Origin of the sequence: Massilia sp. GER05, assembly GCF_052056005.1 — a bacterium.
GTDB lineage: Bacteria > Pseudomonadota > Gammaproteobacteria > Burkholderiales > Burkholderiaceae_D > Telluria > Telluria orientalis.
In genome coordinates, this window is sequence record NZ_CP178858.1 from 3377064 (window position 1) to 3434135 (window position 57072).

Here is a 57072-nt window from a genome sequence, read left to right on the forward strand (position 1 = left end):
GACTGGTCCGGGTCGGCACGCGTGGGGCGGTCCATACCGAACTGCTCTACAACGCCCCGCTGGCCGAGGGACTGGCGCTGCGCATCTCGGCGGTCGACCAGCGCGACAACGGCTGGGTCCGCAACACCTTCAATGGTCAGCGCATGGGCGACGATGGCGAGCGCGGCCTGCGCGCCACCGTGCGCTGGCGGCGCGACGACACCGACGCCATCCTCGGCTGGGAACATGGGGTGATGCGTGTGTCCGGCCCGCCGGTGTTTTCCCTCACGGGCGGGAAGATCGACTTTGGCGGGCCCGCAGCGTGGGTCGATCCGCGCAGGCAGCCGCTGGCCAACGACGCCGCACCCAATGCGCAGGCGCGCACCTTCGACGGCCTCACGCTGCGTGTGACGACGCCGCTGCGCCATGCGACATTGAGCAGCATCACCGCCTACCGCCACTTCAACACGCAGAACTGGCAGGACAACGACGGGTCGATGAATCCGGCGGCGTATATCGGCATCGGCAACGTCGAATCGAACTCGACCTGGCAGCAGGAATTCAAGTTGAGCGGACAGAACGGCGCGCTCGACTGGGTGGGCGGCGCCAGTGCCTATCGCGAGCGCGCCACCCAGGCGCAGCACGTGGACTTGACGACGCTGTCGCTGGACACGCTGATTCGCCATGCCGCCGGCAGCGCGCCCTATGCCACACTGACAGGCCTGGCCCAGGGCATCGGCCGTGCCACCGGCAACGCGGCGCTGCAAGGGCTGAGCCTTGCCGGCCTGCCGTGGCGCGAGAGCATCCACGACAAGGGCGAATACCGCGCCTATGCCGTGTATGGCGACCTGCTCTGGCATGTGAGCCCGGCCACCAACCTGACGGTCGGCGGCCGCTTCACGCACGACGACAAGCGCTTCAGCTGGTATAACCCGCCGCGTATCGCCAGCGAGCTCGACGCTCGCCTCGCCGTCATGCAGCAAGCACAGCTGTTTCCGACCGCGGTCGCCCTGAAACTGCTGACCCCGCAGCAGGCGGCATCGCTGCAGGCCGTGGTGGCACGCAACGTCGAGTTCAACAACACCGTATCGAGCACCAGCCCGTTCCCGGCGTCGAGGAGCTGGAACAACTTCAGCCCGCGCATCGTGCTGGACCGCCACCTGACGCGGGACCACATGGTGTACGGCTCGTGGAGCAAGGGCTATCTGGCCGGCGGTTTCGATGCCCTCGGCGTGAATGGCTACTACGACGAGGAACTGGTGACGAATACCGAGATCGGCATCAAGGGGCGGGTGCGTGCGCTGGGCCTGTCCTACGAGGCGTCGATCTTCCATTACGACTTCACCAATCTGCAAAGCCTGACCCTGGTGGCGGCCAATGCCGGCGCCGGCGTGCCCAGCTACCAGGTCGTCAACAGCGACCAGCGCGCGACGGGCGCCGAGCTGAGCGCGCAGTGGACGCTCAACCGGATCTGGCGCCTGAACGGCGCGCTGGCCTACATCGACCAGACTTATGCGCATTACGTGTCGCCGTCCGGTGTCCGGCTGGACGGCCAGCCGGCCGGCGCGCCGCGCCTGAGCGCCAGTGCCGGCGCCACTGCGCGCTGGGCGCTGTGGAACGGGACGGCGGACTTCAACGCGATGCTCGGCTACATCGGTGAACGGCGCTGCAATGCCGACACGCGGGCGCAGGGAACGTGCAACCCCGACGGCAGCGTCGATACCGGGGCGGCGCGCGAGAAAGTCGACGTGCGCCTCGGCTGGACGGCGCTGTCCGGCAACTGGGGCGTGGGCGCGGTCGTGAAGAACCTCACCAACCGGCAAACTATCGCGATCAGCACGCTCGGTTCGGTCGTCGGCTCGCCTTACAGCTATGTGAGCAAGCCGCGTGCGATCGCGCTCGAACTGCGTGGACGGCTGTAAGCAGGCTCAACCTCACTCCAGCTCGCGCCACAGTAGCAACAAGACCGGTCCGTAAAACAGCACGGCAGTCAGTGCAATCAGGCACATGCCTAACAGTACGGACCGGTTGATTCTCCACAGGGGGATTGGCGGGTTGTTCGCGGACGAGTTCATGATGGTCTCCTGGGCAACAGACTGCTGTTCGCGCTTTGTTTTGCCGGATAGCCAGCAATGTCCATGCCAAGGAAAAAATACGCTTTGGTTTCAATGGCTTGGAATAGCACCGCCGTCAGACTCATCCTCAACTGTAAAAATTACCGAAGTGTTGCTGACTTTTCATGCCGCTGGCGCGGGCGCAACATCTGGTAACCGGTACCAAGCTAGAACAGCACGAACACGCAGGCCAGCGCCAGCCTGACGGACGGCGAGTCCGTGCCATGGCCGATTGGCGCCGACGTTCGAGGGGGGATGAGGCATGAATGCCCGGCTTGCGCATGCCGACGACCTCGGCGATGTCTGCATAGCAGAATCCGTTGTAACCGCCGGCGGCGATCAGGGAACGTGCGCAGGCCAGGATATCGTCGGCAAAGGCGGTCGTGCGATGCGGCGGCGGTTACTGGTCCAGGCTCGCCAGCGCCCAGCACTGCGTCCACGAAAAAATGGCGTGGCGCTGCTCGTTGTCGACGGCGCCCGTGAGGATCTCGGTCAGGTAATGGGCGACGTTCGTACGCAGGTGATTCGGAAGGCATGCCACCGTCGCGATGGATGACTCGATGTCCGGATGCACGCTCGACATCATGATCTGCACGACGACCTCCGCATGCTCGGTCCAGCCGGCACCGTCGACGTAGTTCATGAGCGCGACAGCGCTGTCTGGCATGTTCATCTGGTTTCTCATGATCGACGTATCCGGGCTCGAATGGTGAAGTCACCCAGAGTACCGCAGTCGGGTGACAGACAGAATGAAATCTGGAACGAGCGGGCAGATTCGTGGCAGCCGTTGCAACGATACGTGGTGCAACTGGTACAGTCGGCGCCGCGCAATCCCCGCTCGCCGCGCGTTTCGTGCCTGTCCGACAGCAGTGCATCGCCCGGCAGGGACCTGTGCGAGGCGCTGCGGCAGCACGGCGGGACGACTACTCCACGTTGTTCCCGGCGACGTCGCGCTGCGCCACACCCGCCACCGCCTGCACGACGAGCGCCACCACGACGTTGACGGCCAGCGCCAGCAACCCGGTGTACAGGGTCACGCCGGCATCGCCCAGGTGCAGAGTATGCACCGGCTTGATGCCGTCGCCGAACGCGATCCACGTGCCGGCCACGTTGCCGACGGCCCAGCCGCACAGCAGCGCGGTGCTGCCGAAGCGGCGCGAGAACAGGCCGTCCAGTGCGAACTTTGTCGGCAGGAACAGGATGCAGACCAGCGCGCCGACCTTGACGACCAGCGACACCATCTTCGCCACTTTCGCCTCGCCGGCCGGGCCGACGTGCGGATTCACGTACGGCTTCCAGAAATTGCGCGTGAAGCGATTGGCGGCGCCGATCGACATCACGGCCGCCGGCACCAGCGCGCCGAACAGCGCGGGGACGACGTCGTTGTTGCTCGCTACCTTCAGGTGCGCCGCGTACGCCATGTAGCCGAGCAGCGCGATCAGGCCGAGCAGGATCGTGTAGGCCGGCAGGAAGATGGCGTTCCTGCGGATCGTGTCGGCGCTCTTCGCGGCGAAGATACCCGTGCATGACGACGAAGACGATCGTGTAGGGCAGCGCGAAGAAGCCGTAGGCGCCCACCGCGTAGACGAGGGCCGGCACGGCGATCACGGTGTAGGCGGTATAGAAATCGCGGCGACGAGGAACCACGTGATCCACGTGCCGAAGTTGCGCCCGCCCAGGCCCCATTCGTCGAGGTGCTCGCCCTTGCCCGCGCCGCCCGACTGCCAGCGCGACGCCATGAAGCCCATCACCGTGACGAGGACGAAGAAGCCGATGAAGACCCACCGGGCGGTCCAGTTGATCGTGGACGTCATCGCTGGTCTCCCTTCTTTTGCTCGTGGCGGTAGACGAGCCAGATTTGTAGGGATGATGTGTCCGATCGTGCCGGCGCGCCGCCCGGCAAGGTACGCCACCGCACGGAGCACGATCTGCAGAGCCGATATATTGCAGTGCAACATCCATGCCGAGGCACCATGGCCAAACCTGCCCGAAAGACGCGACTGCTGCGCAGCCTGACCCGTGCCGCGAAGGCGCAGCAGTCGATGCTGGCCACGCTGCTGGACGTGTGTGCGCCGGCGCCAGCCAGGGCGGCGCGCAAGGCAGCACCGCGCAAGCCGGCGGCCCGGCCCGGCCTCGCGCCGGCAACTGGCAGGTGGCTGGCGGGCCGGTTCCCGCTGCCCGCGACGCAGGGCCAGGCGGTCGCACGCGACATGCAATACTGGCTGTACGTACCGGACCGCGTGCGGGACGAGCAGCCGCTTGGCGGCTGGCCGCTCGTCGTGATGCTGCACGGCTGCCACCAGAGCGCCACGCAGTTCGCGCAGGGCACGCGCATGAACCACGTGGCGGAGAACAAGGGGTTTGCCGTGCTGTACCCGCAGCAGCCGGTGACCGTGCAGGCGCAGCGGTGCTGGCGCTGGTACGACCGGGCCACGCAGCAAGGCGGTGGAGAAACCGGGGCGCTGGCGTCGTTGATCGGGACCGTGTGCGAACGGTATCCCATCGACCGGCGCCGGATCTATGCTTGCGGGCTTTCCGCCGGCGCGGGGATGGCGGCGATATTGGCACTCAACCATCCGGAACTCATTGCCGCGGTCGCGCTGCATTCGGGCCCCGTGTTCGGCGCGGGGCATGGCCCTCTCGGCGCATTGCACGTCATGCGCCATGGGGCTCCGGAACAGGCCGACGCTGCCATTCATTGCCTGTTGCGCGGCCGCCCGGCCGTACCGATGCCGGCGCTGCTGATCCAGGGCGAGGACGACCAGGTGGTGGCTCCGGTGAACCAGCGGCAGCTGGCACGCCAGTGGCTGCAATTGAACGGGTTGCCGGCAGGCCCGGCGACGCGGATCGCGGCGAAGCCCGCGGGCCGGGGCGGCAGCCGCAATGCGCATGAAATCCACGACTACCTCGTGGGCGCAAGGTCGTGCTGCGCGTGGTGCGCATCCTCGGCCTGGGCCATGCATGGAGCGGCGGCGACCCGGCACACGCCTTCAATGCCAAGGCAGGGCCGGATGCCAGCCGTATGGTGCTCGACTTCTTCGGCCGGCATCGGCGTTGACGGCAATCGTCATACCCATCAGGTATCGAATGGATACCAAATCGGTCTTGGACGCGCCTGTGCAATCTCTCTACCCTTGGTCCCGATAACGATAAGACAAGGAGACACCATGGGCACAGGACAAGTGGAGTGCGCCGCCGTGCGCGGACGGCGCTGGTCCGACGGATCCCTGTCGGCCGTGGCCGCGGGCTTCCTGGCCGTGCTGGTCTCGTTCTCCGGGCCGCTGGCGATCTTCTACCAGGCCGCGCAGGCGGGCCGCATGCCGGACGCGATGTTCGCATCGTGGGTGTGGGGCATCTCGGTCGGCGCAGGCATCGCCGGCATCGTCCTGAGCTGGCGCCTGCGCGTACCCGTCATCACGGCGTGGTCGGCGCCCGGCACGGCGCTGCTGATCACGCTCTTTCCCCAGTTGCCGCTGGCCGAAGCCGTCGGGGGCTATCTCACCGCGGCCGCCATCCTGCTCGCGATCGGCCTGTCCGGTTCCCTCGAACGCATCATGGCCCACGTACCGCAAGGGATCGCCAGCGGCATGATGGCCGGGATCCTCGTACCGTTCGGGATGAACGCGTTCAGGACGGCCGGCACGCTGCCGCTGCTGGCGTTCGGCATGATTGCCGCGTACCTCGTGTTCCGGCGCGCCGTGCCGCGCTACGGCGTGGTGCTGCTGCTCGGCGCCGGCACCGGCATCGCGTGGCTGTCCGGCGCGACGCATTTTGCCGCTGTCCGCTTCGAGCTCGTCGTGCCCTCGGTGATCGCGCCCGCGTGGAGCTGGACCGGCACGTTCAGCCTCGCGCTGCCGCTCGTGCTGGTGACCCTGACCGGCCAGTACCTGCCCGGCATGGCGGTGCTGAAGACGTCCGGCTACGCCACGCCGGCGCGGCCGGTGATCGTCACGTGCAGCCTCGTGTCGCTGGCGGTCGCGTGCACGGGCGCCATCACGATCGCGCTCGCCGCCATCACGGCCGCGATGTGCACGAGCCGCGACGCGCACGAGGACCCGCGCCGCCGCTACGTGGCCGGCATCGCCAACGGTGTGTTCTACCTGCTCGCGGGCCTGTGCGGCGGGTCCATCGTCATGCTGTTCGCCGCGCTGCCGAAGGAACTGATCGTCTGCCTGGCCGGACTGGCGCTGCTGGGCGCGATCGGGTCGAACCTCGCCGGCGTGATGGCGGCCGAGGACCACCGCGAAGCCTCGGTGATCGCCTTCCTCGCCACCGCGTCCGGCATGACCTTCCTCGGCCTCGGCGCCGCGTTCTGGGGCGTCGTCATCGGCATGGCGGCGCACCGCATCCTGCATCACCCCACGACAACACATCCATAAGGAGACAATCGCATGCGGCACATCGACATCCACGCACTGGCCGACGGGGCCAGGTTCAACCGCTTCCACGCCGGCATCCTCGCGTGGTGCGCGCTCATCATCATCTGCGACGGCTACGACCTCGCCGTGGCCGGCATCGCGCTGCCGTCGATCATGAAGGAGATGGGCGTGACGGCGCAGAACGCCGGCTTCATGGTCAGCTCCGCGCTGTTCGGCATGATGTTCGGCGCGATCTTCCTCGGCACGATCGCCGACCGCATCGGCCGGCGCCACGCCATCGTCATCTGCCTCGCGCTGTTCAGCGTGTTCACGGCCGCCGCGGGCATGAGCAGCGATCCGTACGTGTTCAGCGCGATGCGCTTCCTGGCGGGCCTCGGCATCGGCGGCGTGATGCCGAACGTGGTCGCGCAGATGACGGAATATTCGCCCAGGCGCATCCGCGCGACGATGGTCACGCTGATGTTCAGCGGCTACGCGGTGGGCGGCATGCTGGCCGCGCTGCTGGGCAAGGGACTGATCGAGCACCACGGCTGGCAGTCCGTATTCCTCGCGGCCGGCGTGCCGGTGTTGCTGATCCCGTTCATCCTGAAGAGCCTGCCGGAATCGATGCCGTTCCTCGTGCGGCGCAACCGGCTGGCCGAATTGCAGCGCACCCTCGCGCGCATGGAGCCGTCGTACCGCGCGCAAGCCGGCGACCGCTTCGACCTGCCCGCCGCGGACCGCGCGCAGGGCGCCCCGATCGGGCAGCTGTTCCAGGACGGCCGCGGATTCTCCACCGCGATGTTCTGGATCGCCTTCTTCATGTGCCTGTTCATGGTGTACGCGCTGAGCTCGTGGCTCGCCAAGCTGATGGCCCGCGCGGGCTACAGCCTCGGGTCCGCGCTGACCTTCGTGCTCGTGCTGAACTTCGGCGCCGTCATCGGCGCGGTCGGCGGCGGCTGGCTCGCCGACCGCTTCCACATCAAGTACGTGCTGGTGGCGATGTATGCGCTGGCCGCCGTGTCGATCACGCTGCTGGGTTATCCGGTACCCACGCCCGTGCTGTTCGTGCTCGTGGGCCTCGCCGGTGCGTCGACGATCGGCACGCAGATCGTCACCTACGCCTATGCCGGCCAGTTCTATCCGACCGCGATCCGTTCGACCGGCATCGGCTGGGCCTCCGGCGTGGGCCGCAGCGGTGCCATCCTCGCGCCGATCGTCATCGGCACGCTCGTCGGCATGGCGCTGCCGCTGCAGCAGAACTTCCAGGCGATGGCCATCCCGGCCGTCATCGCCGCCGTGTCGGTCGCGCTGATCCGCCACGGCCGCTCGGCGTCCGCCGTGCCGCAGCATACCGGCGTCGTCGCCGAAGCCTGACCCGATTCCCTTCCAACGTTTTTCATGGGTGCGCGGCATCCAGGGCGGCGCTTTGCCGCCGCCCGAACAACAAGCAACAGGAGACATGATGAAAAAGGCAGTAGCGATCGCCCTCGCGGCGGGTCTGGGAGCGGGCGGCGCGCAGGCGCAAAGCCAGGTGACGGTGTACGGCATCGTCGACGTGGCGCTGGCGCACATGAACAACGCGGATGCGGCGGGCCACGGTGTCACGCGCGAACCGTCGCTGACGGGCAGCCTGCCGTCGCGCATCGGCTTGCGCGGCAGCGAGGACCTCGGCGGCGGTCTCTCCGCCGTGTTCAACCTGGAGAGCGGTTTCAATCCCGACGTCGGCACGCTGGGGCAGGGCGGCCGTTTGTTCGGACGCCAGGCGTGGGTCGGCCTGCGCGGCCGCTGGGGCACGGTGCAGCTGGGCCGCATCCTCAACATGACGTATCTCGCCACGATGAAGAGCGACGTGCTGGGGCCGAATCTCTTCTCGATCAACAGCATCGATCTGTATCTGCCGAACGCGCGCAGCGACAACGCGATCGGCTATCTCGGCACGTTCGACGGCGTGACGGTCGGCGCCACGTGGAGCTTCGGGCGCGACGCGTCGGCGGCCGGCGGCCCGTCCGCCACCGGCTGCGCGGGCGAGGTGCCGGGCAATGCGCGCGCCTGCCGCCAATACACGGCGCTGCTGGGTTATGACACGAAGGCCTACGGCATCAACGCCACGTACGACAAGCTGTATGGGAACACGGGCGCTGCGGGCGGCCTGACGGGCAGCGCCAACTACGACCGCCGCATCACGGCCAACGGCTGGATCATGGTCGGCACGACGAAGATCGGCGCCGGCGTCATCGACCGCAAGACGGATGCCGCGACGGGCATCACCGAATCCGGTCTGTTCTACCTCGGCGCCAGCATCCCGGTCGCGCCGCGCCTGACCCTGGATGCCCAGGTGGCGCGCAAGAACGTCAAGGGCTCGCCCGACGACACGAACCTGGCGGTCGCGCGCCTGACATATGCGCTGTCGGTGCGCAGCGCCGTGTACGCGGGCGTCGGCCGCATGGACAACCGCGGCGCCGCCGCGATCGCGCTCGATGCGGGCGGCACGACGGCGCCGGGCAAGGCGCAGAGCGGGGCGATGGCGGGGTTGCGGCACGCGTTCTGACGGCGGCAAGGCGGCAGCATGTTTGCCGCCTTGTCCTGGTCAGTCGGCGAGGAAGGCGGCGAGGGCGCCGCTGAACTGCGGTTCCGCTTCGATGCTGGACAGGTGGGAGGCCGCCAGCGCGACGAGGCACGCGCCGGGGATCCGGTCGCGCAGCCAGCCGGCGTCGGCGACGGTGGTGACCGGGTCCGCGGCGCCGGCGATGATCAACGTGGGAACGGCGATGGTGCCGATCGCGCTGCGCAGGTCGGCGTCCGCCAGCGCATCGCAGCACGCCGCGTAGCCTTGCGCATCCTGCTCGCGCAGGCGGGCGATCATGCGCGCGACGGCGTGCGGTTCGCGCGCAATGAACGCGGGCGTGAACCAGCGCGCCGCGGCACCGTCGGCCACGCCATCCATGCCGCCGGCCCGTACCTGGGCGGCGCGCGCGGTCCAGCCCTCGTGCGTGCCGATGTGCGCCGCGGTGTTGGCCAGCACGAGCCTGTCCAGCCGCTGCGGCGCGTGGATGCCGAGCCACTGGCCCGTCATGCCGCCCATCGAGATGCCGCAGAAGTGCGCGCGCGGAATCGCCAGCGCGTCGAGCAGGCCGACGACGTCGCGGCCCAGGCGGTCGAGCGTCGCGGGTGCCGTGCCGCGTCCGGACAGGCCGTGGCCGCGCGTGTCGTAGCGCAGCACGAAATAGTCGCGGGCCAGCACGGCGGCCTGCGGATCCCACATCGACAGGTCAGTACCGAGGGAGTTCGACAGCACGATGCAGGGGCGCGCGGGGTCGCCGTCGGTCCGCACGTGCAGGCGGACGTCGTCAACTTGAATGAAGGTCATGGCGTCAACCCTGATCGCCGCCGCCCACGGGCAGGACGGTGCCGGTGATGTACGACGCTTCGCTTGAGGCGAGGAACAGGATCGCGGCGACCTGCTCGGCGATGGTGCCGTAGCGGTGCATCAGGCTCGTCGCGGTCGTCTGGTCGACGATGCCCTGGTACCACGTTTGCTCCTGCTCGCTCAACGGCTTCGGATTGCGCGGCACCTTGCGCGGCGGCGCTTCCGTGCCGCCGGTGGCGACGGCATTGACGCGGATGCCGTCCTGCGCGTGCTCCATCGCGAGGCTGGCCGTGAGCGCGTTGATGCCGCCTTTCGCCGCCGAATACGGGATGCGGTAGATGCCGCGCGTGGCCACCGACGACACGTTGACGATGACGCCGGAGTGCGCGGCCAGCATCGCCGGCAGCACCGCGCGGCAGCACCACAGCGTCGGGAACAGCGAGCGGCGGATCTCCGCCTCGATCTGGTCCGGCTCGTACGCCTGGTAGGGCTTGGCCCAGATCGTGCCGCCCACGTTGTTGACGAGGATGTCGATGCGGCCGCAGGCCTCCAGCGCGTGCGCCGCCAGCATCGACGCGCCGGCCCACGTCTCGAGGTCAGCCTCGACGACGATGGGTTGCGTCCCGGTCTCCTGCGCCACTTCGTGCACGAGCGGCGAGCGGTCCGCCAGCACGAGCCGCGCGCCTTCCGCCGCCGCCGCCAGCGCCACGCCGCGGCCGATGCCCTGGGCGGCGCCGGTGACGATCATGACCTTGTCCCTGAAACGGTCCGGATGCATCATGCCGCCACCCCCGCCGTGCTCGTGGCAGAGAACTTCTCGAAGTGGAATGAGTTCGGTGTCACGCCGATGCCGTCCAGCCAGCCGCGCACCGCGTCGACCATCGTCACGGGGCCGCACAGGTAGACGTCGACGTCGCCGCCGTTCATCCAGCCCGGTTCCACGTGCGCCGTGGCATAACCCTTGCGCGGATGGCTGCTGGATTCCGCCGCCACGCAGGTCACGTACTGGAACTGCGGATGCGCGGCGGCGATGCGGTCCAGCTGCGCCAGGCCGACCAGGTCGTGGTCGTTGGTCACGGCGTAGACCAGGCGCACCGGATGCGGGAAGCCTTTCGCCGCCAGCACGTCCAGCATGGACAGGAATGGCGCGATACCCGTGCCGCCGGCGAGCATCAGCACGGGGCGCTGCACGGGCCGCAAATAAAAGCTGCCGTACGGGCCGGAGAACGTGACCGGCTGCCCGGCTTGCGCCCGGGTCGTCAGCCAGGTGCTCATCAAGCCGTCCGGCACGTTGCGCACGACGAAGCTCGCTTGTTCCGCACCGGGCGCGGAGCTGAACGAGTAGGAGCGCGTCTGGTCCGTGCCGGGCACGGTCACGTTCACGTACTGGCCCGGCAGGAAGTCCAGCTGGTCGGGCTGGTCCGGCGCGATAGCGAAACGGATCGTGGACGGCGACAGCTGCTCCACGGCGGTGACGGTGCCGGGAAAGTCGCCGACGCCCGTCTTGCAGGCGGCGGACGTGGCCGGGATGCGTACGACGCAGTCCGACGTCGGACGCATCTGGCACGCCAGCACGTAGCCGGCTTGTGCGTCCTTCTCTTCGAGGGCATCCTCGATGTAGCTGTCCGGCGGCAGGTCGTAGCTGCCCGACTCGCACAGCCCGCGGCAGGTGCCGCAGGCGCCGTCGCGGCAGTCGAGGGGGATGTTGACCTTCTGGCGATAGGCCGCGTCGGACAGTTTTTCGTTGGGGTTGCAGCTGATGAAGCGCGTGACGCCGTCTTCGAACTGCAGCGCGATCGTGTGGCTCATGACCGTCTCCTGCTTAGATGTGATAGATGTCGATCACCTGGCTGATGTAGTCGTTCTTCAGCACGACGTACTTGTCCAGGATCTTCGGCTGCGGACCGGAAAAGTCGATCACGTAGCGCGACATGCCAAAATAGCTGTAGTCGGTGTGGTAGCGGTGGCTCAGCGTGTGCCAGTTGAAGCGCACCGTGTGCACCGCGCCCTCGACTTTTTCGATCTCCACGTTGGCGATGTTGTGGCTCGTGCGCGTATCGGGAATCGTCGCGCTGGAGCGTTCGGTCTTGATGCGGAAGACGCGGTCCTCCAGCCCCTGGCGGTTCGGGTAGAAGATCAGCGAGATCTCGCGCTCCGGGTCCTGGACCAGCGTGCCGTCGTCGTCCCACGACGGCATCCAGAAGCGCGCGTTGGCGTCGTAGCACTGGAGCCAGTCGTCCCACTGTTCGTCGTCGAGCAGGCGCGCTTCGCGGTAGAGGAAGGATTGAATATCCTGGATCGTGACCGCGCTCATTTCGCTTCTCCCTTCGCGTCGAATGCCTTCTTCATGACGTCGAGCCAGTAGCGGTGCTGGATCGTGTACAGGCCTTCGTCTTCCGTGCGCACGCCGCTCATGACGGGCGCGAGGCCGATGTCCTGCGCCGCGTCGTCCGCGCCGTGGATCCAGTGCCTGGCGCCGCGGCACATATCGTTCCACTGCATCGCGGCGCCGTTGTAGCCCTGCTGGCAGGCGCGGAATTCTTCCAGGTCGTCCGGGGTCGCCATGCCGCTGACGTTGAAGAAGTCCTCGTACTGGCGGATGCGGTGCGCGCGCGCCTCGGCCGATTCGCCCTTCGGCGCGATGCAGTAGATCGTCACCTCGGTCTTGTCGACGGCGATTGGACGCAGCACGCGGATCTGGGAACTGAACTGGTCCATCAGGTACACGTTCGGGTACAGGCACAGGTTGCGCGAGCGTCCGACCATCCAGTCCGCGGTCGCCTTGCCGTATTTTTCCGTGTACTCGGCGTGGCGCGCGAAGTTCGGGCGGTCTTCCGGATTCGCCCACTGCGACCACAGGAGCATGTGGCCATGCTCGAAGGCGTAGAAGCCGCCGCCCTGGCGGCCCCAGTTGCCGGCGTCCATGGCGCGGATCTTGTCTTCTCCGGCGGCCTGCTCCTGCTTGCGCCGGTTCGTCGTGGCCGCGTAATTCCAGTGCACGGCCGTCACGTGGTAGCCGTCGGCGCCGTTCTCGGCCTGCAGCTTCCAGTTGCCGTCGAATGTATAGGTCGACGACCCGCGCAGTACTTCGAGGCCTTCCGGCGACTGGTTGACGATCATGTCGATGATCTTGCCGGCCTCGCCGAGGAAGGCTTCCAGCGGCTCGACGTCCGGATTCAGGCTGCCGAACAGGAAGCCCTTGTAGTTGGCGAAGCGCGCCAGTTTCTTGAGGTCGTGCGAGCCTTCCTTGTTGAAGCATTCCGGATAGCCGGCCGATTCCGGATCCTTCACCTTCAGCAGCTTGCCGCTGTTGTTGAAGGTCCAGCCGTGGAACGGGCAGGTGTAGGTCGCCTTGTTGCCCCGCTTGTGGCGGCACAGCTGGGCGCCGCGGTGGCTGCACGCGTTGATGAACGCATTCAGCTCGCCGCCCTTGTTGCGGGCGATGAACACCGGCTGGCGGCCGATGTGCGTCGTGTAGTAATCGTTGACGTTGGCGACCTGGCTCTCGTGCGCCAGGTAGATCCAGTTGCCCTCGAAGATGTGCTTCATCTCGAGCTCGAACAGGGTCTCGTCGGTGAAGGCGCTGCGGTGCAGGCGGTGGTCGCCCGTTTGCGCGTCTTCGATCATGTAGTCGTCCAGCCGCTTGGGCTTGAACGCGTCGACAGGAACGATCGGGATCATGGCGGTGTCCTCAGGCGGCGGCGCGCGGACGGTCGACTTGCGTGGTCGGCGCGGCGGCGGTGGCGTGATACAGGTGGAAGTCGAAGTCGATCGACGCGAACGGCTTGTCGACACGCTTGGCGTCCAGTTGCGCCGGGTCGTCGATCCGGTTCACGGGCGGTACGAGGCCAGGGCGGCTCGCGAACGCGAAGTCGTCCCACAGGTATTCGTCGCCGTCGATGTTGATCTGCGTGGTCAGCTTGCGATGATCCGGGGCGCTGACGAAGAAGTGGATGTGCGCCGGGCGCTGGCCGTGGCGGCCCAGCAGGTTCAGCAGCTGCTGCGTCGTGCCGTCCGGCGGGCAGCCGTAGCCGACCGGGATGATGCTGCGGAACTGGTAGCGGCCCTGGTCGTCCGTGACGATCGTGCGGCGCAGGTTGAACGGCGACTGCGTCTGGTCGAAGAACGAGTAGTTACCCGTCAGGTTCGCGTGCCACACCTCGACCTTCGCGCCCGGCAGCGGCTTGCCATCCTGGTCGAACACGGTGCCCTGCATGAACAGGACCTCGCCCTTGTCCGCCTCGGTCCCGTCGTCCAGGCGGGCAAAACCCACGCTTTCCGGCGCGCCCGCCACATACAGCGGGCCTTCGATGGTGCGCGGCGTGCCGCCTTCCAGGCCGGCCTTCTGTTCCGCTTCGTCGGCGCGGATGTCGAGGAAGCGCTCCAGGCCCAGGCCCGCGGCCAGCAGGCCCAGTTCGTTGGCGGCGCCCGCGGCCGACATGTAGGCCACGCCGTGCCAGAACTCGGTCGGGGTGATGTCGAGGTCCTCGATCGCCTTGCACAGGTCGCCCAGCAGGCGCAGCACCACCTGCTGCACGCGCGGGTCGGCGGGGCGGTCGGCGGCGTCCACGACCCAGCTGTGGGCCAGTCGTTCGATGTCTGCGTGGTTCATTTCAGGTCTCCTTTATAGTTGCGTTAGATATCGCCGTCGCGGACGGACGAGGGATGGCGGCACAGCGGCATGACGTCGATGTGCATGTAGGGGAACAGGGGCAGGGACGTCAGCAGCGTGTGCAGCTCGTCGACGCTGTCGACGTCGAAGATGCTGACGTTGGCGTACTGCCCGGCGATGCGCCACAGGTGGCGCCACTTGCCCTCGCGCTGCAGGCGCTGGGCGAGATCCTTTTCGGTCTGCTTGAGCGCCGCGGCTTCGTCGGGCGGCATCGTCGCGGGCAGGTTGACGTTCATTCGGACGTGAAACAGCATGGTGGTCTCCAGTGTCTTTACTTGCGTTGCAGGCTGCGCAGCTTGTCGGTGTCGATCTCGACGCCCAGGCCGGGCCCCGTCGGCACCTGCAGTTCGAAGTCGCGGTACACGAGCGGTTCGCGCAGCACTTCCTCGGTCAGCAGCAGGGGACCGAACAATTCCGTGTCCCACTCCAGGTCGGCGAACGTCGCGCAGACGTGCGCCGTGGCCGCGGTGCCGATGCCGCCTTCGAGCATCGTGCCGCCGTACAGGCCGATGCCGGCCAGCCGCGCGACGGTCGCCACTTCCAGCGCCGCGAACAGGCCGCCGGACTGCGCGATCTTGACGGCGTAGACGTCGGCGGCGTCCGAGCGGGCCAGCGCCAGCGCATCGACCGGGCCGTGCAGGGCTTCGTCGGCCATGATCGCGACGTCGAAGCGGCGCGCGAGGCGGCCCAGCATCGCCGTGTGATGGGCTTTCACGGGTTGCTCGATGAGGTCGACGCCGCCGGCTTCCAGCTGGGCGATGCCGCGCACGGCTTGCGCTTCGCTCCAGGCCTGGTTGACGTCGACGCGCACGCTGGCGCGGTCGCCCAGCGCGCGCTTGATCGCCAGCACGTGGGCGACGTCGGCGTCCACGCTGCGCAGCCCGATCTTCAGCTTGAAGATGCGGTGGCGGCGGATCTCCAGCATGTGTTCCGCTTCCGCGATGTCCTTGGCCGTGTCGCCGCTGGCCAGGGTCCAGGCCACGGGCAAGGCGTCGCGCACGCGGCCGCCCAGCAGGTCGGACAGCGGCACGCCCAGGCGGCGCGCATGCGCATCCAGCAGCGCCGTCTCCAGCGCGCACTTGGCGAAGCGGTTGCCCTGGATGGCCTTGCGCACCCTGGCCATCGCCTTTGCCGGCTGGCTCGCGTCCATGCCGACGAGCAGCGGGGCGATGTGGGTGTCGATATTGGCCTTGATGCTTTCCGGGCTCTCCTCGCCGTAAGCCAGGCCGCCGATGGTGGTGGCCTCGCCCCAGCCCTGGATGCCGTCGGCGCAGCGGACGCGCACGAGCACCAGGGTCTGCGTGTTCATCGTCGCGACGGACAGCTTGTGCGGCCGGATCGTCGGCACGTCGAGCAGGAAGGTTTCGATATATTGAATCATATTATTTGCGTATAATTCGCTGAGGTGAGGACACGATATTCCTGCAAATGACGGGCGTCCAACACCGTTTTGGTATCGTTTCAATACCCTATAGGTATCGAGTATGGAATTAAGGCACCTGCGCTACTTCGTCGCGGTCGCGGAAGAACGCAACTTCACGCGCGCCGCCGAGCGCCTGCACATCGCCCAGCCGCCGCTCAGCCGGCAGATCCAGCAACTGGAGGAAGACCTGGGCGTGACCCTGATCGAAAAAGGGGTGAGGCCGCTGCGCCTGACGGAGGCCGGCGCCTTTTTCCTGGCGCATGCGAAGCCGCTGCTCGACCAGGTGCGCGACCTGCGCACGATGACGCAGCGCGTGGGCAAGCTGGAACGGACGCTGTCGGTCGGCTTCGTCGCGTCGACCTTGTACGGCCTGCTGCCGGACATCATCCGCCGCTACCGCGACAACCACCCCGAGGTGGAGGTGACCCTGCACGAGATGACGACGGTGGAGCAGCTCAAGGCATTGAAGGAAGGGCGCATCGACGTGGGTTTCGGGCGCCTGAAGAGCGAGGACACGAGCATCCGCCGCATCCTGCTGCGCGAGGAGCCGATGGTGGTGGCGCTGTTCCCCGGCCACCGCCTCGCGGAGAAAGAGGGCAACCTGCGCCTGACGGACCTGGTCCACGAAGCGCTGCTCGTGTACCCGAAGGCGCCGCGGCCCAGCTTTGCCGACCAGGTGCTGGCGGCCTTCCGCGAAGCGAACCTGACGCCGGACCACGTGACGGAAGTGCGCGAACTGCAGATCGCGATGGGCCTGGTGGCGGCCGGGCAGGGCATCGCGATCGTGCCGGAGAGCGTGCAGGGCATGCATCACCGGAACGTCGTGTACCGGCGCATCGAGGACAAGCATGCGGTGTCGCCGATCTTCTTCAGCGTGCGCCACATGGACCGCTCGCCCGAGCTGGAAAACATGCTGGCCGCCGTGTATTCGGTCTACGACGACCTCGGCATCCCGCACGTCAGGGAAGCGTTGTAGGCCGGGAGCGCAATGAAAGACAGGAACAGGGCCACGCTGATCGGCTTGACCGCCGTGCTGCTGTGGAGCGCCATCGTGGGCCTGATCCGCCAGGTCAGCGTCCACCTCGGCCCCACGGGCGGGGCCGCGCTGATGTACAGCGTGGCGTCGGTGCTCCTGCTGCTGTCGGTGGGCCAGGCGCGGCTGCCGCGCCGCTACCTGGCCTGGGGCAGCGTGCTGTTCGTGGCCTATGAACTGTGCCTGTCGCTGTCGATCGGCTATGCGGACACGGCGCGCCAGGCCATCGAGGTCGGGATGGTCAACTACCTGTGGCCCACGTTCACCATCGTGGCAAGCATCCTGTTCAACCGGCAGAAGACGAACTTCCTGATCGTGCCGGGGTTCGCGCTGTCCATCGTCGGGATCTGCTGGGTGCTGGGCGGCGCGCAGGGCGCCGACCTGCCCGGCATGCTGCGCAACGTGCGCGCCAACCCGCTCAGCTACGGGCTGGCGTTCGCCGGCGCCGTGATCTGGGCCGCGTACTGCACGGTGACGGCGCGCATCGCGGAAGGAAAGAACGGCGTCACGCTGTTCTTCATCCTCGTGTCGATGGCGTTGTGGGGCAAGTACCTGCTGGAGGGCGGCGGCCGCATGGATGTCAGTCTCGAGGCCGTCGTCTACCTGCTGCTGGCCGCGGGCGCCATGGGCTTCGGCTACGGCGCGTGGAATGTCGGCATCCTGCACGGGAACGTGACGGTCCTGGCCGGTGCGTCGTACTTCATCCCCGTGCTCTCCGCGGCGCTCTCGGCACGCCTGCTGCGCGCGCCGCTGTCGCTCGCGTTCTGGCAGGGCGCGGCCATGGTGTGCGGCGGTGCCATCCTGTGCTGGCTCGCCACGCGCACCAATCGTACACGCTGATATCACGCGTTGCGGGTATGATGCTTATCGGTAACGTATCGTTGCCGAAGTCCGAAAGCATCCATGAAGTCCAGCCAGAAAATCGCCGCCGCGCTCGTGCTCTGCGCCGCGGCCCTCGTTCCCCGTTTCACCCTCGCCCAGTCCATCCCCGCGGCCATCCATGCGCAAGCCGCGCCATTGCCCGGTCCCTACGACGAGCGCGGTTGGCTCGACCGCTTCTACGCCCCGCGCAAGTATGCGCCCGCGTGGAATCCGCAAACCGCCGCCGCCGCGTTGTGGGTGCTGCGCCAGGCCCCGGTACAGGGCCTCGACCCGCAGGACTACGGCGCCGACGACCTGCAGCAGCAGCTGCGTTCCGGCCATGCCGATCCGGCCCGGTTCGACGTCGCGCTGACGGCGGCGATGCTGCACTACCTGGCCGACCTGCGCGTGGGGCGTGTGCGTTCCGAATACCACGCCGGCAAGTCCGACGCGCGCCTCAAGCGCTACGATCCCGTCGAGCGGCTGCGCACGGGGCTCGCGGCCGGCAAGCTGCGCGACGCGGTGCAGGCGGCCGAGCCGCAGCTGCCGCTGTACGCGCAGGTGAAGGCGGCGCTGGCGCATTACCGCGAGCTGGCGAAGCAGCCGTATCCGGCGCTCCTGGTGCCGCAGGCGAAGGTCAAGCCGGGCGGGGCGTACGCGGATGCGCAGGCGCTGTTCGAACGCCTCGTGCTGCTGGGCGACCTGCCGGCCGATGCGGCGCCGCCCCTCGAGGGCATCTACGGCGACAAGCTGGAAGAGGGCGTGCGCCACTTCCAGGCCCGCCACGGACTGGAAGAAGACGGTGTGCTGGGCCGCGGCACGGTCAATGCGCTCAACGTGCCGCCCGCGCAGCGCGTGCGCCAGCTCGAACTGACGCTGGAGCGTTTGCGCTGGCTGCCGGATTTCGGTCCCGGCCCGCTGATCGTCGTCGACCTGCCGGCCTACCGGCTGTGGGCGCTGCAGAACGGCAGCGCGGAGCCGCCGCTCGAGATGCGCGTGGTCGTCGGCTCCGCCGTCAAGACGGAAACGCCGCTGTTCGTCGGGCAGATGCGCTACCTCGAATTCAACCCGTACTGGAACGTCCCGCGCAGCATCCTGGAAAAAGAGATCCTGCCGAAGCTCGCGCGCAATCCGGCGTACCTGAAGCAGCATGACATGGAGACGGTGCCGCCGGATGCGAGCGTGGCGGACCTGAAGGCGGGGCGGGCGCGCGTGCGCCAGCGCCCGGGGGCGAAGAATTCGCTGGGACCGATCAAGTTCGCGATGCCGAACCCGATGGACATCTATTTGCACTCGACGTCGGCGCGCGAACTGTTCGAACGCAGCCGGCGCGACCTGTCGCACGGCTGCATCCGCGTCGAGCACCCGGCCGCGCTGGCGCAGTACGTGCTCGGCGGGCAGCGCCAATGGACGGCGGATGCGATCCAGGAGGCGCTGCAGCCGGGGCCGACGAAGCACGTCGACCTGCCTCGTTCGATTCCCGTGGTGCTGTTCTACGCGACCGCCATCGTCGACAGCGAAGGCGGTGCGCGCTTCGCCGCGGACATCTACGGCCGCGACGTCAGGCTGGAGCAGGAGCTGGCGGCGCGCCGCCACGCCTTGAAATCAGCGCGCTGACGTCAGCGCCGCGTCACCCCAGGTCACCGGCAGCTGCTCGTTGGCGCCGCCCGTGCTCTTGGCCACCAGTTCGATCAGCTTGACGCCGGCGACGTCCACGCTCAATGCCTGCGCCGGCTGGCCCCAGCGCAGCGCACGGCTCTTCGCGAGCAGCTTGCCGTCGCCGTAGACGAGGAACGTCACGCCGTTCTTGCGGTCCTGCGCGGAATCGTCGACGCCGACCTTCGTCTCCAGGCGGCGGTAATCGTGGTTGCGCACTTCGAGGCGCGAATTGGCCAGGATGCCGATGCCGGCGTCGTAGCGCTTGCCGCCGATCTGCAGCCACTGGCCGTACGGCGTGCTGTCCGCGCGCGCGCCGCCGAAGCCGGCGTACATCGGGCGTTCGCCGCCGCCCTTGGTGCCGCTCCAGCCGAACGACGAGCGGAACACGGTCGGATCGGCCGTCGGCTTCGTCACGCCGTCGACGGCCGGGTTCACGCTGCCCGGCTGCTCCGACAGGTACAGGCCGTCCGCCAGCGCGCGTGCGCCCTGGACGCGGAAGATGCGCGTTTCGCGCGGCGCCACTTTCACTTTCGTCTCGTTCGTGAACGAGGTGGCTTCCTTCGACCAGAGATCGGTCAGCGTGATCTTGCCGTCCTTGCGCAGCTTGAGGTGCTCCGCCGTCAGGTCGGCATCGACGGCTGCGATGCCGCGGTTGAAGATGGCGACGGCCTTGTCGCCCGACGCGAGGGTCTTGACGAGGATTTGCACGTCGTCCGCGTCGTACGCGAGCACGGCCTGGTTGCCGGCCGGGTCCTGGTTCAGCGCGATGATGTCGGCGTTGCCGAAGATGTCCATCAGCGCCTGCGGCGTCGTGCGCAGGTCGGCGCCCGTCATCAGCGGCGAATTCAGCATGGCCCACAGCGCGAAGTGCGATTTCGCTTCGGTCAGGTGGTTCGCGTCGAAATCGCCGGCGCCGATGTACAGCATGTCCGGATCGTTCCAGCTGCCCGGATGGCCGTACAGTTCGCGCCGTGCGGCGCTGTCGTAGTTACTGAGCAGGCGCGGCCAGTTCGGGCGGATGTCGTCGCTCGTGCGCGAGAGGTTGCCGAAGTTCTTGCCCCAGGCGCGTACGTCGGCCGAGCCCCACACGCACAGCGACAGCAGGTAGTCGCCGTCCGGATTACTGCGCTTCAGTGCCTCGTTGATCTGCGTGAATTCCGCCTGCACGGCCGGGATGTCCGAGCGGGCGACCGATTCCAGGTCCAGCACGGGCTTCAGCGGGCGGTAGTTGCCGGTCTTGACTTTCGGGCTGTCCGCGCCGTACGCGCGCAGGCCGCAGCCGTCGACCTTGATGAAGTCGAAGCCCCAGTCGCGGAAGAACAGGCCGATGTCCTGGTCGATGTGGCCGTACAGGCCCACTTCGCGTTCGAGCACGCTGCCCTTCGGCAGGTTCGGGTCGTCGCCGCCATACGCCTGCGAGCACGTATTGCGGCCCAGGTCCGAGTAAATACCGGCCTTCAGACCCATCGCGTGGATCTTGTCGGTGAACGGACGGAACCCGCCGTTGACGGTGGACGGGAACCGGTCCGGGCGCGGGATCAGGCGACCGTCCGGCTGGTTGCGGCGCAGCGCCCAGCCGTCGTCGATGTTGACGTAGCGGTAGCCCTTGGCGGCCAGGCCGCTGTCCACGAGGCGCTGGGCCGCGCCCAGGACCTTCGCCTCGTCGATGTCGGTGCCGAACGCATTCCAGCTGCTCCAGCCCATCGGCGGCGTGGCCGCGTGGCCGGCGGTGTAGGCGCTCCAGCGCGCGGTCGGTGCGAGGGGATCGGTGGCAGCGTGAGACAGGGTCGCCGCGAACAACAGAGGAATCAGGGCCAGGCGAGGCTTTTGCATCGGGATTTCCAGTATGAGGTGTGGACGTGATAGCAGATTATGCGAAGCACGGGGGCTTTCGACAATTACTAAATGTGTCATCCGGTATATCAAATTGAGCTGACTGGCGCCTATGTTAAAGTGACATCATTATTCCGGGTGCTCCATGAATCTGTTCGAACATCTGGCCTTGCTGGCCGTCCTCGTGCTGGCCGCCGGCTTCCTGTCCCTGAGCGAAATCGCGCTGGCGGGCGCACGCAAGATCAAGCTGAAACTGCTGGCCGAGGCGGGCGACGCGCGCGCGCACAAGGTGATCGCGCTGCAGGCGCAGTCGGCCGACTTCTTCGCCGCGTCGCAGATCGGCCTGAACGCGATCGCCATCCTGGGCGGTATCCTCGGCGAGGGCGCGCTGCGGCCGTTTTTCCTGGAATGTCTGACGCTCTTCTACGACGGACCGGGCCGCGACAATATCGCGTTCGCGCTGTCGTTCGTGTTCGTCACGACGCTGTTCGTGCTCTTCTCCGACCTGATGCCCAAGCGCCTCGCGATGATCGCGCCGGAGAGCACGGCGATGGCCGTCGTGCGGCCGGTCATGGTCGTCATCCGCGTGTTCAGGCCCCTGTCCTGGGCACTGAACAAGGTGGCGAACATGCTGTTCCGCGTGTTCGGCGTCGACACGACGCGCGAGGACCGCATCACCTTCGACGAGATCTCGGCCGTCGTGGAAGCGGGCGCGCAGGCCGGCGTGCTGCAGAAGCAGGAGCAGCACTTCATCGAGAACGTGTTCGAGCTGGAATCGCGTGCCGTCACGTCGACGATGACGACGCGGGAGAACGTCGTGTTCTTCACGCTGACCGAATCCGAGGACAGCATCCGCCAGAAGATCGCCACGCACGCGCTGTCGAAATTCCCCGTGTGCGACGGCGTGATCGACCGCGTGATCGGCTATGTGGACACGCGCGACATCCTCGTCCAGCTGCTGAACCGCCAGTCCCGGTTCCAGCTGAACGAATCGAGCATCCGCACGGTCCTGATCATTCCCGATTCGCTGACGTTGTCCGAACTGCTCGACCGCTTCCGCGCCACCAAGGAGACGTTCGCCGTCGTGATCAACGAGTACGCGTTCATCGTCGGCGTCGTCACGCTGAGCGACATCATGGTGACCGTGATGGGCAAATGGGGCACGCCGCTGGAGGCGGACCAGCAGGCCTTGCAACGCGAGGACGGGTCCTGGCTGATCGACGGCAGCACGCCGGTGGCGGACATGAAGCGCGTGCTCGAACTGGACGGGCTGCCCGAGGAGGAGCACTACGAGACGGCGGCCGGCTTCATGATGTACATGCTGCGCAAGGTGCCCAAGCCGACCGACAGCGTTGAATACGAAGGAATGCGGTTCGAAGTGCTCGACGTGGACCACTACCGCATCGACCAGCTGCTCGTGAAGCGGATCGGCGCGCGCGGCGCATCGTCCGCCACGCCGGCCGAACCGCTGGAGGATTAGTCGAGCACCAGGATGCCCTGCAGCGACGAGATCCGCTCGGGGGCCGACCACGTGCCGGCCAGCCGCCGCTGCGCGTCGAACTCCAGCAACTGCCGTCCCTTGTGCCCGTTGTCCGGACCGTGTCCCTGCCAGTTCGCGACGAGCAGGTGGCCGTTGCCCAGCTGCTGGAAGCTCGCATAGAAGAACGGCGCCACCTCGGCGGGCAGGTCGGCCGCGGCGCCGAAGCGCTGCCGCACGTTCCCGGCCGCGTCGAACAACACCATCACCGCCCCATAGCCGCCCGACACGAGGGTGGTGCCGTCCGCGTTCCGTTCGGCCTTCCACGCATGCTCGAATTCGGACACGCCAAAGCGGCGGCGTTCCGTCAGGTCCGGCGCCGTTTCGAGGATGTGGTCGTTGGTGCACAGCAGGTACGTGCCGTCCCGCGTCGGGCGCATCAGGCGCACGTAGTCGCCGTCGCGGCGCGCGCTGGCGACGACGTTCCATTCGCGGTCCAGCGTCAGCACGTTGACGCCGCCCGTGCCGTCCAGGTTCCAGCCCGTCACGAGCGTGTGGCCGTCGGGCCGGCGGTGCACGGCCGTGACGTCGGTCCAGCGCGCGCAGGCGTCCAGCACGCGGCCCGATTCGATATCCAGCTCGAAGAAACCGCGGTCGAAGCCGACCAGCGCGCGGGCCGCGTCGAGCCGCTGCAGGTCGCGCGCGAGCGGGTAGGGGGACAGGTCCAGCGTCCAGTGGAAGGTGTCGGTGGCGGTGTCGACGAGCGACAGTTGTTGGCGGCCTTCGTCGATGGCGAGCAGGCGGCGGGAGATTGTCTCGGTCATGTGGGTGAATTAGTTATCGATAACTTTTCGGAGTGTATGCGATTTCCGCGTTATCGGCAATGGCGCCGGCGTTCGACGTCCTCCCGCTCCGCGCGGCACACGACCGGGTTGTCCGGATCCCGGCTCCATTCGCACCAGCCGCCGTCGTACACGCCGATGCGCTCCCAGCCCATCAGCCAGGCGTAGAAGAACGCCAGCGACGCGCGCCAGCCGGTGCCGCAATAAAATACCGTCGGCCGGCCCGCGTGGATGCCGTTCGATCCCCACATGCGCAGGATGTCCGCCGCGGGTTTCATGCGCCCGTCGGCGTGATGGAACGCGGCCATGCTGTTCACGTCGCCCTCGTCGCCGGCGCGGCCCCATACGGCGCCCGGAATGTCGCCCCGTGCCTCGATGTAGTTGTAGCCCGACGTCCGGCCGACGTATTCGTTCCACGTGCGGATGCTGGCGAGCGTGCCCTGGCCATGCCGCAGCAGGCCGCGCACCTGGTCCATGTCGAACAGGTAGTCGGGCCGCGCCGGGAAGGGCGCGCCGAAATCGTCCGCCGCCGGACCGGGGCGAGGCGGCCCGGATTCGAGCGGCAAGCCCGCCCGCTGCCACGCCGCGATCCCGCCGTCGAGCAGGCGGACGTCCTCGACGCCCGCGTACAGCAGCAGGTGCGCGACGCGCGCCGCCGCGAGCACGTTGCGGCCATACAGGACGACGGTGGTGTCGTGGCGGATGCCGTGGGCGAGCAGCACCCGTCGGAGTTCGGCGTCGGGGACCTTGTTCCACAACGGTCCGTGTTCGAACCACGTCGTGTCGAGGTAGCCGGCGCCGGGGAGATGGCCGGCCGCATGGGCCGCCGCGCCGTCGCATCCGACTTCGAACAGGCGGCACGCCGCGTCGGCGCGGCCCGCCAGCCAGGCGGGCGTGACGAGCTGGCGCCAGCGGGGCAGGTCGCGCCGGAAGCCGAACGGAGGGAGGCTGTTCAAGAGACGATGCAAGGAAAAAGGGCCGGGCCCCGTATGTTACAGGACCCGGCCCCCGAGGGCTTGAAACGTCAGGCTCAGACGGCGACGGTATCCGCCACGTCGCGGAACTCGCTGATCTGGTCGAAGTTCATGTAGCGGTAGATCTGGTCGGCGTTCTCGTTGATCACGCCGATGTGCGCCATGTACTCTTCGCGGGTCGGGATCTTGCCCAGCGTGGAGCAGACCGCGGCCAGTTCGGCTGAACCCAGGTACACGCGGGTGTCGATGCCGAGGCGGTTCGGGAAGTTGCGCGTCGACGTCGACATCACGGTCGCACCCTTGCGGATCTGCGCCTGGTTACCCATGCACAGCGAGCAGCCCGGCATTTCCATGCGCGCGCCGGTGCGGCCCAAGGTGCCGTAGTGGCCTTCGGCCGTCAGCACCTGCTGGTCCATCTTGGTCGGCGGGGCGACCCACAGGCGGACCGGGATGTCGGTCTTGCCTTCCAGGAGTTTCGAGGCGGCGCGGAAGTGGCCGATGTTGGTCATGCACGAGCCGACGAACACGTCGTCGATCTTGTCGCCGGCGACGTCGGACAGCGTCTTGACGTCGTCCGGGTCGTTCGGGCAGGCGACGATCGGTTCATGGATGTCGGCCAGGTCGATCTCGATGACGGCGGCGTACTCGGCATCCGCGTCCGGTGCCAGCAGGTCCGGCTTCGCGAGCCAGGCTTCCATGGCCTTGATGCGGCGCTCCAGCGTGCGGCGGTCCAGGTACCCGTTCGCGATCATCCACTTCATCAGCGTGATGTTCGAGGTCATGTACTCGATGATCGGTGCCTTGTCCAGGTGGACCGTGCAGCCGGCGGCCGAGCGCTCGGCCGACGCGTCGGACAGTTCGAACGCCTGTTCGACCTTCAGGTTCGGCAGGCCTTCGATTTCCAGGATGCGGCCGGAGAAGATGTTCTTCTTGCCCTTCTTGTCGACGGTCAGCAGGCCTTGCTGGATCGCGTACAGCGGGATCGCGTTGACGAGGTCACGCAGCGTGACGCCCGGCTTCATCTCGCCCTTGAAGCGGACCAGCACCGATTCCGGCATGTCCAGCGGCATGACGCCGGTGGCGGCCGCGAAGGCGACCAGGCCCGAGCCGGCCGGGAACGAGATACCGATCGGGAAGCGGGTGTGCGAGTCGCCGCCGGTGCCGACGGTGTCCGGCAGCAGCAGGCGGTTCAGCCACGAGTGGATCACGCCGTCGCCCGGACGCAGCGCCACGCCGCCGCGGTTCTCGATGAACGTCGGCAGTTCCTTGTGCATCTTGACGTCGACCAGCTTCGGATACGCGGCCGTGTGGCAGAACGATTGCATCACGAGGTCGGCCGAGAAGCCCAGGCAGGCCAGGTCCTTCAGCTCGTCGCGGGTCATCGGGCCGGTGGTGTCCTGGGAGCCGACGGTGGTCATCTTCGGTTCGCAGTACGTGCCCGGGCGGATGCCCTGGCCTTCCGGCAGGCCGCACGCGCGGCCGACCATCTTCTGCGCCAGCGAGAAGCCGCGGCCGGAATCGATCGGATTCTGCGGCAGGCGGAACAGCGTCGACGGCGCGAGGCCCAGCGCTTCGCGCGCCTTGGCGGTGAGGCCGCGGCCGATGATCAGCGGAATACGGCCGCCGGCGCGCACTTCGTCGAACAGCACGTCGGACTTGACCTTGAACTCGGCGATCGTCTCGCCGTTCTTCAGGGCCTTGCCGTCGTACGGACGCAGTTCGATGACGTCGCCCATTTCCATGTTCGTCACGTCCAGCTCGATCGGCAGGGCGCCCGCGTCTTCCATCGTGTTGTAGAAGATCGGGGCGATCTTGGTGCCGAGGCACACGCCGCCGAAGCGCTTGTTCGGGATGAACGGGATGTCTTCGCCCGTGAACCACAGCACCGAGTTGGTGGCGGATTTACGCGAGGAGCCCGTGCCGACCACGTCGCCGACGTAGGCGACCAGGTGGCCCTTGGCCTTCAGTGCCTCGATCTGCTTGATCGGGCCGATCTTGCCCGGCTCTTCCGGGTTGATGCCCGGACGCGGGTTCTTCAGCATCGCCAGCGCGTGCAGCGGGATGTCCGGGCGGGTGGTCGCGTCCGGAGCCGGCGACAGGTCGTCGGTGTTGGTCTCGCCGGACACCTTGAAGACGGTGAGGGTCATGCTTTCCGGGACGGCCGGACGCGACGTGAACCATTCGGCGTCGGCCCACGACTGGATCACTTCCTTGGCGTTGGCGCTGCCCTTGTCGGCCAGTTCCTTGACGTCGTGGAAGTAGTCGAACATCAGCAGGGTCTTTTTCAGGCCCTCGGCGGCGACCTTGCCGACGACGGCGTCGTCCAGCAGGTCGATCATCGGCTTGATGTTGAAGCCGCCGAGCATCGTGCCCAGCAGGCGGGTGGCCAGTTCGCGCGAGATCAGCGGGCTGGTTTCCTCGCCGCGGGCGATCTTGTTCAGGAACGCTGCCTTGACCTTGGCCGCGTCGTCCACGCCCGCCGGGACGCGGTTCGTGATCAGGTCGACCAGGAAGTCTTCTTCGCCCGCCGGCGGATTCTTCAGGAGTTCGACCAGGTCCGTGGTCTGGGCTGCGGACAGGGGCAGCGGGGGCACGCCGAGGGCGGCGCGTTCGGCGACATGGGTGCGGTATGCGGCTAACATGGGAAGCTCTTTCAGTCGTTTTGAAAATCAGGACAGCGGTTGCTGGCCCGGTACTGCCGATATTGTATCTCAAGTCTTCTATAAGACATAAGACGCAACTCGGTTAACTGTGAAAGCTGCCCGGAAGTGTGGCGCGGGACCGTCAGGTGAGGGGCGTATCGACCTTTTTCAGCGTGCGCAGCACGAAGCTGGACTTGCTGTGGCGGATGCCCGGGATGTTGTAAATGCGCTCGCGCAGCAGCCGTTCGTAGTCGCGCGTGTCCTTCACGGCGATGCGGATGAAGTAGTCGTAGTCGCCCGAGATCAGCGCGGCTTCCAGCACTTCCGGGATCGATTCGAGCGCCTGGCCGAATTTGTACAGCGTCTCCTCGCTGTGGCTGTCCAGCGTCACCTGGACGATCACCGTGTCGTGGTAGCCGAGGCTCGCCAGGTCGACCTTCACCGTGTACGCCTCCAGCAGGCCGCTGTCCGTCATCCGCTTGATGCGGTTCCAGCACGACGTCGTCGACAGGTTCACGGCGCTGCTGATCTCCTGCAGCGGCGTGCGCGAGTCCTTCAGCAGGATGGCCAGGATCCGCAGATCGGCAGCGTCGTAGATTTTTCTCTGATCGTCCATGATGGGTGAAAAATTTTCAGGATAGGGTGAGATTATAGCGAAAACCATGAAGCACTTTCCGCGCTAAGGTCGATAAAATTCAGGGATGAAAACACTTCCTCTCCTGACCGCCGCCCGCGTACTGGTCGACACGCTGGTGGACTGCGGCGTCGACACCGTGTTCGGCTATCCCGGCGGCGCCGTGCTGCCACTGTACGACGCGCTCGCCCTCGACCGGCGCATCCGCCACATCCTCGTCCGTCATGAACAGGCGGCCGTCCATGCTGCCCAGGGGTATGCGCGTTCGACCGGGCGGCTCGGCGTCGTCTTCGTGACGTCCGGCCCCGGTGTCGCGAACACGACGTCCGGCCTGCTCGACGCGCTGAGCGATTCGGTTCCCGTGCTGTGCGTCAGCGGCCAGGTCGCCACCGGTGCGATCGGCACCAACGCATTCCAGGAGTGCGACGCGCTCGGCATCACGCGCACGGTCACGAAATGGAATACGCAGGTGCGCGACGCCGCGGCCGTCGCGGCCACGATCCGGACCGCCGTCGCGACGGCCCTGGGCGGCCGGCCGGGGCCCGTGCTGGTCGACGTGCCGAAGGATATCCAGGCGGCCGAGGTGGCGGCCGCGCCGTCCGGTTCGTCCGCCGCCGCGGTCCCGTCAAGCGTGCCGCAAGCCGCGCTCGGACAGGCCGCGCACCTGATCCGGCACGCGCGCCGGCCCGTGTTCTACGGCGGCGGAGGTCTCATCAACGCGGGCGACGCCGCCTGCGCCGCTTTTACCCGCCTCGTGCGCCGGAAGGATGCGCCGTGCACCCTGACGCTGATGGGGCTGGGCGCGTTTCCCGCGTCGGACCCGCGCTGGCTCGGCATGCTGGGCATGCACGGCACGCTGGAAGCGAACCTCGCGATGCACGAGGCGGATCTCGTCGTGTGCGTGGGCGCGCGTTTCGACGACCGCGTCACGGGCCACCTCGCGCATTTCTGTCCGGACGCGCGCATCGTCCACGTCGACGTCGATCCCGCGTCGATCGGCAAGGTGGTGCGTACGGACGTGGGCCTGGCGGGTGACTGCGCCGAGATCCTCGTCGGCCTGCTCCGAATGCTGGACGGTGCCGACCCCGCGCCCACCGCGGCGTGGTGGGACAGGATCGCGTCATGGCGCGCGGCGCGCTGCCTCGACGTGCCGGCAGCCGCCGCGGGCATCCTGCCGCAACGGCTGATGCGCGCGCTGGCGGATCACGTGGCGCGGCGCGGCGCGATCGTGTCGACCGATGTGGGCCAGCACCAGATGTGGGCCGCGCAGTATCTCGGTTTCGAGCGTCCGCGGCGCTGGCTCACGTCGGGCGGTGCGGGCACGATGGGTTATGGCCTGCCGGCGGCGATCGGCGCCCAGGTCGCGCATCCGGACGATCTCGTCGTGTGCATCTCGGGCGACGCGTCCGTGCTGATGAACATCCAGGAACTCGCGACGGCGGTGCAGCACCGGTGTCCCGTGAAACTGGTCCTGTCGAACAACGGCTGCATGGGCATGGTGCGGCAGTGGCAGGAGCTGCATTACGAAGGGCGCTACAGCCACAGTTATTCGGAAGCGCTGCCGGACTTCGTGGCGCTGGCGCGCGCCTTCGGCTGGCAGGCGCGCCGCGTCGAGGACCCGGCCGAACTCGATGCCGCCGTGGCGGCGTGCATGGATTCGGAGGGCCCGTACCTGCTCGACGTGCGGGTCGAGCAGGCCGAAAACTGCTTCCCGATGATCCCCGCGGGGCGGGGGCATCACGAGATCCTGCTGGCGAAGGACCGCTGGTACGAGGCTTAGAGAGGGCGCAGCCACAGCGCCTGGCCGCCGGAAGCGGGCAGGTCCAGCTGCAGCACGGTGGCCGCGTCCACCGTGCGCGTGCGGATGCCGACTTTCGTCCGCGTCGGCGCGGCCGGGTCGTCCGCATAGATCGTCGCTTCGTAGCGCTTGCCCTTCGGGAGGAAGTCGAAGCGCAGCGGGATGCGGCGCGCGTCGTTGTTCGTGATGCTGCCGACGAACCACTCGTCGCCCTTGCGCCGCGCGATCGTCACGTCGCGGCCCGGCGCGCCGTCCAGCACGCGCGTCTCGTCCCACGTGGTCGGGATGCGGTCCCAGAACGCCAGTTCCGGCTCGTCGTGCGAGCGGTCCGGCGTGTCGTACCAGTACAGCGTCTGCAGCGGGCTGTAATAGACGACCGCCAGCGCCAGCTGGTGCGCATGCGTCGTCCGGATGCGCGGGTCGTAGTAGCAGATCGTGTAGTCGGCCGCACCGGCGAGGTAGCGCACGAACGGCAGCACCGTGTTGTGCGTGGCGTCCGGCATTTCCTCGTTGCCGCGGATGCCTTCCGCCGTCAGGAGGTTGGGCCAGGTGCGCTGCTCGCCGGTGGGGCGCCAGTCGTCGTGGATGTTGACCATGATGTTGGCGGCGGCCGCCTGCTGGATCGTCTTCTCGAGCCACGTCGTCCAGCGGTGCGAACCGACCTGCACGAAGCCGAATTTCACACCGGCGACGCCCCAGTCGCGGTAGGTCTGGAACAGCGTGTCGCCCTGCGCCATCAGGCCCTGCTGGTTCACGTACAGCCACACGCCGATGCCCTTGCTTTTCGCGTAGGCGATGATGCCCGGGAGGTCGAAGTCGGGAATCGCCACCTTCGTCGCGTCGGCGTCGAACGAGAACGCGTTGCCATACCACTTGAAGTCGAACAGGACGTATTGCAGCTTGTGGCGCGCGGCGAAGTCGATGTTGGCCTTGGCGTCCTTCGTCGTCAGCGACATCACGCGCATGATCTTGCCCGGCTTGATCCACGAGGTGTCGGCGATGCGCGACGGCGCATTGAGGTTCAGGATGAAGTCGTTGTTCTCGATCAGCTGGCCGGGACGGCGCGCGATCATGATGCCGCGCCAGGGCGTGGCGAACGGCGAGACCAGGTCGGCCGGGTCGTGCATGGCCGTCACGATGGTGTCCGGCTTGTCGGGGCTCAGCTTGAACTTGGTGCGCGCGTAATCGACCATCTGGCCTTCGAGCAGGGCGACGGACAGGCCGTTCGGCAGTTGCAGCGTGAGCGGGCGCTCGGCCTGGTCCGGCCAGTCGCGCAGCGGCATCAGCTGGTACGGACCCTGGGCCCAGCCGTGGAACCAAGCGCGCGTGCCGGCGGGCAGCGCGAATTCCGTGTCCTCGCCGATGATGCGGTAGTACGTGCCTTTTTCGTTCTCGGGGAACGCGAAGCGCAGCGCCACGCCGGCGTCGTAAGCACGCACTTCGACGGACAGTTTATAGGTCGGGTTGTCGTCCTTGACCAGGTCGACGGTGAGGGCTTCGTAATGGTCGCGGATGTGCGTGCGCTCGCCCGTGACGGGCGTCCACGTGCTGTCGTGGCGCGCGCGGTGTACGCCCGTCACGCGCAGGTTCTCGAACCAGCGCGCGTGATGGTCGACGGGCAGGGCCATCGCGTTCTCGGACAGGTGGTTGTCGAGGCGCAGTTCCAGCAGCGAGTCGCGGATGACGGTCTCGCCGTCGTAGCGCACGTTGTAGGACAGGGCGCGCTTGCCGGCCGCGTCCAGCTTCTGTGCCAGTTCGAGCACGATGTGGCCGTCCGGCGAGGCGACGCGTTCGATCATGTCCGCGGCGCTGGCGTGCACGGCGGCGGCGCACAGCCACACGGCGGCGAAAAATTGGCGCATGAGGTCTCCCATATTTGTTATCGATCACATGGTAGCAGATATCCGCTGCCGGATGCAATCGGTGCCTAATCGCTCTGCAGGCTGGGGAAGGCGTCGCTGACATCGCCGCGGGCGCGCGCGGCACGTTCCTCGGCCAGGTCGCGTTCGAGGGTAGCGACGCAGGACGCCAGGTCCGCCTCCTTGCCGGCGACGGCGACTGTCCGCGCGGCGGCGCCGTCGACGCGCATCCACAGCGTGCGCTGGCGCAGGAACGTCCGCAACACGTCCATCATGGCCGGGGCGGGGATCTGCGCGGACGCACGGTCAGCCTTGTCCGGGTGTAGCGCGACGCTGAACGCCGCCTGCGTGCCCGCGCCGATTTCCAGCAGGTGGGGGCGGGCCGGCAGGGCGTCCTCGCGCAGCCTGACCTTGCCGACCAGTTCGAGCTTTTTTGGGTCGACGCCCACGCCGAGGGTCAGGCGCAGGAATTGGCGGATGTCGCCCCCAACCGGCATCGTCGCGAGCGTGCACTGTACGATACCGTGGTCGCCGGCGTCCATCCAGAAACCGAGCTGCTCTTGCGCCGGTGCCGGCTGGGCGTAGCAGGACGTCGCACTGAATACGGCAAGCAGGGCCGGCACCGGTGTCATTGTCGTCCTTTCATCGATCGCGACGGCCAGTGTAATGAAAAGTCCGCGACAAAAGGCGGAGATATCGATAACATTGCACGTCCACTCACGGAGACGAACGTATGAAGCACAAGATGAAGTTTTTCCTGGCGGCGGCAGCGCTGCTGGGCGCGGCGACGGCGGCACAGGCGGACGGCGTGTTCCGGCCCGGCGCGCTGTGGCCGGATGACCAGGGCGTGCACATCAACGCGCACGGAGGCGGCATCCTGGAACACGACGGCGTGTATTACTGGTTCGGCGAGCACAAGGTGTCCGGCACGGCGGGCAACGTCGCCCAGGTCGGCGTGCACGTGTACAGCTCGCGCAACCTGACCGACTGGAAGGACGAAGGCATCGCGCTCGCGGTCAGCAACGACCCGGCCAGCGACATCGTCAAGGGCGCGATCATCGAGCGGCCCAAGGTGATCCGCAATTCGAAGACGGGCAAGTTCGTGATGTGGTTCCACCTGGAGCTGAAGGGCAAGCGCTACGACGCGGCGCGTTCGGGCGTGGCCGTCGCGGACAAGGTGACGGGGCCGTACGTGTATCAAGGCTCGTTCCGGCCGGACGCCGGCGCGTGGCCCGTCGACGTCAAACCCGACGACAAGGACCCCGCCACGTCCTTCCTCGCGCGCGACCACGCGGGCGGGCAGATGGCGCGCGACATGACCCTATTCGTGGACGACGACGGCAAGGCCTGGCAGTTCTACGCGTCGGAGGAAAACCACACGATGCACGTATCGCGCCTGACGGACGACTACCTGCGTTCGGCGGGGCAGTATGCGCGCGTGAAGCAGAACGGCGACGACGAGGCGCCGGCCGTCTTCAAGCACGGCGGCAAGTATTACCTCGTGACGTCGGGCCTGACGGGCTGGGCGCCGAACGCGGCCAAGTCGTACGTGGCGGACGACATACTGGGCCCGTGGCGGGCGCTCGGCAACCCGGTCCGCGGCACGCCGGAACAGCAGAAGATCACGTTCGGCGGCCAGTCGACCTATGCGCTGACACTGCAGCGCAATGGCTGCACGCGGCATATCCTGATGCTGGACGTCTGGCGCAAGGAGGATGCGATCGACGGGCGCTACGTGTGGCTGCCCATCGAGTGGGAGGGCGGGAAGCCGGTCGTGCGGTGGCGCGACCAGTGGACGCTGGCGGACATGGACAAGCTGCCCTGCGACGGGCCGGGGGAATAAGTACGTCGACCAAAAAACGGACTTGCCGGGAGAGCAATACGGGCCGTACACTGGGCCTTACGAACGGCCGGGTTCGGCCAGAAGCTGCCGTTAGCTCGTTAGTTAAGGAGGAAAGATGCTCAAGGTTGCAATTTTCAACGTGTTGAAGAAGAACTGGTTGCTCGTGGTGGCGATTCTCACCGTAAGCGCGGTCTTCCAGTATTGGCGTGAGCATTCGGTTTCTCCGCTAGTGCTTTTCCTCGTCCTGCTTTCATCAATCGCAGCCGGACTTCTCGTCACGCTCCCGGTCGAACTTCACAAACTACGTAATGCCCGCTAGCGAACTGAGGACACGATGGGACTTTTGACCTTCAGTATCAACCTGACCCTCGACGGCTGCGTCGACCACCGTGAAGGCATCGCCGACGACGAGACGCATGCCTTCTTCACCGACCTCATGGACGAGGCGGGTGCGATGCTGTGGGGCCGCGTCACCTACGAGATGATGGAGACCTACTGGCCGGCGGTCGCGCGCGGCGCCGTCGACGCGCCGCCGGCGCTGCGCGCATGGGCGGACAAGCTGGAGGTCAAACCGAAGTACGTGGTGTCCTCGACCCGGTCGGATTTTCCCTGGACGAACAGCCACCACGTCGCGGGCGACCTGCGCGCGGGCGTACAGCGGCTCAAGGACGCAGCGCCGAACGGCGTGCTCCTCGGCAGCGGCAAGCTCGCGGCCGCGCTGGAACGGCTGGACCTGATCGACGAATACCGGTTCCTCGTCCATCCCAGGATCGCCGGGCACGGTCCGACGCTGTACGACAGCGGACTGCCGGCCACGCGCCGGCTCGAACTGCTCTCCGCGACGCCGCTGCGCAACGGCGCGGTCGCCATGCACTACCGGCGCGCGGGCTGACCCGGCGTCATTCGATGCTCCACTTGTATTGCACGACAGACACCTTTTCCACCGGCGCGCCGGCCGACGTACCCGGCGTGAAGCTGCAGCGGGACAGGGCCGCCAGCGCGGCCTGGTCGAGTGCGGGGTAGCCCGACGACGTTCCGATCTCCGCTTTCCTGATGGCCCCGTCGGCGCCGATCAGGAAGTTCAGCTTGACCAGGCCCGTGTGCTTCGCCCGCACCTCGTCCGGCGGATAGGCTGGCCTCGGGCACGTCTTGAAATCGATCATGGCGGGCAGCTCGGCCGGATTCAGCGATGCCGACGGCAGCGCGCTGCCTGCCTGGCCGGGATCGTAGCCAACCGGACGCAAGCGCAAGGTCACGTCCCGCTCGCGGTCGTCGTGCGCCCTGGTGACCGCAAACTGGCGTGACTGCTTGACCTGCGCCACGAAGTCGCGCTCGGTCATCGGCTTGCCATGCTCATCCACGTAATTGAAGTTGTCCACGGGGCCGACCCCCTGGCGCGCAAGCGCGTCAGCCAGGGCAGGGGGAACGGCTGCCGGTTGCGTTGCGCAGCCGGCAAGCGCGGCAAATCCGAGAACGGCAAGTCGCTTCTTGAAGTCGGTTTTCATGATCGGGCGGAAAGTTGTCGGACAACTAGTGTATTTGCAAAGTTGCTGAGATTGCAAGCAGCGATCCTTGCCGCATGAAGTAACAATCCATCCGAAAAAAGTTGGCTAGAATTTACGATTTAATGAGACTATCGTCCGGCTCACGGAACCCTGGCGAGTCGGCAGTATTGTCACTAAACAGAATTGTCTTACGGAGAAATTATGACAATTGACTGCTTCGCTGTGCGTGCTTGAATGAAGCCGGCGTTCGCGGCCGTCGTGGTCGGTGCGCTGCTCGCCTGTGCTCCCGGTGCGCACGCAGCGGCGCGGAAAACCGGTCCGGCCCGGGACGGCGCTCCGATGACGGCCAATTACTCACAACAGGACTTGTTGAAAAACTGGGCCTTGAGCACGTGCCTGGCAATCGTAGCGACCGACCCGGTGCTGCGCGCGGACGCCAACGCCACCGCCAGCGCGTACATGGAGTTCGGCCATCAAACGCCGGAGGCGTATGCCGCCTTGCGTGCGCTGGCGGAGAATTATGCGGCGCGCCGCTACAGCGGCTCGGTCGAAGGAGGATTCAATACCATGAAGTGCATCGACTTGTTTCATAGCCGCGAGTTGAACAGCCTGGCCGCCAGGCTGGCCAAGCCGTCCATGGAACGTTAATACCCTGCGGCCGGTGCAAAGCCGGCCAGCCTTACCGCTCGTTCCGCCCCTCCGCCTTGGCCGCATCCTCCGCCGCCTTCAGCGACGCATGCGCGACGGGCAGGTGCCAGTCCAGCTTGATGGCGGCGAGGCGCAGGCCGAAGCACAGCGCGGCGCCGGCGCAGGCGCTCGCGGTGCCCGGCACGCCCAGCGCGTCGCCTGTCACCATCACGGCGGCACCGGCCAGGGCGGCGACGGCGTAGATGTCGGAGCGCAGCACGGCCGGAATCTCGGACAGCAGCACGTCGCGCGCGACGCCGCCGCCGACGCCCGTCAGCATGCCGAGCAGCGCGGCCATCACGGGGTCCAGGCCGAACACGAGGGCTTTCTGGGCGCCGGCCACGCAGAACAGGGCGAGGCCGGCCGCGTCGAAGATCAGCACGGGGCTCTGCAGGCGCTTGATGCGCGGATACCAGAAGAAGATCAGCACGCCCGCGAGCAGCGACACGGCCAGGTAGCGCCAGTCGCGGATCGCGGACGGCGGCGTCGCGCCGATGAGGACGTCGCGCACGATGCCGCCCGAGTTGGCGGCGACGAACGACAGCACCAGCACGCCGAACAGGTCGAGCCGGCGGCGCACGCCGGCCACGGCGCCGCTCAGGGCGAACACGAACGTGCCCAGCAGGTCGAGCGTGAGCACGAGGGTCTTGATGGCGGCGCTGACGTCGAGCGATACGGGAGAAAACACGAAAACCTCGTCAAGGACGGCGAAAACCCGCCATTATGCCGCTGAAAGGTAATTGAAGGGTTGCGTCGATATAGTGGGCTCCATTCACCAGGCTGATCGGCCGTATCAACGGTTCCGATATCTGGCCTGGACAAGAAAGAGGAGCACACATGAACACGACAACCTACACTCCGGCGAACGCAGAACAGCAGGCGGCCGGCACTTCCATTCCCCGGATCGTCCGCACCATCGCGCGCACCCGCATCGGCATCGTGCCGCTGCCGGTCTATGTGCTGCTGCTGGCGCTGATCGGCGGCTTCGTCGCGACCGGCAAGGTGCCGAACGACATCTGCGTGTCGATCGCCATCCTCACCGTCGGCGGCTTTTCCTGCGCCGAGCTGGGCAAGCGCCTGCCGTATTTCCGCAACATCGGCGCCGCCGCCATCTTCGCGACGTTCATCCCGTCGTATCTCGCCTTCAGCAAGCTGCTGCCGGCGCCCGTGCTGAAGAACGTCGTCGACTTCACCAAGTCCACCAACTTCCTGTACCTGTTCATCTCGTCGATCATCGTCGGCAGCATCCTGAGCATGGACCGCAACGTCCTGATCAAGGGCTTCCTGAAGATCTTCGTGCCGCTGGCCATCGGGTCCGTCGTCGCGGGCGCGGTCGGCACCGCGGTCGGCACGCTGCTGGGCCTGGGCCCGTACCACACGTTCTTCTACCTCGTCGCGCCGATCATGGCGGGCGGTGTCGGCGAGGGCGCGATCCCGCTGTCGATCGGCTATGCGGGCATCCTCGGCCAGGAACAGGGCCATATCTTCGCCGAAGTCCTGCCGCCCGTGATGCTGGGCAGCCTGACGGCGATCCTGCTGTCTGGCATGCTGAACTCGCTGGGCAAGAAGCGTCCGCACCTGTCCGGCCAGGGCCGACTGCAGCCGGGCGAGGAAGCGATCGCGCCGCAGGCGGAGAGCCTGCCGGGCCAGTTCGACATCGCCAACATCGCCGCCGCGGGCATCACCTCGATCTCGCTGTACATGGTCGGCATGATGTGCTTCCGCCTGTTCGATTTCCCGGCCCCCGTCGCCATGCTGTTCGTGGCCGTGATGTTCAAGCTGTCGCGTCTCGTGTCGCCGCAGCTGCAGCAGAGTTCCTACATCGTCTACAAATTCTTTTCGACGGCCGTGACGTACCCGCTGCTGTTCGCGATCGGCGCGTCGATGACGCCGTGGGACAAGCTCGTCTCCGCGTTCAACGTGGTCAACCTGACGGTCATCGTCTCGACCGTCGCCAGCCTGATCGCCACCGGCTTCTTCGTCGGCCGCCGCATGAACATGTACCCGATCGAGACCGCGATCATCAACGCCTGCCACAGCGGCCAGGGCGGCACGGGCGACGTCGCGATCCTGACGGCGGCCGAGCGCATGCAGCTGATGCCGTTCGCCCAGATCGCCACCCGCATCGGCGGCGCGATCACGGTCACGCTGACCTTGTTGGCAATGTCGCAACTGCATTGAAGCGGACGCCAACGCGAGTATCATGAGCGTCATGACGTCCCTGCGCACGATCCTGTTGTCCTTGCCGCTGCTGGCCGCGCTGCCCGCCGGAGCGGCACAACCGGCCGCCGAATGCCTCGTCCCGTCCAAGCCGGGCGGGGCGATGGACCTGACCTGCAAGCTGGCCCAGAAGGCGCTGCAAGCCAAGCCCGGCGCGCCGCGCCTGAAGCTGAGCTACCTGCCGGGCGGAATCGGCGCCGTGGCGTGGCACACGGTGGTGTCGCAGCGCCGCGCCGAGCCGGACACGCTCGTCGCGTTTTCCGGCGGGTCGCTGCTGAACCTCGCGCAGGGCAAGTTCGGCAAGGCCAGTCCGGACGACGTGCGCTGGGTGGCGGCGCTCGGCGTCGACTACGGCGTCATCGCCGTGCCGGCCGATTCGCCGTACCGTTCGCTGCGCGACCTGGTGGACGTCCTGCGGCGCGACCCCGAGAAGATCGTGATCGGCATGTCGGGCACGATCGGCAGCCAGGACTGGATGAAGATGGCGCTGCTGGCCCGCCAGGCCGGCCTCGACCCGCGCCAGCTGCGCTTCGTCGCGCTGGAAGGGGGCGGCGAGGAGTTCGTCGCGATGCAGGCGGGCTATGTGCAGGTCGTGTCGAGCGACGTGTCGGAGACGGCGTTGTACACGGCGTCCGGCAAGGTGCGCGTGCTGGCCGTGCTGTCCGATAAACGCCTCACGGGCGCGATGGCGGGCGTGCCCACGGCGCGCGAGCAGGGCTACGATATCGTGTGGCCGCTGATCCGCGGCATCCTGATGGGGCCGGACGTGTCCGATGCGGATTACCGCCGCTGGGTGCAGGCGTTCGACCGCATCGAGTCGGCGCCCGAGTTCGCGCAGATGCGCGCGCAGATCGGCCTGTATCCGCTCGCGTTGACGGGCGATGCACTGACCCGCTACATCCACCAGGCCGTGGCCGACTACAAGCGCCAGGCCCGGCAGTTCAATCTCGTGCGCGAGCGCTAGCGTCTTCCGCGGGCGCGTCCGCGGAGGCGGTCTTCTGCCGAGCGCGCTGCGCGGCCACGACCCCCACGCCCAGCAGCGCCAGGCTGAGCATCGTCCCGAACGACGGCGCCGCGAGCCAGCGCAGCGACTGGTTCGGCTGTTCCAGCGGCTTGTCCTGCGCCGGGTCCGATCGCGCCTCGGCCGCGTTGGCCTGCGTCGCAGGTTCGCCGGCGAAGAAGGGCGTCAACGCCTGTACGAAGGCGGCCAGGTCTTGCGTGCCGCGGCACGACAGCACGTGCGCGTCGCGCACCACGTCCTGGTTCAGCCAGGTCGCGCCCGCGTTGACGACGTCGTCGCGGATGCCCGGCCACGACGTCAGCGTGCGCCGCGGCGCGAGCCCGGCCGACACGAGGATCAAGGGCGCCTGGGACAGCAGGGCGATGGGCTTTCCTGCCGCGTCGAACTGCCGCACGAAGGCCCGCGCAGGGGCGGACTGCCTCAGGATGTCCGGGCTGACGTAGCCGCCAGGCACCAGCAGGCCGTCGAAGTCGGCGGCCTGGACGTCGTCGATCGTCCGGTCGATGCGCACGAGTTCACCGGGCTGGTGCAGGTTCATGCCGCGGATGCGTCCGCGCCGCAGCGAGACTACCTCGGCAACGGCGCCGGCATCCGCAAGGGCCGCCACCGGGGTCTTGAATTCCGCCTGCTCGAAGCCGTCGGCGGCGAGTATCGCTATGCGCTTTCCGGCCAGTCGCTTGTTTGTGTTCATGATCGCGTGTCCGCTCGGTCACCATGAACGACAGAGTTGGGCGCGGCCCATTAGTTCCCTGTTGCTTGTCTTGAGGGCAACGAAAACGTAAACTTGGCCATCATCATTCGATACGCGTGTCATGACTGCCGAGCTCCCGCACATTCACGGCCAAAGGATTTTCCTGCGCACCATGCGGCATGATGACGCGATACGCCTGCTCGAGCTCTACGGCGACCCCGTCGTCATGCGCCATACGGATGAAAGTCCGTTTCCGGACCTGGACACGGTCGCGCTCATGCTGGAGAGCGTGCGTACCCTGCTGGCGAGCGGCGAATCGCTGGAGTGGGCAATTGCCCTGAAGGAGAGCGATACGCTAATAGGTACGTGCGGATTGCATTCGTTCGACTGGTCGACCGCTACCGCAGAGGTCGGTTGTTTACTGATGCGTGCCGAGTGGGGCAAGCACATCATGAGCGAGGCCGTCAGGCTCTTGATGGGGTATGCCGCAGACGTGCTGCGGCTACGGCGACTCAAGGCGGACGTGGCTGCGGGGAACCATCGGGCGCAGCGCCTGTTCAGCAGCCTGGGATTCCGCCGCATCGACGCCGCGACCTGGGAGATCGACCTGCCGCAGCGCGATGGACAGCCATGAGATCCGGCCGGAATTCATGAATTGTGACGGCGCGGGACCGGCAAGCGATCGGCATCCCGCCCGAGCGCGCTATCGATCACGCCATGGCACAGCGCCACCTGCGCCGCATCCTGTTGCAGCAGCCGCAGCCGGCGCCGCAGCGGCGCCCAGCCGGTCCAGGCCGCCATCCGGTCCGTGCTGCCGGGCAGCGGCGCCGGTTCCGCCTGCGCGGCCCCGAGCGTGGCTTCGACTTCCGCGCGCGGCAGGTTGTCCGCGTAGCGCTGCAGCAGCAGGCGCAGCGCGGCCATGTGCGCCATCAGCAGGTAGTTCTGCACCGTGAATCGGTTCAGCTCGGCGGGCGCGCGCTGCTGGGAGGCCGGTTCGTCGAGCATGCGGCCCAGCGCCGCGCTGAGGTTCGCGAGGGCGTCCATGAAGCGCTTGCGCTGGATCCGGTAGCGGGCATCGTCGACCGCGCGTTCCAGCAGCAGGTCTTCGGCGGCGTCGATGTAGCCGCGGTTCGCGTCGGTCACGGCGTCCACCAGCTCCGGCAGGTGCTGGTGTTCCCAGTTCGGCAGCACGTAGCTGAAGAACGAGGCGATCAGCGCGCCGAGCAGCGTGTCGAGCAGGCGTTGTTCGATGGCGCCGGCGAAATGCGGCACGGTCAGGCCGATCAGCAGCAGGGCCTGCACGCTGGCGGCGATCGCCGTGTAGCGGTACTTGATCGACAGGAAGGTCGGCCCGGCCGCGGTCGCGACGAACAGGAAGCCGATCAGCACGGCCGGCGAATGGACGAAGCGGAGGATCAGCGCCGTGAGCACGCAGCCGATCAGCGTGCCGACCAGGCGGTCGGTGCGGCGCTGGCGCGTCATGCTGAACGTCGGCTTGAGGATCACGGCGATCGTCAGCGCCGTCCAGTAGCCGTGCGACGTGTACGGCAGCCATTCGGACGACAGCAGGCCCACCGAGATCGCCATCGCCACGCGCAGCGCGAACCGGAACGTGGGCGACGTCCAGCGCAGGTTGGCGACGAGCGTGCCCAGGTTGTAGCGCTGCTGGGTGAGGAAGGGCGTCAGGTCGCTGCCCGGCGCCATCGGGAGTGTCCCGCCCTCCGTCCCGCTGGCGGCGTGCAGGCGCGCGATCATCGCGATCATGTCGCGGATCTTGTTGGACGTGGCGCGCAGCACGGCCTGCGGATTGACCTCGTCGCTGTCGGCCGGGGGCAGGGCGCGCAATGCCGTCTCCAGCGCGGCCAGCTCGGGGCGGTAATCGGTATCGGCATGCGACGGCCGGTCGCGCGTCATGGCGTATGCCGCCGATTCGATGTCGCGCGCCGCCTTGCCGATCAGGTCGCCCAGCAGCGGCAGCACGGGGCCGCCCGCGAAATGCTGGCGCAGCAGGGCGTAATCGGTGTGCGTCGAGAGCACCAGTTCGTACAGGTCGAACATGGCGTAGTGCACGCGCACGAGGACGGCCTCGTCGTCCCTGGGCTTGCCGCGCAGGACCAGGTCGCGCGACGCCTGCTGGCGCTCGGCCAGCACGCTTTGCTGGCGCACGAGCTTTTCCATCTGCGCCGGCAGCGGGTTGGCCATGTCGTAGCAGCCGGCCTTGATGCCGGTATAGGCCGCCAGTTCGTACAGCGCTTCGGCCAGCACCTGCTGCTTCAGGCGGCGCCGCAGCCGCCAGACGACGACCATCGCATACGTCATGTAGCCGGCACCGCCCGCGAAGAACAGGGCGCCCTGGCGCAGCGCCTGCAGCGGCGTGGCGGCGGCGTCGCTCGACAGCATCATCACGAACAGCGCGACGAACTGCAGCGGCATCGCCTTGCGGCCATACACGGTCATCATGCTGGCGAGGAAGGAGACGAGCACGATGACGGTGCGCAGCAGCCATTGCACGGGCGAACACAGGCTGACGAGCAGCGCCACCAGCGAGCACGTCAGCACGCCGGCCAGCATCTCGTTGAACTTGTGGCGCAGCGGGCTGGGCAGGTCCATCAGGCTCGTGCACAGCGCGCCCATCGCCACCGCCATCGCGGTCGGCAGGTCGGCGACGGCATACGTCAGGAACGTCAGGCCGACGACGCCCGTGGCGATGCGCAGGCCGGTATAAAAGTAATGACTGAAGAAGAGCGTGCGCGGCGCGAGGGCGTAATGCATGTGGGGACGCGTCAGCAATGGACGAGTCATTATAGCGTCGCCGGCGTCCCTATGCCGCCATCCGGAAATCGTACGCGGCATCGTTGGCGCACGCCTGGGCGCGCACGGCCATCGGCTGGGTCTCGCTGAGCAGGGTGATCATCGCCGGCACGTCGAGCCCGTCGAGCGCGGCATGGAAGCGGCGGATGAGCTCGCGGCACAGCTTTTCGTCCGGCGGCGTGTCGCCCTCGGTTGCGCGCAGGCGGCGCCGCGCGCGCGACAGGTGCTGGCGCGCGTTCGCCGGTGTCGTGCCGAGCGCGGCCGCGATGTCGGCGTGGCCGCATTCGAACACGTCGAACAGGACCAGCGCCAGCCGCTCGGACGGCGACAGCCGGGCGAGGAGCCGGGCCAGCGCGTCGCCCACGTCCGCACGCCGCAGCAGCGCCTCGTCCGGCGCGGCGGGCGGCGCGGCGGGCACGAGTTCCATGGCGGCGTGCGCGGCCTGCGTCTCGCGCGCGCGCCGGCGCAGGCGGTCGATCGACTGGTGCCGCACGACGGTCGTCAGCCACGCCGCGGGCGTCGCCAGCGCGGCCCGGTCCGCGGCCTGCCATTTCAGGAAGCAGTCCTGCACGACGTCCTCGGCGTCCGCCGCGCTGCCGACGATGCGCAGGCTGAGCGCGATCAGGCGCGGACGCAATTGTTCGAACACGTCGGTGGCGCTGGTGCATGGCATCGTGCATCTCCTCGCTGGTGGTGGTCCCGCTTGACGTCCGGCGCGGCCCGGATGTGACACGCCGCCGGCATATTTTTTACGCCGTCACACGGCGCCCGGCGGCAAGCGTCATGAGGCACCTTCCACCACCGCAAGGACCATCATGAACTTCGTTCCCACCGTCATCGAGCAGACCGGCCGCGGCGAACGCGCCTTCGACATCTATTCCTGCCTGCTGAAGGAACGCGTCGTCTTCCTCGTCGGCGAGGTGACGGAACAGTCGGCCAACCTGATCGTCGCGCAACTGCTGTTCCTCGAATCGGACAATCCGGACAAGGACATCTCACTGTACATCAACTCGCCCGGCGGGTCCGTGTATGCGGGAATGGCCGTGTACGACACGATGCAGTTCATCCGCCCCGCCGTATCGACGCTGTGCACGGGCTTCGCCGCCAGCATGGGCTCGTTCCTGCTGGCGGCTGGCGCGCCCGGCAAGCGGTACGCATTGCCGAACGCCCGCATCATGATCCACCAGCCGCACGGCGGATCGCAGGGCGTCGCGGCCGACATCGACATCCAGGCGCGCGAGATGCTGTACCAGCGCCACCGCCTGAACACGATCCTCGCGGAACGCACGGGGCAGACCCTGGCGCGGATCGAGAAGGACACGGACCGCGACCGCTACATGTCCGCCGCCGAGGGCGTCGAGTATGGCCTCATCGACCGGGTGCTGGAGGCGCGCGGTGCCGGCTGACCTGGGCGTCGTTATGAAAACCGCCAGCTCCACCAACAATTTTTCGCAGGCGTGGATACGCCATCGTGTGCGGTCAATCTTCTCAGATATGTTTCGGAGATTCTTGCGATTCGGCTTGATGGAGACAAGCCGAACGTAGGGATCGGCGCCTGCGCAGAATCAGGCGTTGCCTTACTTCATATGCATAACAAATCTTAGGAGGCATTACATGAAGTTGATCAATGCAACACTGCTCGCGGCGGCCGCATTGGCCGTCCAGCAGCCGGCGATGGCGTATTCGTGGGGAAATGTCGGCATCGGCGGCGGCGGATTCGTGTCCGCCGTCATTCCCAGCAAGACGGAAGCGAATGTCGTGTACGCACGCACGGACGTCGGCGGCGCGTACCGGTGGGACAATGCCAGCGGCCGCTGGGTGTCGCTGCTGGACTGGGTGGCGGAAGACCAGGTCGGCTTCCTCGGCGTCGAAGCGCTCGCGGTCGACCCGAAGAACGCCGCCAATGTCTACATGACCGTCGGGATCAATTATTTCAACAACGGCAAGACCGCGGTGCTGCGCTCGTCCGATTACGGCAGGACGTTCAGCGTCGCCGACGTGACGAGCCAGTTCAAGGCGCACGGCAACGGCATGGGCCGCCAGAACGGCGAGCGGCTCGTCGTCGACCCGGGCTCGAGCAATGTGCTATACGCCGGCACGCGCCAGAACGGGCTGTTCAAGAGCACGAACTATGGCGCGAGCTGGGCCAGGGTGACGGCGCTGAACGTGACGACGACGCCCAACGACAATGGCATCAGCCTCGTCCTGGCCGATCCGTCCAGCGTGTCGGGCGGCGTGGCGCAGCGGCTGCTGGTCGGCGTCTCGCGCTACGGCTCGGCGGGGGCGAACCTGTACCGCAGCGATAACGCGGGCGCGTCGTTCAGCGCCATCTCCGGCAGCCCGTCCGGCCTGATGCCGCAGCGCGCCGCGTTCGACGGCGCCGGCAACGTGTACATCACGTATGCCAACGGTGCCGGCCCGAACGGCAACAGTTCGGGCTCGGAACCCATGAACAGCGGCCAGATCTGGCGCTACACGATCTCGAACGGCGCGTGGACGAACGTGACCCCGTCCGGCGTCAACGCGGCGTTCAGCGGCATCAGCGTGGATCCGTCCAATTCCCAGCGCCTGGTCGCGTCGACGATCAACCAGTACATGCAGCAGGGCGACAGCTGGGGCGACCACGTGTACATCTCGACCAACGGCGGCGCCAGCTGGACCGACGTGATCAACCGCGGCTTCGTCCGCGACAATGGCGGCGTGCCCTGGATCAACGGTAAGGCGATCCACTGGGCCGGCGTGGCCGTGTTCGATCCGTTCAACAACAAGGCCGTGTGGGTGACCTCGGGCAACGGCATCTTCAAGACGGCGAATATCGACGCGGTGCCGACCACGTGGACGTTCACGGTCAAGGGGCTGGAAGAAACGGTGCCGCTGAATATCAACAGCATCCCGGGCGGCCCGGTGCTGTCCGCCATCGGCGACTACGACGGCTTCCTGCACTACAACATCGACGCGTACACGAACCCGCAGTTCTCGCCGACGATGGGCACGACCACGGGCCTGGCCGTCGCCGACGCCAACACGAACCTCGCGGTGCGGGTCGGGAACAAGATGTACACGTCGGCCAATGGCGGCGTGAACTGGAACCAGACCAATATGAACGGCACCTACGGCCAGGTGGCCTTGTCGGCCAGCGGCACGGTCCTGCTGCACAACCCGTCCAATTCGTCGACCATGTACCGTTCCACCAACATGGGCGGGAGCTGGTCGACGGTGGGCGGCCTCAGCGTCAACAATGCGCGTCCGGTCGCGGATCCGGCCAATGCGAGCAAGTTCTACGTGTACAACCCGGCCGACGGCAGCTTCATGATCAGCACGGACAGCGGCGCGTCGTTCTGGAAGTTCAACACGCTGGCCACGTGGGGCAGCGACGTGATTCGCGCCGCGCCGGGCCGCGAAGGCGATATCTGGGTGCCGCTGAACTGGGGCGGCCTCGCCCGGACCACGAGCTCGGGCTGGCAATTCAGCAATATCGCCAACGTCACGTATTGCGGCGCGGTCGGCTTCGGCAAGGCCGCGGCGGGCGCGTCGTATCCGACCGTGTTCATCTGGGGCACCATCGGCGGCGTGACCGGCGTGTACCGGTCCACCGACGCGGGGCAGAGCTGGACCCGCATCAACGACAACGCGCACCAGTACGGCGGTCCGGGCAACGGCCATTTCGTCGTCGGTGACATGAACACGTTCGGCGTGGTCTACATGAGCACGGCGGGACGGGGGATCGTGGTCGGCAAGCCGTAAGCCGTTGCGTTGTGAACACGCCTCTTGTCAGAACAGATTGTTTCCGTACGGAACTGTGCTAATCTGGCCCGAAGCGTGTTCCCAACGATTCCTTCGAGCCGTGCAACCTTCTCATGCCCTCCATCGACCGGTTGCCGGCCTCGACCTGACAGACGCGCTGCTGGTCGGCGCGGTTGTCTTCAGCTGTTCCATCTTTGGCATCTACACGGCGCCCCCGGGCGTGCTGGCCGCGTTCTGGCCCACGAACGCCGTCCTCGTCGGGCTGCTGTTGCGGCGCGCCCATCCGCCGACAGCGGCGCACTGGCTGGCCGCCATCGCCGGCTACATCGTCGCCGACCTGATCATGCAGCACGGCTGGCCCAAGACCCTCATGCTCACGACGACCAATCTGATGGGCGTGTCGGTGGGTTATGCGCTGCTGAAACGGATGAGCGACGACATGCGCGGCCTGCGCCATCCGCGCTCGATGCTGCGTTTCGTGCTGGTGGCGCTGTGCGGCGCCGCGGCGGCCGGCGTGGGCGGCACCGTGATCCACCCGGCGCTGTTCGGCGGCACGCGCGCGTACGGCTTCCTGTTCTGGTTTTCGACGGAGCTCGTCAACACCATCGCGATCCTGCCCGTGCTGCTGACGATGCCGGACCTGGCGCGCCGGCTGGCGCGACGCGGACGCCGCGGCGACGCACCCGCCTGGCGCATCGGCCACCTCGCGCCGCTGGCCGCGTTCGCGGGCAGCCTGTGGCTGGAGACGCAGCTGGGCGGGCCCGGCGTGATCTCCTTTCCGATTCCCGCCATGCTGTGGTGCGCGCTGACGTACAGCCTGTTCGCCACGGCGGGCATCACCTTGCTGTTCTCGATGTGGACCCTGCTCGCGATCGCCAGCGGCATGCTCGCGATCGGCGCCCCCGTCGATACCCCGCAGGCCGTCATGTCGCTGCGCGTCGGGGTGACGTTGACGGCACTGGCTCCGCTGGCCGTCGCGAGCGTGATGGTGGCCCGCAACGAACTACTGGCGCGGCTGCGGCACGCGGCGTCGCACGATCCGCTCACGCAAGTGCTCAACCGCGGCGGCTTCATGGCGCGCGCGGACACGGTGCAGGCGGCCGCCGTGCTGATGATGGATATCGATTTTTTCAAGAAGGTCAACGACACCCACGGCCACGCGGCCGGTGACGAAGTGCTGACCCATTTCGCGCGCGTGGCGGCGGGGTGCCTGCGCGCGGGCGACGTGCTGGGACGCCTGGGCGGCGAGGAATTCGCCGTGCTGCTGCCCGGCTGCGATCCCGAGGACGCGCGCGCGATCGCGCAGCGCATCTGCGACGCGTTCGCGGCGCAGCCGACCGTGCTGGAAGGCGGCGTGCGCCTGCACGCCACCGTCAGCATCGGCCTGGGCTGCCGGGACGCCCCGGACACGCCCATCGGCACGTTGCTGTCGCAGGCCGACGCGGCGCTCTACAGCGCCAAGCACGCCGGCCGCAACCGCGTCGTCGTCGCCTAGACGCCCACCATCGAGATGGCCTTCGTGTTGAGGTAGGCTTCCAGCGCTTCCGGACCGCCTTCGGAACCGTAGCCCGAATCCTTGACGCCGCCGAACGGCAGCTCGGCGCTCGGCGTGGCCGGCTGGTTAATCCACAGCATGCCCACTTCCACGCGGTTCATCAGCAGGTGCGCGTTCTTGATCGAGCGCGTGAACGCGTAGCCGGCCAGGCCGTACGGCAGGCGGTTCGCTTCCGCGATCGCCTCCTCGAGGCTGTCGAAGCCGCGGATGCCGGCGACGGGGCCGAACGGTTCGTCGTTGAAGATCGACGCTTCCAGCGGCACGTCGGCGAGGATCGTCGGCGCGAAGAAGTTGCCGGCGTCGCCCACGCGCTTGCCGCCCGTCGCGACGATCGCGCCCTTGGCTTGCGCATCCTCGACCATCTTCGCCATCGCCGTCACGCGGCGCGAATTGGCGAGGGGACCGAGGGTCGTGCCCTCAAGCAGGCCGTCGCCCAGTTTCAGGCCTTCCGCATGCGCCACGAAGGCGCGCGTAAACTCGTCCTTGATCGCGTTGTGCACGAGGAAGCGGGTCGGCGAGATGCAGACCTGGCCCGCGTTGCGGAACTTGGCGGCGCCGGCCGCCTTGACGGCCAGGGTCACGTCCGCGTCTTCGGCGACGATCACCGGCGCATGGCCGCCCAGTTCCATCGTCACGCGCTTCATGTGCGCGCCGGCCAGCGCGGCGAGCTGCTTGCCGACCGGCGTGGAACCCGTGAACGTGACCTTGCGGATGACCGGGTGCGGGATCAAATAGCCCGAGATCTCGGCCGGATCGCCGAACACGAGGCCCACGACGCCGGCCGGCACGCCCGCGTCGACGAAGCACTGGAACAACGCGGCCGGGGAGGCCGGGGTCTCTTCCGGCGCCTTGCACAGGAACGAGCAGCCGGTGGCCAGCGCGGCGGCCAGCTTGCGGACGACCTGGTTGATCGGGAAGTTCCACGGCGTGAAGGCGGCGACGGGGCCGACCGGTTCCTTCAGCACGAGCTGCTGCGCCTGCGGGTTGCGGGCCGGCACGATACGGCCGTACACGCGCATGCCCTCGGCCGCGAACCAGTCGATGATCTCGGCGCCGGCCAGCGCTTCCATTTTTGCTTCCGCAAGCGGTTTGCCCTGTTCCTGGGTCAGCAGGCGGGCGATGTCGCCGGCGCGTTCGCGCAGCAGGCTGGCGGCGCGGCGCATGATGGCGGCGCGCTCGGCGGCGGGCACGAAGCGCCATTTCTCGAAGCCCTGCTGGGCGGCGGCGAGGGCGCGGTCCAGGTCGGCGATGGCCGCGTGCGCGACGGTGCCGATCGCCTGGCCCGTGGCCGGGTTCACGACCGGGATCGTCTTGCCGCCGGTGGCGTCGACCCATTCGTTGGCGATCAGGAGGCGGGTGTCGGGATAGCTGGAGGTGGTCATGGGTCCTCTATGAGTTGTCGGATGCAGAGAACGCAATGATCGCACCGCTGCGGATTGTTTGCTTAACACCGTGTGAAATCCGTGTGAGTGTTTGCGCACAACACGAATGTTAGCAAACATTGGTAGCGTATATCATGCGCTCGGGATGACGATACCATTTGCGATATCGGTCGCGCAAAAAATTCCATTGGTCGCTGGGATGTTTGATATTTAGATTAGCATTTTATATTTAATCAACATTTTTTAACCAAAAAGTGGTCTTGCCAGGCGAAACTGGAAGTTTGTTTGCGCAACCATTTGGTTGGCGTTCTACCATCCAGAGAACAAAAAGAAGAGAGGACGACACAATGAACTACCACGCCATCCGCGCGACCTGAGGCGCACGACCTGATTCCCCGACAGTCCCGCCGACCGGGATCCGAGCACCTCGAACGCGTGTTCGAACGCTATTACCGGGCCGACGCGGCGCGCGGCGCGGGGAACTCGATCGGCGATTTCCGCCCTGACGCCGACTGGCGTCAGGGCGTCCACACGACCCGCACGGCGAGCGCGCGTTCGTATTCGCTGCGCGTGGCGGCCGACCCGAATTCCGCATGGCGCGGATCGAACAGATTCTGGCCGATGATCGACAGCTCGACGCCGCGGCGGATGCGCCAGCCCCAGCGCGCATCGACGGCCGTGTACGCGGGCACGCTCGGGCGCGGCAGCGCACCCACGTGGCGCAAGGTGACGTCGAATTCCTGGCCGGCGCCGATGTCGTACGAGGAGCGCACCTGCCAGTAATGCGTCGGGTCGCTCGTGAACAGGCCCGTCGTTCCCGACAGGTCGCGGCTGCCGGGCTCCAGGGTGGTGCCGACGCGCTGCACGACGCCGCCGCCGGACAGGCGCCACGCATCCGCCGCCTGCCACGTGGCCCACGCTTCGATGCCGCGCGTGAGGCCGTCCGCCCGGTTCTCGAACACGGAACCCGGGCCGGACGGATTCGGCTCCAGCGTGCGCAGCCGGTCGTAGCGGCTGAAGAACAAGGTGGTCGAATACGACAGGGACGCCGAGGGCCGGCCGCGGTAGCCCAGTTCGAACACCTTGGCCGTCTCCGATTCGAACCCGGGACCACCCGCCACGCCATACTGCGGCACGCCGTTTACGACGGGCGGCCGGATGGGACTGTACAAATCGCGGTCGATGCGCGACGGCGCCCGCACGGCGCGCGACAGCGACGTCCACACGAGGGCAGCCGGCCGCGGATTCCACGCGAGGCGCAAGGTGGGCAGCATTTCGACGCCCGTGTAATTGTTGTCCTCGATTTTCAGGCCGGCCGTGAGGCGCAGGTTGTCGCGCAGCGCGATCTCGTCCTGCGCGAACAGGTTCGCCCAGCGCAGGTTCAGCGTTCCGGGCAGGAAGCCGAACGCGGGGCCGTTCTCGACGCGGTCGTGGCCCAGGCGGTAGCCGCCGCCCCACACGACATGGTGGCTGCCGCCGACGTGCACGGCGTGCTGCAACTGCAGGTCGAACGTGTCGAGGCGTTCGTGGAAGGCGTTCGGCTGGTCGCGCTCCGTGTGGTCCCAGTACAGCTGGACGGTGGCCGACGAGCCGTCCCCGAACGTGCGCGCCGCGCGCCCCAGCAGGTTGGCGCCGGCGACCCTGATGTCGCGCGTATTCGCCTGGCGCAGCCGCGCGTCGTAAACGTCGCCCTGGACCGTGAGCCCATCGCCCCAGTCCGTGCGGAACCCGGCCTGGTCGCGGTGCCAGCCCGTTTGCGTGGTGGCGCCCGCCGCCGTGTGCGTGTCGTCGTTTTCGGCGTGCTTGGCGTAGGCGCGATAGTGGCCGTCGCCTTTCATCCGGCCGCCGTAGCGCACGGCGCCGTCGCGCGCATCCTTGCCGAGGGTCGCCGCCAGCAGCGCGCCCTGCGTGGCGGCGGACGACTTCGTGATGATGTTGATGACGCCGTTGACGGCATTCGCACCCCACAAGGTCGCGCCCGGGCCGCTGATCACTTCGATGCGCTCGACGTCGTCCAGCACCACGTCCTGCACGTCCCAGAACACGCCGGAGAACAGGGGAGAGTACACGGTGCGGCCGTCGATCAGCACGAGCAGCTTGTTTTCGAACGGGCTGGAAAAGCCGCGCGCCGTGACCGCGTAATTGCGCGCATCGACGCGCGCCACCTGCAGGTTGGGCGCGAGCCGCAGCGCTTCCGGCAGCGACGCGGCGCCCGCGCGGCGGATGTCGTTGCCCGTGATGACGAAGATGGAGGCCGCCGCGTCGGACAGCGATTCCGACCGTTTCGATACGGACGTGACCTGGATGTTGGCCAGTTCTTCCAGGCTCAGTTCCGCGATATCGTCGTTCTGTGCGGGGACGATGGCCCTGGCGGCCGGCGCGGCGAGGAGGGCGGCGAGGAGGGCGGAGACCCGGACGGCCGCGGGAGGAAACAATGTGGAACTGAGCATGGTAACAGGACACATTTAGTCGAATTCGCAAGATTGTATTGCAGAAATCGATTTGTTACCGATACCATCGTGCCGTGCGCGGCTTCCACATTTTTTATGACGGCGATAAGCGATTTCATAATTGCGGAGACGGGACACAATTCGGACAATCCGACAAAATCCAACGGAGACACTGTGAACACATTCATTCCAGCGCACGGCCGCCGCCGGCGCGCCCTGGCCGGCCTGTTGCTGGCCGCCGCCGCATGCGCGCTGCCGGGCGCGGCGTCCGCACAGACGACCCCCGCCGCCGCGCCGGCCGCCGGAGCACCGTCCGCCGACGACGACGCGGCCGCCCGCATCGCCTGGTGGCGCCAGGCCCGCTTCGGCATGTTCATCCACTGGGGGCTGTATGCCATCCCCGGCCGCGGCGAGTGGGCGCAATTCATGGAACAGACCCCGGTGAACGAATACGCGAAGCTGGCCGGCCAGTTCAAGCCGCGCCACTTCGACCCGGACGGGTGGGCGCAGCTGGCGAAGTCCGCGGGCATGAAATACATGGTGTTCACGTCGCGCCACCACGACGGCTTTGCGATGTTCGACGACGGCGACAATCCGTTCTCGAGCACGAAGACGGCCGCGCAGCGCGATTTCGTCGCGGACTACGTGAAGGCCGCGCGCAAGGCCGGCATGGGCGTGGGGCTGTATTACTCGCCGCTGGACTGGCGCTATCCGGGCTACTTCTTCCCCGACCTGTACCGGGACAGCGCGGAAGCGATGCGCGCCCAGTACCACCGCCAGATGGAAAAACTGCTGTCCAACTACGGCAAGCTCGACGTGCTGTGGTTCGACGGCGGCGAGACCGACTGGCTGAGCTTCGGCGGCGACTGGTCCGCCGCGCAGTGGCAGAAGCGCGCGCCCGGCAAGCACTACGGCGGCGGCTTCGACTGGCAGCACGACAAGGTGCACACGATGCTGCGCCGCCTGCAGCCGAACGTCGTCATCAACGGCCGCGCGGACATGAAGGAAGACTTCCACTCGCGCGAAGGCGACGGCGCGCTGGGCGACTTCGACGACCAGCATCCGTGGGAGCTGTGCACGACGATCGCCGGCGCCTGGGGCTACCAGCCGAACATGCAGCCGAAGCCCCTGAAGCACTACATCCAGCTGCTGGCGAACGTGGCGGGACGCGACGGCAACCTGCTGCTCAACGTGGGGCCCGACCCCGACGGCCGCATCGATCCGGCGCAGGCCCAGCGCCTGCGCGAGATCGGCGCATGGCTGGGCAAGCATGGCGACAGCATCTACGGCACCCGCGGCGGGCCGTTCCTGCCGGGCAGCTGGGGCGCGTCCACGCGCCGCGGCAACACGGTCTATGTCCACGTGCTGAACTGGCCGGGCGACAAGCTCGCGCTGCCGGCGCTCCCGGCCCGCGTCGTGCGCGCGTCCGTGCTGGGCGGCGGCGCGGCGAAGGTCGAGCAATCCGCGCGCGGCATCGAGATTTCGGTACCGGCCGCCGCGCGCGACGACATGGACACTGTGGTGGCCCTGCAACTGGATGCGTCCGCCGAAGGGCTCGCGCCCGTGCGCTGAAAAAACGTTCGCCGCTCCGGTGGATTTCATCATTGCCCGCGCAGGCCGGGTATCCGCACAATGATGATTTTCTACCTGGAGCACGAATGCGTTCGCAGACGGCGACCCTTACCCGGGCGGCCCTGATCCGCCTGGCGGCCCGAGCCGCCACGGCGCTTGCCATATGGACCGGCGTGGTCCATGCCGCAACCCCTGCCGCGGCCGCGGCCGAAGCACCTACCGCGCGCCAGCGGCAGAATTTCAACGCCGGCTGGCGCTTCCACCTGGGCGACATCGGCGGCGCCGAGAAGGTCGACTTCGACGACGGCGACTGGCAGGCCGTGGGTCTCCCGCACAGTTTCAGCACGCCTTACTTCCAGGCGCCCGAGGTGTACGTCGGCTACGGCTGGTACCGCAAGGATCTCGTGCTGCCGCAAGGGACCGCCGGGCGCCGCTGGACGCTCGAGTTCGAAGCCGCGTTCCAGACGGCCGAGGTGTACGCCAACGGCCGCAGGATCGCGCGCCACCGCGGCGGCTATACCGGCTTTCCCGTCGACCTGACCGGCGCCCTGCACCCGGGGCGCAACGTGATCGCCGTCCGCGTCGACAACACCTGGGACCCGACGCTCGCGCCGCGCGCCGGCGAACATATCTTCAGCGGCGGCATCTACCGCGACGTCTGGCTCGTGACGACGGACGACGTGCACGTCCCGTGGACCGGCACGGCCGTAACCACGCCGGGCCTGACGGGCCGCAGCGGCGCCGTGCGCGTGGCGACGGAGGTGCGCAACGACGGTCGCAAACCGGTCAAGGTGACGGTGCGCACCCGCATCGCCGACGGCCGCGGCGCCACCGTCGCCGTGCTGCCCGACGCGGCCGTCCGCGTGCCGCCGGGGCAGACGCTGGACGTCGCGCAGGAGTCCGCGCGGCTGGCGGGCCTCGAGCTGTGGAGTCCCGAGACGCCCACGCTGTACCGCGCCGTCACGACGCTCGACGTGGCGGGGCGCCAGCGCGACCGCTTCGAGACGTCGTTCGGCTTCCGCACCATCAAGTGGACGGCCGACCAGGGCTTTTTTCTCAACGGCGAGCACCGCTACTTCCGCGGCGCCAACGTGCACCAGGACCAGGCCGGATGGGGCGACGCCGTGACGAATGCCGCCATCGACCGCGACGTGCAGCTGATGAAGGACGCCGGTTTCGATTTCATCCGCGGCTCGCACTATCCGCACGACCCGCATTTCGCCGAGGCGACCGATCGGATCGGCATGCTGTTCCTGCCGGAGGCGCCGTTCTGGGGCACGGCCGGCATGAGGAGCCCGTGGAGCCGGTCCGCCTATCCGCCCGAAGCCGAACACCAGGCCGCGTTCGAGGACAGCGTCAAGCAGCAGCTGGCGGAACTCATCCGCATCAACCGCAACCATCCGTCCGTCGTCGCGTGGGGCATGGACAACGAGGTCTTCTTCACCGACAAGGAGACCTTGCCGGCCGTGCGCAAGCTGCTGGCGGACGAGGTGGCACTGTCGCACAAGCTCGATCCCACGCGGCCCGCTGCCGTCGACGGCGCGCAGCGGGGAGACATCGACCGCATCGGCGACATCGCCGGCTACAACGGCGACGGCGCCGTGCTGTTCCCGAATCCCGGCATCGCCAACTTCGTCGCGGAGTACGGCTCGACCATCTCGGACCGGCCGGGCGAATACGACCCGGGCTGGGGCGACATCGAACGCACGCCGGGCGCGAAGGCGGGCGAGCCGGCGTCGTGGCGCTTCCCGTGGCGCGCGGGCGAAGCCGTATGGGCCGGGTTCGACCACGGCTCGATCGCGGGCAAGTTCGGCTCGATGGGCCTCGTCGATTATGCGCGGCTGCCGAAGCGCAGCTGGTACTGGTACCGCAATGCCTACCGCGGCATCGCGCCGCCCGCGTGGCCGCAGCCGGGCCAGCCGGCCGCCCTACGGGTGACGGCCAGCAGTCCCGTCATCCGCCACGCGGACGGCACGGACGACGTGCAACTGGTCGTGACGGTGTTGGATGCGGCCGGCAGGGCGCTGTCCAACAGCCCGCCCGTGAAGTTGGCGCTGGAAGCGGGGCCGGGCGAGCTGCCGACGGGACGCAGCATCGCGTTCACGCCGGACGGCGACATCCCGATCCGCGACGGCCAGGCCGCCATCGCGATGCGCAGCTGGCAGCGCGGCACGACGCGCATCCGCGCGACGTCGCCCGGCCTCGCCGACGGCGTGCTGACGGTGGAGACGGTGGATGGTCCGGCCTTCGTCGACGGCGTGACGCCGCTGGCGGCCGACCGGCCGTACGTGCAACGCAAGATGGCGGTGGGGGGAGAGCAGGCGTTCGGCCTGAAGAATCCGACGCAGGCCAGTTCGAGCGCGGCCGATCACGCATCGTCGCTGGTCAACGACGGCGACGCTGCCACGTGGTGGGCGCCGGCGGCGGACGACGCGGCGCCGTGGATCGCCATCGACCCCGAGCGCATCGTGAATTACCGCCGGCTGGCGGTGCGGTTCGCGCCGGGTGGGCGCTGCGCCGTGACCGCGGAAGCGCAGGATACGGGCGGCGTGTGGCAGGTGCTGGACGACGTGCCGGCGGCGGCCGACACGTTCGACGTGCCGGTGCGCGCCGTCACGGGACGGCGCTTGCGGCTGCGCCTGGCGGGCGCCAACTGCCGCATCGCCGACGTCGTCATCACGGGGACGCCGGCGACCTTCTGGTGATCAGCGCACGTTCTGCTTCTTGATCAGTTGATCGAGCATGGCGTGTTCTTCTTCCGTCAAATCGGTCAGCGGCGCGCGCACCGGGCCGCCGTCGTGGCCGACGAGGCGGGCGCCCGCCTTCACGATCGACACGGCGTAGCCGGCCTTGCGGTTGCGGATCGCCAGGTAGGGCAGGAAGAATTCGTCCAGCAGGCGGTTCGTCGTCGCGTGGTCGTCCTGCGCGATCGCGTGATAGAAATCCATCGCCAGTTGCGGCATGAAGTTGAAGACGGCCGACGAGTACACGGGCACGCCCAGCGCCTTGTACGCGGCCGCATACACTTCCGCGGTCGGCAGGCCGCCCAGGTAGCTGAAGCGGTCGCCGAGGCGGCGCCAGATCGACACCATCAGTTCGATGTCGCCGATGCCGTCCTTGAAGCCGATCAGGTTGGGGCAGCGGTCGGCCAGCTGTTCCAGCGAGTCCGCGGTCAGGCGGCATTGCGCGCGGTTGTACACGACGACGCCGATGTTCACCGATTTGCAGACTTCTTCCACGTGCGCGACGAGGCCGTCCTGGCTCGCTTCCGTCAGGTAGTGCGGCAGCAGCAGCACGCCTTTCGCGCCCAGGCGCTCGGCTTCCTGCGCGAACGCGATCGCGGCGCGGGTCGGGCCGCCGACGCCGGCGAGGATCGGCACCTTGCCGGCGCACGTGTCGACCGCGGTCTTGATCACCTGCGAGTATTCGTCGTGCGTCAGCGAGAAGAATTCGCCGGTGCCGCCGGCCGCGAACAGGGCGGTGGCGCCGTACGGGGCGAGCCATTCCAGGCGTTCGATGTAAGTGTTCTTGCGGAAGTTGCCTTCGGCATCGAAGTCGGTGATGGGGAAGGACAGCAGGCCGGACGACATCACTTGCTTGAGTTCTTGCGGATTCATTTGCGCTCCAGGGCGGTGGGTTTAACTTGTCAGACATCGTACAACTAAGCCCGCGACGTCGCAAGAATAATTTGCGATATCGTTGTTTCGGCGCCGGTCAGCCGGCGGTGCGCGTCGTCGCCCGTTCGACGAGCTGGAAGCCCACGTCGACCACGTTGTCCGCCGGCGCCTCGCCTTCGATCTTGGCGATGAGCGCCCGCGCCGCCTGCACGCCGATCGCGCGCTTGTCGACGTGGACGGACGAGATGGGAGGATGCGTGTACGCGGCGAAGTCGAAGTCGCCGAAGCCCATGATGCCGAGCGATCCGGGCACGGCGATGCCTTGCGCGTGCGCCTCGATGAGGGCGCCATGGGCCAGCACGTCGGAGCTGCACACGACGACGTCGGGCTGGTGGCCCTCGGCCAGGATCGCGCGCAGGCCTTCGCGGCCGAGATTCATCACGGTC

General features: G+C 67.6%; 46 protein-coding genes and 2 pseudogenes (2 of these 48 running past the window's edge). 22 read left to right on the plus strand and 26 right to left on the minus strand.

Annotated elements, in window-relative coordinates; all coding sequences use genetic code 11:
- A protein-coding gene (locus tag ACL58G_RS15265; protein WP_440967648.1) for a TonB-dependent receptor crosses the window boundary here: on the plus strand, nt 1–1901 show its 3' portion. It extends 496 nt beyond the left edge of the window; only the last 1901 of its 2397 coding nucleotides appear in the window; its start codon lies off the left edge, out of view; it ends in the stop codon at nt 1899–1901.
- 592 nt (nt 1902–2493) lie between these two features.
- Here ACL58G_RS15265 and ACL58G_RS15270 read toward each other — a convergent pair.
- Entirely contained in the window at nt 2494–2766 is a 273-nt protein-coding gene (locus ACL58G_RS15270) for a hypothetical protein (RefSeq protein ID WP_371768232.1), read from the minus strand.
- 250 nt (nt 2767–3016) lie between these two features.
- Nucleotides 3017–3907 (minus strand): annotated as a pseudogene (locus ACL58G_RS15275) (hypothetical protein).
- A 396-nt stretch (nt 3908–4303) separates the two neighbouring features.
- Here ACL58G_RS15275 and ACL58G_RS15280 point away from each other — a divergent pair.
- From ACL58G_RS15280 to ACL58G_RS15295, 4 genes and pseudogenes are all read left to right on the plus strand, one after another.
- A pseudogene (locus ACL58G_RS15280) lies at nt 4304–4990 on the plus strand (extracellular catalytic domain type 1 short-chain-length polyhydroxyalkanoate depolymerase); the annotation flags it as partial.
- A gap of 270 nt (nt 4991–5260) precedes the next feature.
- Complete coding sequence (locus ACL58G_RS15285) at nt 5261–6472, plus strand: benzoate/H(+) symporter BenE family transporter (RefSeq protein WP_440968046.1); 1212 nt, start codon at nt 5261–5263, stop codon at nt 6470–6472.
- A 12-nt stretch (nt 6473–6484) separates the two neighbouring features.
- Nucleotides 6485–7828 (plus strand): MFS transporter, encoded by a 1344-nt coding sequence (locus ACL58G_RS15290; RefSeq protein ID WP_440967650.1) that lies wholly within the window; start codon nt 6485–6487, stop codon nt 7826–7828.
- Nucleotides 7829–7916: 88 nt separating this feature from the next.
- Nucleotides 7917–9002, plus strand: coding sequence for a porin (locus tag ACL58G_RS15295; protein WP_440967652.1), 1086 nt, complete (start codon nt 7917–7919; stop codon nt 9000–9002).
- A gap of 39 nt (nt 9003–9041) precedes the next feature.
- Here ACL58G_RS15295 and pcaD read toward each other — a convergent pair whose 3' ends face one another.
- From pcaD to ACL58G_RS15335, 8 genes are read right to left on the minus strand one after another with little or no spacing between them, the layout of a single operon-like run.
- On the minus strand, nt 9042–9821 hold the full coding sequence (gene pcaD, locus ACL58G_RS15300; protein WP_413384812.1) for a 3-oxoadipate enol-lactonase: 780 nt from the start codon (nt 9819–9821) through the stop codon (nt 9042–9044).
- A 4-nt stretch (nt 9822–9825) separates the two neighbouring features.
- Nucleotides 9826–10602, minus strand: a complete 777-nt coding sequence (gene benD, locus ACL58G_RS15305; protein WP_413384813.1) for a benzoate diol dehydrogenase BenD — start codon at nt 10600–10602, stop codon at nt 9826–9828.
- On the minus strand, nt 10599–11630 hold the full coding sequence (gene benC / locus ACL58G_RS15310) for a benzoate 1,2-dioxygenase electron transfer component BenC (RefSeq protein WP_440967653.1): 1032 nt from the start codon (nt 11628–11630) through the stop codon (nt 10599–10601). The genes benD and benC overlap by 4 nt, the downstream gene beginning before the upstream one ends.
- Nucleotides 11631–11643: 13 nt before the next feature.
- A complete protein-coding gene (benB, locus tag ACL58G_RS15315) occupies nt 11644–12135 on the minus strand; it encodes a benzoate 1,2-dioxygenase small subunit (protein ID WP_413342334.1) in 492 nt (163 codons plus the stop codon).
- A complete protein-coding gene (benA, locus tag ACL58G_RS15320) occupies nt 12132–13502 on the minus strand; it encodes a benzoate 1,2-dioxygenase large subunit (protein ID WP_440967655.1) in 1371 nt (456 codons plus the stop codon). Before benA ends, benB begins: the two co-directional genes overlap by 4 nt.
- Before the next feature lie 10 nt (nt 13503–13512).
- Nucleotides 13513–14433 (minus strand): catechol 1,2-dioxygenase, encoded by a 921-nt coding sequence (catA, locus tag ACL58G_RS15325; protein WP_440967657.1) that lies wholly within the window; start codon nt 14431–14433, stop codon nt 13513–13515.
- 23 nt (nt 14434–14456) lie between these two features.
- A complete protein-coding gene (catC, locus tag ACL58G_RS15330) occupies nt 14457–14747 on the minus strand; it encodes a muconolactone Delta-isomerase (RefSeq protein ID WP_413342340.1) in 291 nt (96 codons plus the stop codon).
- Nucleotides 14748–14764: 17 nt separating this feature from the next.
- Entirely contained in the window at nt 14765–15874 is a 1110-nt protein-coding gene (locus ACL58G_RS15335) for a muconate/chloromuconate family cycloisomerase (RefSeq protein ID WP_440967659.1), read from the minus strand.
- Between the two features lie 103 nt (nt 15875–15977).
- On the opposite strand from ACL58G_RS15335, the gene ACL58G_RS15340 reads away from it, so the two are divergent.
- From ACL58G_RS15340 to ACL58G_RS15350, 3 genes are all read left to right on the plus strand, one after another.
- Entirely contained in the window at nt 15978–16892 is a 915-nt protein-coding gene (locus tag ACL58G_RS15340) for a LysR family transcriptional regulator (protein WP_440967661.1), read from the plus strand.
- A gap of 12 nt (nt 16893–16904) precedes the next feature.
- On the plus strand, nt 16905–17789 hold the full coding sequence (gene yddG / locus ACL58G_RS15345) for an aromatic amino acid DMT transporter YddG (protein WP_440967663.1): 885 nt from the start codon (nt 16905–16907) through the stop codon (nt 17787–17789).
- Between the two features lie 63 nt (nt 17790–17852).
- Nucleotides 17853–19427 (plus strand): L,D-transpeptidase family protein, encoded by a 1575-nt coding sequence (locus ACL58G_RS15350; protein ID WP_440967665.1) that lies wholly within the window; start codon nt 17853–17855, stop codon nt 19425–19427.
- Here the strand turns inward: ACL58G_RS15350 and ACL58G_RS15355 are convergent.
- The gene (locus ACL58G_RS15355; RefSeq protein ID WP_440967667.1) at nt 19416–21302 is read right to left on the minus strand and encodes an NPCBM/NEW2 domain-containing protein; all 1887 of its coding nucleotides are present in this window, start codon (nt 21300–21302) and stop codon (nt 19416–19418) included. The two genes, ACL58G_RS15350 and ACL58G_RS15355, sit on opposite strands and share 12 nt — an antisense overlap.
- 145 nt (nt 21303–21447) lie before the next feature.
- Here ACL58G_RS15355 and ACL58G_RS15360 point away from each other — a divergent pair, with 145 nt between their 5' ends.
- Nucleotides 21448–22782 carry a hemolysin family protein gene (locus ACL58G_RS15360; protein ID WP_440967669.1) on the plus strand — a complete coding sequence of 445 codons (1335 nt, stop codon included), beginning with the start codon at nt 21448–21450 and terminating at the stop codon, nt 22780–22782.
- Here ACL58G_RS15360 and ACL58G_RS15365 read toward each other — a convergent pair.
- From ACL58G_RS15365 to ACL58G_RS15380, 4 genes are all read right to left on the minus strand, one after another.
- Entirely contained in the window at nt 22779–23603 is an 825-nt protein-coding gene (locus ACL58G_RS15365; protein ID WP_440967670.1) for a hypothetical protein, read from the minus strand. The two genes, ACL58G_RS15360 and ACL58G_RS15365, sit on opposite strands and share 4 nt — an antisense overlap.
- Before the next feature lie 50 nt (nt 23604–23653).
- Nucleotides 23654–24577 (minus strand): sulfurtransferase, encoded by a 924-nt coding sequence (locus ACL58G_RS15370; RefSeq protein WP_413384839.1) that lies wholly within the window; start codon nt 24575–24577, stop codon nt 23654–23656.
- A 74-nt stretch (nt 24578–24651) separates the two neighbouring features.
- Nucleotides 24652–27237, minus strand: coding sequence for a bifunctional aconitate hydratase 2/2-methylisocitrate dehydratase (locus ACL58G_RS15375; RefSeq protein ID WP_440967673.1), 2586 nt, complete (start codon nt 27235–27237; stop codon nt 24652–24654).
- 142 nt (nt 27238–27379) lie between these two features.
- Nucleotides 27380–27853, minus strand: a complete 474-nt coding sequence (locus ACL58G_RS15380; RefSeq protein WP_413384843.1) for an Lrp/AsnC family transcriptional regulator — start codon at nt 27851–27853, stop codon at nt 27380–27382.
- Between the two features lie 85 nt (nt 27854–27938).
- On the opposite strand from ACL58G_RS15380, the gene ilvB reads away from it, so the two are divergent.
- Complete coding sequence (ilvB, locus tag ACL58G_RS15385) at nt 27939–29651, plus strand: biosynthetic-type acetolactate synthase large subunit (protein ID WP_440967675.1); 1713 nt, start codon at nt 27939–27941, stop codon at nt 29649–29651.
- Here ilvB and ACL58G_RS15390 read toward each other — a convergent pair.
- Entirely contained in the window at nt 29648–31531 is a 1884-nt protein-coding gene (locus tag ACL58G_RS15390; protein WP_413343147.1) for a glycoside hydrolase family 97 protein, read from the minus strand. The genes ilvB and ACL58G_RS15390 overlap by 4 nt on opposite strands.
- A 65-nt stretch (nt 31532–31596) precedes the next feature.
- Complete coding sequence (locus ACL58G_RS15395; protein ID WP_440967677.1) at nt 31597–32160, minus strand: hypothetical protein; 564 nt, start codon at nt 32158–32160, stop codon at nt 31597–31599.
- Between the two features lie 101 nt (nt 32161–32261).
- On the opposite strand from ACL58G_RS15395, the gene ACL58G_RS15400 reads away from it, so the two are divergent.
- From ACL58G_RS15400 to ACL58G_RS15410, 3 genes are all read left to right on the plus strand, one after another.
- Complete coding sequence (locus ACL58G_RS15400) at nt 32262–33371, plus strand: glycoside hydrolase family 43 protein (protein ID WP_440967679.1); 1110 nt, start codon at nt 32262–32264, stop codon at nt 33369–33371.
- Between the two features lie 115 nt (nt 33372–33486).
- Nucleotides 33487–33690, plus strand: a complete 204-nt coding sequence (locus tag ACL58G_RS15405) for a hypothetical protein (RefSeq protein ID WP_440967681.1) — start codon at nt 33487–33489, stop codon at nt 33688–33690.
- Between the two features lie 15 nt (nt 33691–33705).
- A complete protein-coding gene (locus ACL58G_RS15410; RefSeq protein ID WP_440967682.1) occupies nt 33706–34263 on the plus strand; it encodes a dihydrofolate reductase family protein in 558 nt (185 codons plus the stop codon).
- A gap of 7 nt (nt 34264–34270) precedes the next feature.
- Here the strand turns inward: ACL58G_RS15410 and ACL58G_RS15415 are convergent, their stop codons facing one another.
- On the minus strand, nt 34271–34876 hold the full coding sequence (locus tag ACL58G_RS15415) for a TonB family protein (protein WP_440967684.1): 606 nt from the start codon (nt 34874–34876) through the stop codon (nt 34271–34273).
- A 234-nt stretch (nt 34877–35110) separates the two neighbouring features.
- Between ACL58G_RS15415 and ACL58G_RS15420 the strand changes: the two genes are divergently transcribed.
- Nucleotides 35111–35524 carry a T6SS amidase immunity protein Tai4 family protein gene (locus ACL58G_RS15420; protein ID WP_440967686.1) on the plus strand — a complete coding sequence of 138 codons (414 nt, stop codon included), beginning with the start codon at nt 35111–35113 and terminating at the stop codon, nt 35522–35524.
- Nucleotides 35525–35555: 31 nt separating this feature from the next.
- Here ACL58G_RS15420 and ACL58G_RS15425 read toward each other — a convergent pair whose 3' ends face one another.
- On the minus strand, nt 35556–36251 hold the full coding sequence (locus tag ACL58G_RS15425) for a trimeric intracellular cation channel family protein (protein WP_160407451.1): 696 nt from the start codon (nt 36249–36251) through the stop codon (nt 35556–35558).
- A 149-nt stretch (nt 36252–36400) separates the two neighbouring features.
- On the opposite strand from ACL58G_RS15425, the gene ACL58G_RS15430 reads away from it, so the two are divergent.
- Both ACL58G_RS15430 and ACL58G_RS15435 read left to right on the plus strand, forming a co-directional pair.
- Nucleotides 36401–37744 carry a 2-hydroxycarboxylate transporter family protein gene (locus tag ACL58G_RS15430; protein ID WP_440967689.1) on the plus strand — a complete coding sequence of 448 codons (1344 nt, stop codon included), beginning with the start codon at nt 36401–36403 and terminating at the stop codon, nt 37742–37744.
- A 31-nt stretch (nt 37745–37775) separates the two neighbouring features.
- Nucleotides 37776–38747, plus strand: a complete 972-nt coding sequence (locus tag ACL58G_RS15435; RefSeq protein WP_413385983.1) for a tripartite tricarboxylate transporter substrate binding protein — start codon at nt 37776–37778, stop codon at nt 38745–38747.
- Here ACL58G_RS15435 and ACL58G_RS15440 read toward each other — a convergent pair.
- Nucleotides 38725–39495, minus strand: coding sequence for a DJ-1/PfpI family protein (locus tag ACL58G_RS15440; protein ID WP_440967690.1), 771 nt, complete (start codon nt 39493–39495; stop codon nt 38725–38727). The genes ACL58G_RS15435 and ACL58G_RS15440 overlap by 23 nt on opposite strands.
- A 121-nt stretch (nt 39496–39616) precedes the next feature.
- Between ACL58G_RS15440 and ACL58G_RS15445 the strand changes: the two genes are divergently transcribed.
- Nucleotides 39617–40129, plus strand: a complete 513-nt coding sequence (locus ACL58G_RS15445) for a GNAT family N-acetyltransferase (protein ID WP_440967692.1) — start codon at nt 39617–39619, stop codon at nt 40127–40129.
- 14 nt (nt 40130–40143) lie between these two features.
- On the opposite strand, the gene ACL58G_RS15450 is transcribed toward ACL58G_RS15445, so the two are convergent.
- Together ACL58G_RS15450 and ACL58G_RS15455 are read right to left on the minus strand one after the other, a co-directional pair.
- Entirely contained in the window at nt 40144–42297 is a 2154-nt protein-coding gene (locus ACL58G_RS15450; RefSeq protein WP_440967694.1) for an FUSC family membrane protein, read from the minus strand.
- A 19-nt stretch (nt 42298–42316) separates the two neighbouring features.
- A complete protein-coding gene (locus ACL58G_RS15455; RefSeq protein ID WP_440967696.1) occupies nt 42317–42979 on the minus strand; it encodes a sigma-70 family RNA polymerase sigma factor in 663 nt (220 codons plus the stop codon).
- Between the two features lie 142 nt (nt 42980–43121).
- On the opposite strand from ACL58G_RS15455, the gene clpP reads away from it, so the two are divergent.
- From clpP to ACL58G_RS15470, 3 genes are all read left to right on the plus strand, one after another.
- A complete protein-coding gene (gene clpP / locus ACL58G_RS15460; RefSeq protein WP_413384882.1) occupies nt 43122–43712 on the plus strand; it encodes an ATP-dependent Clp endopeptidase proteolytic subunit ClpP in 591 nt (196 codons plus the stop codon).
- 208 nt (nt 43713–43920) lie between these two features.
- Nucleotides 43921–46050: an exo-alpha-sialidase gene (locus ACL58G_RS15465; protein WP_440967698.1), complete on the plus strand. Its 2130-nt coding sequence runs from the start codon at nt 43921–43923 to the stop codon at nt 46048–46050.
- 100 nt (nt 46051–46150) lie between these two features.
- Entirely contained in the window at nt 46151–47545 is a 1395-nt protein-coding gene (locus ACL58G_RS15470; protein WP_440967700.1) for a diguanylate cyclase, read from the plus strand.
- On the opposite strand, the gene ACL58G_RS15475 is transcribed toward ACL58G_RS15470, so the two are convergent.
- Both ACL58G_RS15475 and ACL58G_RS15480 read right to left on the minus strand, forming a co-directional pair.
- A complete protein-coding gene (locus tag ACL58G_RS15475; protein WP_440967701.1) occupies nt 47542–48987 on the minus strand; it encodes an NAD-dependent succinate-semialdehyde dehydrogenase in 1446 nt (481 codons plus the stop codon). The genes ACL58G_RS15470 and ACL58G_RS15475 overlap by 4 nt on opposite strands.
- A 518-nt stretch (nt 48988–49505) precedes the next feature.
- Complete coding sequence (locus ACL58G_RS15480; RefSeq protein ID WP_440967703.1) at nt 49506–51437, minus strand: TonB-dependent receptor plug domain-containing protein; 1932 nt, start codon at nt 51435–51437, stop codon at nt 49506–49508.
- A gap of 174 nt (nt 51438–51611) precedes the next feature.
- Here ACL58G_RS15480 and ACL58G_RS15485 point away from each other — a divergent pair, with 174 nt between their 5' ends.
- Both ACL58G_RS15485 and ACL58G_RS15490 read left to right on the plus strand, forming a co-directional pair.
- A complete protein-coding gene (locus tag ACL58G_RS15485) occupies nt 51612–53009 on the plus strand; it encodes an alpha-L-fucosidase (protein WP_440967705.1) in 1398 nt (465 codons plus the stop codon).
- A gap of 86 nt (nt 53010–53095) precedes the next feature.
- The gene (locus ACL58G_RS15490; protein WP_440967707.1) at nt 53096–55714 is read left to right on the plus strand and encodes a glycoside hydrolase family 2 TIM barrel-domain containing protein; all 2619 of its coding nucleotides are present in this window, start codon (nt 53096–53098) and stop codon (nt 55712–55714) included.
- Here ACL58G_RS15490 and kdgD read toward each other — a convergent pair whose 3' ends face one another.
- Both kdgD and ACL58G_RS15500 read right to left on the minus strand, forming a co-directional pair.
- On the minus strand, nt 55715–56626 hold the full coding sequence (gene kdgD / locus ACL58G_RS15495; RefSeq protein ID WP_413384897.1) for a 5-dehydro-4-deoxyglucarate dehydratase: 912 nt from the start codon (nt 56624–56626) through the stop codon (nt 55715–55717). It lies immediately after the preceding gene.
- A gap of 97 nt (nt 56627–56723) precedes the next feature.
- Nucleotides 56724–57072, minus strand: partial view of a LacI family DNA-binding transcriptional regulator gene (locus ACL58G_RS15500; RefSeq protein WP_440967709.1) — the 3' end only. 698 nt of this gene lie beyond the right edge of the window; only the last 349 of its 1047 coding nucleotides appear in the window; its start codon lies beyond the right edge, outside the window — the gene reads right to left on this strand; it ends in the stop codon at nt 56724–56726.

What these genes read in the sequence shown, in the direction of transcription:
- ilvB (WP_440967675.1), top strand. Translation starts at nt 27,939, where the DNA reads ATGAAAACACTTCCTCTCCTGACCGCCGCCCGCGTACTGGTCGACACG.
- ACL58G_RS15490 (WP_440967707.1), top strand. Translation starts at nt 53,096, where the DNA reads ATGCGTTCGCAGACGGCGACCCTTACCCGGGCGGCCCTGATCCGCCTG.
- pcaD (WP_413384812.1), bottom strand. Translation starts at nt 9,821, where the DNA reads ATGACCTTCATTCAAGTTGACGACGTCCGCCTGCACGTGCGGACCGAC.
- ACL58G_RS15430 (WP_440967689.1), top strand. Translation starts at nt 36,401, where the DNA reads ATGAACACGACAACCTACACTCCGGCGAACGCAGAACAGCAGGCGGCC.
- ACL58G_RS15355 (WP_440967667.1), bottom strand. Translation starts at nt 21,302, where the DNA reads ATGCAAAAGCCTCGCCTGGCCCTGATTCCTCTGTTGTTCGCGGCGACC.
- ACL58G_RS15465 (WP_440967698.1), top strand. Translation starts at nt 43,921, where the DNA reads ATGAAGTTGATCAATGCAACACTGCTCGCGGCGGCCGCATTGGCCGTC.
- ACL58G_RS15270 (WP_371768232.1), bottom strand. Translation starts at nt 2,766, where the DNA reads ATGAACATGCCAGACAGCGCTGTCGCGCTCATGAACTACGTCGACGGT.
- ACL58G_RS15295 (WP_440967652.1), top strand. Translation starts at nt 7,917, where the DNA reads ATGAAAAAGGCAGTAGCGATCGCCCTCGCGGCGGGTCTGGGAGCGGGC.
- ACL58G_RS15350 (WP_440967665.1), top strand. Translation starts at nt 17,853, where the DNA reads ATGAAGTCCAGCCAGAAAATCGCCGCCGCGCTCGTGCTCTGCGCCGCG.
- ACL58G_RS15290 (WP_440967650.1), top strand. Translation starts at nt 6,485, where the DNA reads ATGCGGCACATCGACATCCACGCACTGGCCGACGGGGCCAGGTTCAAC.
- ACL58G_RS15420 (WP_440967686.1), top strand. Translation starts at nt 35,111, where the DNA reads ATGAAGCCGGCGTTCGCGGCCGTCGTGGTCGGTGCGCTGCTCGCCTGT.
- ACL58G_RS15405 (WP_440967681.1), top strand. Translation starts at nt 33,487, where the DNA reads ATGCTCAAGGTTGCAATTTTCAACGTGTTGAAGAAGAACTGGTTGCTC.
- kdgD (WP_413384897.1), bottom strand. Translation starts at nt 56,626, where the DNA reads ATGAATCCGCAAGAACTCAAGCAAGTGATGTCGTCCGGCCTGCTGTCC.
- ACL58G_RS15480 (WP_440967703.1), bottom strand. Translation starts at nt 51,437, where the DNA reads ATGCTCAGTTCCACATTGTTTCCTCCCGCGGCCGTCCGGGTCTCCGCC.
- ACL58G_RS15455 (WP_440967696.1), bottom strand. Translation starts at nt 42,979, where the DNA reads ATGCCATGCACCAGCGCCACCGACGTGTTCGAACAATTGCGTCCGCGC.
- ACL58G_RS15475 (WP_440967701.1), bottom strand. Translation starts at nt 48,987, where the DNA reads ATGACCACCTCCAGCTATCCCGACACCCGCCTCCTGATCGCCAACGAA.
- catA (WP_440967657.1), bottom strand. Translation starts at nt 14,433, where the DNA reads ATGAACCACGCAGACATCGAACGACTGGCCCACAGCTGGGTCGTGGAC.
- ACL58G_RS15445 (WP_440967692.1), top strand. Translation starts at nt 39,617, where the DNA reads ATGACTGCCGAGCTCCCGCACATTCACGGCCAAAGGATTTTCCTGCGC.
- catC (WP_413342340.1), bottom strand. Translation starts at nt 14,747, where the DNA reads ATGCTGTTTCACGTCCGAATGAACGTCAACCTGCCCGCGACGATGCCG.
- ACL58G_RS15395 (WP_440967677.1), bottom strand. Translation starts at nt 32,160, where the DNA reads ATGACACCGGTGCCGGCCCTGCTTGCCGTATTCAGTGCGACGTCCTGC.
- ACL58G_RS15380 (WP_413384843.1), bottom strand. Translation starts at nt 27,853, where the DNA reads ATGGACGATCAGAGAAAAATCTACGACGCTGCCGATCTGCGGATCCTG.
- ACL58G_RS15415 (WP_440967684.1), bottom strand. Translation starts at nt 34,876, where the DNA reads ATGAAAACCGACTTCAAGAAGCGACTTGCCGTTCTCGGATTTGCCGCG.
- yddG (WP_440967663.1), top strand. Translation starts at nt 16,905, where the DNA reads ATGAAAGACAGGAACAGGGCCACGCTGATCGGCTTGACCGCCGTGCTG.
- ACL58G_RS15335 (WP_440967659.1), bottom strand. Translation starts at nt 15,874, where the DNA reads ATGATTCAATATATCGAAACCTTCCTGCTCGACGTGCCGACGATCCGG.
- benB (WP_413342334.1), bottom strand. Translation starts at nt 12,135, where the DNA reads ATGAGCGCGGTCACGATCCAGGATATTCAATCCTTCCTCTACCGCGAA.
- ACL58G_RS15375 (WP_440967673.1), bottom strand. Translation starts at nt 27,237, where the DNA reads ATGTTAGCCGCATACCGCACCCATGTCGCCGAACGCGCCGCCCTCGGC.
- ACL58G_RS15365 (WP_440967670.1), bottom strand. Translation starts at nt 23,603, where the DNA reads ATGACCGAGACAATCTCCCGCCGCCTGCTCGCCATCGACGAAGGCCGC.
- benD (WP_413384813.1), bottom strand. Translation starts at nt 10,602, where the DNA reads ATGATGCATCCGGACCGTTTCAGGGACAAGGTCATGATCGTCACCGGC.
- ACL58G_RS15410 (WP_440967682.1), top strand. Translation starts at nt 33,706, where the DNA reads ATGGGACTTTTGACCTTCAGTATCAACCTGACCCTCGACGGCTGCGTC.
- benC (WP_440967653.1), bottom strand. Translation starts at nt 11,630, where the DNA reads ATGAGCCACACGATCGCGCTGCAGTTCGAAGACGGCGTCACGCGCTTC.
- ACL58G_RS15450 (WP_440967694.1), bottom strand. Translation starts at nt 42,297, where the DNA reads ATGACTCGTCCATTGCTGACGCGTCCCCACATGCATTACGCCCTCGCG.
- ACL58G_RS15440 (WP_440967690.1), bottom strand. Translation starts at nt 39,495, where the DNA reads ATGAACACAAACAAGCGACTGGCCGGAAAGCGCATAGCGATACTCGCC.
- ACL58G_RS15435 (WP_413385983.1), top strand. Translation starts at nt 37,776, where the DNA reads ATGACGTCCCTGCGCACGATCCTGTTGTCCTTGCCGCTGCTGGCCGCG.
- ACL58G_RS15390 (WP_413343147.1), bottom strand. Translation starts at nt 31,531, where the DNA reads ATGCGCCAATTTTTCGCCGCCGTGTGGCTGTGCGCCGCCGCCGTGCAC.
- benA (WP_440967655.1), bottom strand. Translation starts at nt 13,502, where the DNA reads ATGATCCCGATCGTTCCTGTCGACGCGTTCAAGCCCAAGCGGCTGGAC.
- ACL58G_RS15285 (WP_440968046.1), top strand. Translation starts at nt 5,261, where the DNA reads ATGGGCACAGGACAAGTGGAGTGCGCCGCCGTGCGCGGACGGCGCTGG.
- ACL58G_RS15360 (WP_440967669.1), top strand. Translation starts at nt 21,448, where the DNA reads ATGAATCTGTTCGAACATCTGGCCTTGCTGGCCGTCCTCGTGCTGGCC.
- ACL58G_RS15400 (WP_440967679.1), top strand. Translation starts at nt 32,262, where the DNA reads ATGAAGCACAAGATGAAGTTTTTCCTGGCGGCGGCAGCGCTGCTGGGC.
- ACL58G_RS15340 (WP_440967661.1), top strand. Translation starts at nt 15,978, where the DNA reads ATGGAATTAAGGCACCTGCGCTACTTCGTCGCGGTCGCGGAAGAACGC.
- clpP (WP_413384882.1), top strand. Translation starts at nt 43,122, where the DNA reads ATGAACTTCGTTCCCACCGTCATCGAGCAGACCGGCCGCGGCGAACGC.